Raw genomic sequence first — 56101 nt, forward strand, 5'->3', positions numbered from 1 at the left:
CCACCATGTGCATTGGTCTCGGCCAAGGCATCTCCACCGTCTTCGAACGCGTTTAAGCGTTTCGTTGATGGAAGCCGGGGCCAAGTGCCCCGGTTTTTGTTTTTCCGGATTTATTTTTGTTTTTATTTTGAAAAGATTTGAGTGAGGGCCAAACCATGCCGATACAACCTGGGCTCTACCAACATTACAAAGGTCCGCAGTACCGCGTTTTCAGTATTGCGCGGCATTCGGAAACCGAAGAAGAAGTGGTCTTCTACCAAGCCCTGTATGGCGATTACGGCTTTTGGGTGCGTCCCTTGAGCATGTTCCTGGAGTCGGTCGAGGTTGACGGCGAACAGGTGCCACGCTTTGCTTTGGTGCAAGCCGAACCGAGCCTTTTTTCGAAGCCATAAGCTGAGTGCGCGCAAAACCCTGCGCTTGACCTCACCTTGTAGCCACTATATATAGCGGTGCCGCGTCAGGCGCCAACCGCCTTTCACTTCTAGAATTCAGGAATTTTCTGATCCATGGGCAAATCGCTGGTCATTGTGGAATCCCCGGCTAAGGCCAAGACCATCAACAAGTATCTGGGTAACCAATACGTGGTGAAGTCGAGTATCGGCCATATCCGAGACCTGCCCACCAGCGGTTCGGCTAGCGCCAGCAAAGAGCCAGCCGCCAAGCGCGGCAAGGCCGCCGCGGGTGAAGGTCCGGTGCTCACGCCGAAAGAGAAAGCGCGCAAGCAGCTGGTCTCGCGCATGGGTGTCGATCCCGATCATGGCTGGAAAGCCAAGTACGAGATCCTCCCGGGCAAGGAAAAGGTCATCGAAGAGCTGCGCCGGCTCGCCAAGGATGCTGACACCATCTATCTCGCAACCGACTTGGATCGCGAGGGGGAAGCCATTGCCTGGCACCTGCGCGAAGCCATCGGTGGTGACGACAGCCGCTACAAGCGCGTGGTGTTCAACGAAATCACCAAGAAGGCGATCCAGGAAGCCTTCTCCAAGCCGGGCGAGCTGGACATCGACCGCGTCAACGCCCAGCAGGCGCGTCGTTTCCTCGACCGCGTGGTGGGTTACATGGTTTCGCCGCTGCTGTGGGCCAAGATCGCCCGTGGCCTGTCCGCCGGTCGTGTGCAATCGGTTGCCGTGAAGCTGGTGGTCGAGCGTGAACGTGAAATCCGTGCGTTCAACCCGGAAGAGTACTGGGAAGTCCACGCCGACCTCGGCACCGCGAAGGGCGCCACCGTGCGCTTCGACGTGGCTCGTGAGAAAGGCGAGGCGTTCAAGCCGTTGAACGAAGCCCAGGCCATGGCCGCGCTGGAGAAGCTCAAGGCTTCCAGCTACAGCATCGTCAAGCGCGAAGACAAGCCGACCAGTAGCAAACCGTCGGCGCCGTTCATCACATCCACCCTGCAACAGGCCGCAAGCAACCGCCTGGGCTTCGGTGTGAAGAAAACCATGATGATGGCCCAGCGTTTGTACGAAGCCGGCTACATCACTTATATGCGTACTGACTCCACCAACCTCTCGGCCGATGCCGTGACGATGGCGCGTACTTATATTGAAGGCGAGTTCGGCAAGAAGTACCTGCCGGAAAACCCGAACGTCTACAGCAGCAAGGAAGGCGCACAAGAGGCTCACGAAGCGATTCGTCCGTCCGACGCCAACACCGAGCCAAGCAAGCTGTCGGGCATGGAACGTGATGCAGAGCGGCTCTACGAGCTGATCTGGCGCCAGTTCCTCGCTTGCCAGATGCTGCCGGCCCAATACCTGTCGACCACGGTCACCGTCGGTGCCGGCGATTTCGAGCTGCGCGCCAAGGGCCGCATCCTGAAGTTCGACGGTTACACCCGCGTCATGCCGCAAATCGCCAAGCCTGGCGATGATGACGTGCTGCCGGACATGGCCCAGGGCGACGCGATGAAGCTGATCAAGCTTGATCCGACCCAGCACTTCACCAAGCCGCCGGCGCGTTACTCGGAAGCGAGCCTGGTCAAAGAAATGGAAAAACGCGGCATCGGTCGTCCTTCGACCTACGCGGCGATCATTTCGACCATCCAGGACCGCGGCTACGTGGCGCTGCACAACCGTCGCTTCTATTCGGAAAAGATGGGTGACATCGTCACCGAGCGTCTGTCCGAGAGCTTCTCCAATCTCATGGACTACGGCTTCACCGCCGGCATGGAAGAGAACCTCGATGACGTGGCCCAGGGCGAACGCGACTGGAAAAACGTGCTGGACGAGTTCTACGGCGACTTCAAGAAAAAGCTCGAAGTAGCCGAAAGCGCCGAAAACGGCATGCGTGCCAACCAGCCGGTGATGACAGACATTCCGTGCCTGACCTGTGGCCGACCGATGCAGATTCGTACCGCATCGACCGGCGTATTCCTCGGTTGCTCGGGTTACAGCCTGCCGCCGAAAGAGCGCTGCAAGGCTACCGTCAACCTGGTGCCGGGCGATGAAATCGCGGCGGACGACGAGGGTGAATCGGAGTCGCTGGTTCTGCGCGGCAAGCATCGTTGCCCGATCTGCAGCACCGCGATGGACGCTTACCTGCTCGACGAGAAGCGCAAGCTGCACATCTGTGGCAACAACCCGGATTGCGACGGCTACGAAATCGAAGAGGGCACCTATCGCATCAAGGGCTATGAAGGTCCGAGCCTGGAATGCGACAAGTGTGGCAGCGAGATGCAACTCAAAACTGGCCGTTTCGGCAAGTTCTTCGGTTGCACCAACGCAACGTGCAAGAACACCCGTAAACTGCTGAAAAGCGGTGACGCGGCGCCGCCGAAGATGGACCCGGTGAAGATGCCTGAGCTGAAATGCGAAAAGGTCAACGACACCTACATCCTGCGCGACGGTGCTTCCGGTCTGTTCCTGGCGGCGAGCCAGTTCCCGAAAAACCGCGAGACCCGTGCTCCGCTGGTCATGGAAATCGTGCCGCACAAGGATGAGATCGATCCGAAGTATCATTTCCTCTGTGAAGCGCCGAAGAAAGATCCGGACGGCCTCCCGGCGGTGATCCGTTACAGCCGCAAAACCAAAGAGCAGTACGTTCAGACCGAAGTCGACGGTAAGCCTACCGGGTGGAAAGCGTTCTATGATGGTGGCAAGTGGAAGGTCGAGGACAAGCGACCGGCTGCGAAGGCTTAAAATCGCAAGACCTTGTAGGAGCGAGCTCGCTCGCGATGAACCTGAGAGCGCCGCGGGGTGTCAGGCATCCCGCGTTATTGTTGACGTCCTTCGCGAGCAAGCTCGCTCCTACATGACCTGCGTGAAGCAATTATTTCGTTGTGGAGGCTGCCGTCATGGCCCACGAACTCTATACCCGTACCAACCAGAAGATTTATTTCGCCGGCCTGTCGCTTGAGGCGCTCGCGAAGGCCGAAGAGGGGCGGGCGATGAATTCCTTGGCGCTGATTCAGGCCGGGCGCGAATCGGCGTTGTTTCACTTGTACGGTGCGTTGCTGGGGCTGTGCCATGAAATCGCTGGGTTCTATCGCTTGCCGCAGGCCAGTGCGCCTCGGGCGGAAATGCTGCTGACCCGGGAAGTGCTTGAGGCCATCGCCATTCCTGAAATGGCCGAGATGGTCGAGCTGGCGCAGAACCCCGAAACCTGGCTGGCCAAGCTACTGTCAGCGCACGCGGCACTGTTTCAGCCGCCCCGAGCACCGCACAAACCCAAAGGCGACGTGACACAACCGCTGATCCTGGCCGTTAACCTGGATGAAGAGGACGCGCCCGAAGAGTTGAGCCGGGAAGAACTGGAGAGTTGGCGTCAGAACCTCAAAGGTCTGGCGATCCGGTTTCGCGAAGGCTTGAACGAGTGCTGAAGGATTGAGTGTTCGACGGAGGGTTGCGAGAGACTGTTCGTTCCAGGGATGAGAGTGCTGTCAGAAATTTCTCTTCGTAGTGGCATCTGGTCAAGATCCCGAGCGAAGCCTGGCCGATGCCTATATAATCCCCGCCTTTCGTGGAGAACAGACCTTTATGCCAACGTCCTTTCTAGAAATTGTCGAGTTACCAGACGGCCGAATCGAGCTGCGCAGGGCTGAGGACGAGGGTTCTCTGGTTACTTTGGATTTCTCCGAGGATGCCAAGGCGTTCCTGCAAGGCCAGCACGTGGAAGTCGCCAAGGCGATGTTGAGCGTGGGTGTTCAGATGGCCGGTCGCTTGGTTGAAGGCGATTTCAATACCGATGAGAGTGCTCGGGTTCTTCATTGATCCCCGTTCGTCGCATTTAACTGATACCGCTATTGATCGGCTTCTCTATCCCTGGAGAAGCCCGCGTTGCCCAGCGCACTCTTCGTTCAGCCCAGTCGAATATTCAGGCTTTGTGCGTCCCCGGTCCGGGCGGCGCTGATCAACTGTTGCCGTGACGTGGTGCTCAATGGATTGAGCCAGCTGACGACAGTATGGCTGCGGCCCAGGCGCAAGGCTTCGCAGGTCAGCTGTTGTGCGCTCTGCGTGCCGCGGGGTTGCAGCAGCAGAATACGTTCACGATTCAGGCCGGCTTCTCGCAGCCAGGTTTGTGTCAGGCTGGCGGGCGGGGCGATCAGTGTCAGCCAGCGCGCATCCTGATCCTCGCTCAACTCCCTGAGGATCGGTGCCAGAAGGCTCAGGCAGTTCCCGGCCGCACCACGCAGTGACAGCTCACTGAAAACTTCAGGTTCGGCGCTCCAGGGCGACTCGACCACGTCTTTCAGAATCGGTGCCATCGGCTGCACCATGAAAGCCTCGAACAACGGCAGTTGGGCTTGCTGTGATGTGTGTGGGAACTGCATAAAGCCTCCTTTAGCGGCGAATGACGCCGACACTCAAGCCTTCGATCACCAGTTCCTGATCTTTCAGGTTCACTTCGATAGGGGCGAATTCAGGGTTTTCGGCAATCAGCCAGACTTTGCTGCCGTCACGCTTGAAGCGTTTGACTGTCACTTCGTCGCCGATACGCGCCACCACGATCTGGCCGTTGCGGGCTTCGCGGGTGGTATGGACGGCCAGCAGGTCGCCATCGAAAATTCCCACGTCCTTCATGCTCATGCCATGAACGCGCAGTAAATAGTCAGCACGAGGATGGAAGAACGCAGGATTGATGTTGCAGGACTCTTCGATGTGCTGCTGGGCAAGGATCGGTGCACCGGCAGCGACCCGGCCAATGATTGGCAGGGTGGACTCGTCTGCCTTGGCTTCGAAGCCGGGGATGCGGATGCCGCGGGAGGCGCCTGGCGTCATCTCGATGGCGCCTTTACGGGCCAGTGCCTTGAGGTGTTCTTCTGCCGCATTGGGCGACTTGAAACCCAGTTCCTGAGCGATTTCCGCGCGGGTCGGCGGGTAGCCGTTGTCTTCCAGGCAGCGTTTGATGAAGGCCAGAATCTCGGCTTGGCGTGGCGTCAGCTTTAGCATATTGATCGCTCTGTCTTTTTATACAGTGACTGGGATTATATACAGTGAAAGCATCTTGGCAATGCCCCTTTTTTTGCCGGCCGCCGGACGGTCAATCAGCGTGCTGATTAACACCGCGCAGATGTATGGTTAAATAGCTGACTGCCCATTCCCGAAACGAACCGGCAGGCTTGACAAGGCCAGGGTTGAAACGTATGTTTCAAACAAGTGTTTGTCAGGCGGAGTAGCCATGGCCCAGTCGGAAACCGTTGAACGCATTCTCGATGCTGCGGAGCAGTTGTTCGCGGAAAAAGGTTTTGCTGAAACCTCACTACGTTTGATCACCAGCAAGGCCGGGGTCAACCTGGCGGCTGTGAACTATCACTTCGGCTCGAAGAAGGCACTGATTCAAGCCGTATTCTCGCGCTTTCTCGGACCGTTCTGCCTGAGTCTCGATAAAGAGCTGGAGCGGCGCCAGGCCAAGCCCGAGAACAAGCCGACACTTGAAGAGCTGCTGGAAATCCTCGTCGAGCAAGCCCTCGTGGTGCAGCCACGCAGCGGCAACGATCTCTCCATCTTCATGCGATTGCTGGGACTGGCATTCAGCCAGAGCCAGGGTCACTTGCGTCGGTATCTCGAAGACATGTACGGCAAAGTATTCCGCCGCTACATGATGTTGGTCAACGAAGCCGCGCCGCGCATTCCGCCGATCGAGCTGTTCTGGCGTGTGCACTTCATGCTGGGTGCTGCTGCGTTCAGCATGTCCGGTATCAAGGCTTTGCGCGCGATTGCCGAAACCGATTTCGGTGTCAACACCTCCATCGAGCAAGTGATGCGCCTGATGGTGCCGTTCCTGGCGGCCGGCATGCGTGCCGAAACCGGCGTGACCGACACAGCCATGGCCTCCGCGCAGTTGCGTCCGCGCAGCAAATCGACACAGGTTGCCGCCAAGGTTTAACCGCACACGGGTGGGCGCGGCAGCTGACATCCGCTAAGCTAGCCGCCCATGCCGACTCTCGTTCTGAACCCACTCTCCATTTTTATCGCCGATCTGCCGGGCACAGCCCTGGGCGGCGAATGCGTGCGAGCCGGGTTTATCGTTATCAAGGAATCTCTATGACTGCTGGCCTGCAAGGCTCGTTGATGGTGGACGTCGCCGGTACCTGGCTGACGGCCGAGGATCGCCAATTGTTGCGCCAGCCCGAAGTGGGCGGCCTGATCATTTTTGCCCGCAACATCGAGCACCCGCGTCAGGTGCGCGAACTGAGCGCCTCGATTCGCGCCATTCGCCCCGATCTGCTGCTGGCAGTGGATCAGGAGGGTGGTCGGGTTCAGCGCTTGCGTCAGGGCTTCGTTCGACTGCCGGCCATGCGCGCCATTGCCGACAATCCGAACGCCGAATACCTGGCCGAACAGTGCGGCTGGATCATGGCCACCGAAGTGTTGGCCGTCGGCCTCGACCTGAGCTTTGCCCCGGTGCTGGATCTGGATTACCAGCGCAGCGCCGTGGTCGGCACCCGTTCGTTCGAAGGTGATCCAGAGCGCGCGGCGCTGCTGGCGGGTGCATTTATCCGTGGGATGAACAGCGCGGGAATGGCTGCCACCGGCAAGCACTTCCCCGGCCACGGCTGGGCCGAGGCGGATTCCCACGTCGCGATCCCGAATGACGAACGCAGCCTCGACGAGATCCGCGCCAACGATCTGGTGCCGTTCGCCCGGTTGAGCAAACAATTGGCCGCCGTCATGCCGGCCCACGTCATTTACCCGCAAGTCGATTCCCAACCAGCTGGCTTTTCCCGTCGCTGGTTGCAGGACATCCTGCGCGGCGAATTGCAATTCGATGGCGTGATCTTCAGCGACGACCTGTCGATGGCCGGCGCCCATGTGGTCGGTGATGCCGCCAGCCGAATCGAAGCCGCGTTATCTGCCGGTTGTGACATGGGCCTGGTGTGCAACGACCGCGCCGCTGCGGAACTCGCCTTGAGCGCCGCCCAGCGTCTGAAGGTCAAGCCGTCCGAGCGCATTGCGCGGATGCGCGGTCAGTCGTACGCCAGCACCGAATACCGCCAGAATCCGCGCTGGCTGACAGCCATTGGCGCGCTTAAAGATGCTCAACTGATTGAATAAGGACTTCACGTTATGACGGTTTACGCGATTATTGGTGGCACCGGCCTGACTCAACTCGAAGGCCTGAGCATTCGCCAGTCGTTGGCGGTGGACACCCCTTTTGGCGCACCTTCGGCCGAAGTGCAGATCGGTGAATACGCCGGCAAGGAAGTGTTGTTCCTCGCACGTCACGGGCACCCACACCGTTTTCCGCCGCATCAGGTGAACTACCGCGCCAACATCTGGGCATTGAAGCAGGCCGGTGCCGAGGCGATCCTGGCGGTCAATGCGGTAGGCGGGATTCATGCCGCCATGGGCACCGGACATTTCTGCGTGCCGCACCAACTGATCGACTACACCAGCGGCCGCGAACACACCTATTTTGCCGATGACCTGGAGCAGGTCACCCACATCGACTTCAGCTATCCCTACAGCGAAGCGCTGCGCCAGCAATTGATCGCGGCGTTGGCGGCTGAAGGCGTTGGCTACAGCAGTCATGGCGTGTATGCCTGCACGCAGGGGCCGCGCCTGGAAACCGTGGCGGAGATTGCGCGCCTGGAGCGTGACGGCTGCGACATCGTCGGCATGACCGGCATGCCGGAAGCAGCATTGGCGCGTGAGCTGGAACTGGATTACGCCTGTCTGGCGCTGGTGGTGAACCCGGCGGCGGGCAAGTCGACGGCGGTGATCACCATGGCTGAGATCGAGCAGGCGTTGCATGACGGGATGGGGAAGGTGAAGTCGACGTTGGCGCGGGTGTTGAAGGGCTGAGACAGGCTCTACACCGAGTTGACCCTTTCGCGAGCAGGCTCGCTCCCACATTGGATCTGTGTCTGCCCATCAGCATGGAGCAACACAAGTAATGTGGGAGCGAGCCTGCTCGCGAAGGCGATCGACCAACTGCCAAGGATCTCAGCGCTTCTCCAGCTTATCCGGCAACGGCGCAAACAACGCCTCAATATCATCACTCTGCAACTTCCAGTCCCCAGTCTTGCGCCCATCGAGCACGCCGGCCGCCAGATCGGATTTTTCCTTCTGCAGGTGCTGAATCTTCTCTTCCACCGTGCCTCGGGCAATCATCTTGTAGACGAACACCGGTTTCTCCTGGCCAATGCGGTACGCACGGTCAGTCGCCTGGTTTTCCGTCGCCGGGTTCCACCACGGGTCGTAGTGAATCACCGTGTCCGCCTCGGTCAGGTTCAGGCCCACACCACCGGCCTTCAAACTAATCAGAAAGATCTGACGCTTTCCGCTCTGGAATTCTTTCACCGGAGAACGTCGGTCACGGGTCTGTCCAGTCAACAACGCATATTCAACGCCGCGTTTCTTCAGCTCGACCTCGATCAGCGCGAGCATCGAAGTGAACTGGGAAAACAGCAGAATCCGTCGACCTTCCTCGAACAACTCCTCCAGCATTTCCATGAGACTATCGAGCTTGCCCGAGGTACTTCCGCGAGCCGGCAGCGCAGCGTCGTTGACCAGGCGCAAATCGCAGCACACCTGACGCAGCTTCAGCAGTGCCTCAAGAATGATGATCTGGCTGCGCGCCACGCCCTTGCGGGTGATTTCGTCGCGCACCTTCTTGTCCATGGCCAGGCGCATGGTTTCGTACACATCGCGTTGAGCTTCGTTGAGCTCGACCCAATGGATGATCTCAGTCTTCGGCGGCAACTCCGTCGCCACCTGCTCTTTGGTTCTGCGCAACAGAAACGGTTTGATCCGACCATTCAAGTGCTGAAGTCGTACCTCGCTGGCGCGCTTTTCAATCGGCACGCGGTAATCGCGGTTGAAGCTCTTCACATCGCCGAGCCAGCCGGGCAGCAGGAAGTGAAACAGCGACCACAGTTCGCCCAGGTGGTTTTCCAGCGGCGTGCCGCTCAGGCACAGACGCTGGCGCGCATTCAGTTCGCGCGCAGCCTGGGCGGCCTTGCTGTTGGGGTTTTTTATGTACTGCGCTTCGTCCAGCACCAGGACGTGCAACGGCTGCGCGGCCAGGCGTTCGACGTCTTTGGGTAGCAGCGCATAGGTGGTCAGGATCAGGTCGTAATCGACCAGCGTGTCGAAATGTTTTTTGCGACTGGCGCCGTACAGCGCCAGCACTTTGAGCTGTGGTGTGAAGTGCGCCGCTTCGTCGAGCCAATTCGGAATCAGGCTGGTGGGCATCACCACCATGCACGGCCGGTCCAGGCGTCCGGCATTTTTCTCGCTGAGAACATGCGCCAGGGTCTGTAGGGTTTTACCCAATCCCATGTCGTCCGCGAGAATGCCGCCGACTTCCAGTTGCCGCAGCGATTGCATCCAGCTCAAGCCTTCCAGCTGATACGGGCGCAAAGTTGCGTTCAAGCCTTCCGGTGCAGTCGCGGTGTAATCCTTGATGTCCCGCAGGCGCTGGGCAAAGGTGCGGATCTGCTCGCCACCTTCCCAGAGCAGCGGCATGTCTTCCAGCGGGTTCAACCGAATGGCATCGGCCTTGCTCAGGCGCAGCGTGGTCTCACCGGGTTCCTGCAGGTAGAACTCGCCGAGGGTCGCCAGTACCGGTTTCAAGCGGCCAAAGGGCAGGGCGACTTGCAGCGGCCCATACTCGGAGTTCGGGCGATTGGGGATGTTCACCAGAATCAACTCGTCGTCGCGACGTCGGGCGAGGCGTTCCGGGTTGAGGATTTCGGTGTGGGAGCGCATCAGGTTCAGCAGGATGGGTAGCAAGCTCAGTCGCTCGCCGTTGACGATGATTCCCAGCTCAAGATCGAACCAGTCACGCTCCGGCGCCTGTTCGACGGTGGCGTACCAGTCGTCCACGGCGGTCAGGTCGAAACCGAAATCCTCGTCGATCTGCAACTCCCAGCCCTGAGTACGCAGCTTCGGTAGCTCATTGAGGGTGAAGGTCAGCCAGGCGCTGTCGTTGACCATCTCGTAGAGTTCACCGGCACTTTCCGGCAGGGCTTTACTTTGACGGGTGGCGACCTTGAAACCGAGGATTCGCAGCTGTTCCCTGTAGGCCTGTTCGACTTCCGGGTGGCGTTTTATCCGCAGCGTCTGAGTTTCCTGGCGAATCAGAACGTCGACGTTCTTCTGCCCGGAAACGTATTCATCCAGGTAACTGAAAGAGAGCGCCGCGCGATGCTGAATGTAACGCTGCATTTTGCCATTGCGCGGCTCGAAGGCGCTGAACTCGATGCTCGCCAGCCACAGGCGCGGTACCGGTTGCACGTTGTCCACCAGCACTTGCGGAGGCGCCTTCGGGCTGCGGTTTTCCAGTACCGCCTGAAGTTTTTCCAGTAGTTCGGCGTCTTGCGCTGCGGCGGGGTAGGCGAGGGTTTCCTGGACTTTCAGCAGTACCGCCGCGCAGTGTTTGCAGTTGCTGCGCACCGGGCACGTACAGGTGGCATCGATCATTAGCAACGTGGATTTAGCCGACTCGCGCAGGCGAATGGTCTGACGGTAAACGTTACCGCCAGACCCTTCGCACGCTGCGGAAATGGTCGCGTCGCCGACCTCGACAATCCGGACCCGGTTTTCCAGGGCGTAGCGACGCCCGCGCTCCAGGCTTTGTTCCTTGAATCGGCTGACCCACGAGGGGGCCAGCGGTTTGCTAAGAGTCGCGGGCATATGGACTTCAATCAGTCCGGAATTTCATCGGGGACTGGCCGAGGCGCAGGGGCGGTGAGCGAGGTGATCTTGATCAGCAGGCCGAGGTGGCCGTTGTCGAGGAAGTTCAGCTGGCCGTTCTTGGTGTGGCTTTCCTGTTTGAGGCGTTCGCTGGCGGTGACCATGCCGTTGGCGTCGATCTGGTTGACCCAGAAGTCGGCGTCAACATCGGTGAAGCGTCCCAGTTTCAGGTCCAGCGTGCCCTCGATCGGGAACTGACCGTACTGTTCCTTGCCATCGCTGATTGCAATTTTGGTGGCTTCTTCGCCGAGGTTCTGTTGCCAGGCCTTGTGTAACAACACCGTGTATTCGTTGCTGGCGGTGAGTTTTTCCACTTCGCCATTCAGGCTTGGCGTGCGCAGGCTGTCCTGGCTGATGGGTTGGGCACCGGCAGCCCAGTCTTCCGGCGCGGCTTTGCTGACAATGGCAGGCACAGCGTTCTGCCGGACCAGAATCATTTCAATCTGATACAGGTCATCGGCAAACGCCGTGGGGGCGGCCAGGGTCATCAGCAAAGTCAGTGAGCGAAACAGGCGCATGCGGCGTCCTTCAAGCAGTTTTCGGAATGAGGCATTCAAGCAGTGCCTCTACAGTATTAAAGCGCTCTTCCGGGCGCTCCATCGGGACCATGAATTTAAACATCGTGGCGCCTTCGAATTTGTAGCGTTTAGGCTGGCCCTGAATCAGTTTGATCAGTGTCAGCGGATCGACCGGTGTCTGCGCCGCGAACTCGATTCGACCGCCTTGCGGGCCGCCGTCGACTTTCTTGATGCCCAACACTTCGGCCTGCAACTTCAACGCCGTGATGCGCATCAGGTTCTTGGTCGGCTCCGGCAGCAGGCCGAAACGATCGATCATCTCCACTTGCAGGTCCTTGAGGCCTTCCTCATCGGTGGCCGAGGCAATGCGTTTGTACAGAATCAGCCGGGCATGCACGTCCGGCAAGTAGTCTTCGGGAATCAACGCCGGTACACGCAAATTGACTTCCGGACCACCGCCCAGCGGCTGATCGAGATTCGGCTGTTCACCCTTGCGGATCGACTTCACCGCGCGTTCGAGCATCTCCATATACAAGGTGAAACCGACGGCCTGGATCTGCCCGCTCTGCCCGTCGCCGAGCAGTTCGCCGGCGCCACGGATTTCCAGGTCGTTGGTGGCGAGCACGAAGCCCGCGCCGAGGTCCTGGGTATTGGCGATTGCTTCCAGGCGCTTTTCTGCATCCGGGGTGATTTGCTGGCGCGGCGGTGTCAGCAGGTACGCGTAAGCCTGGTGGTGACTTCGACCGACGCGGCCGCGCAATTGGTGCAGCTGCGCCAGGCCGAATTTGTCGGCACGCTCGATGATGATGGTGTTGGCGCTCGGCACGTCGATGCCGGTCTCGATGATGGTCGAGGCGATCAGCACGTTGAAGCGCTTGTGGTAGAAGTCGCTCATCACCTGTTCGAGTTCGCGTTCGCGCATCTGCCCGTGGCCGATGCCAATCCGCGCTTCCGGCACCAGTTCGGCGAGGTCGGCGGCGCATTTCTCGATGGTCTTCACGTCGTTATGCAGGTAGTAAACCTGACCGCCACGTAGCAATTCACGTAGCAGGGCCTCTTTGACCGTGCTCTTGTTCTGCTCCATGACGAAGGTCCGCACCGACAGGCGGCGGGCCGGCGGCGTGGCGATGATCGACAGGTCGCGCATGCCCGACACCGCCATATTCAGCGTGCGCGGAATCGGCGTGGCGGTCAGTGTGAGGATGTCGACTTCACTGCGCAGCGCCTTGAGCTGTTCTTTCTGACGGACACCGAAACGGTGCTCTTCGTCGATGATCACCAGCCCGAGGTTTTTGATCTTCACGTCGTCTTGCAGCAGTTTGTGCGTGCCGATGACGATGTCGATCTTGCCTTCGGCGAGGTCCGCCACGGCGGCGTTCACTTCCTTGGTCGACTTGAAGCGGCTCATCACTTCCACGCTCACCGGCCAGTCGGCGAAGCGGTCGCGGAAACTGTTGTAGTGCTGCTGGGCGAGCAGGGTGGTCGGCACCAGGATCGCCACCTGGCGACCGCCGTGCACCGCGATAAATGCCGCGCGCATCGCCACTTCGGTCTTGCCGAAACCGACATCGCCGCAGACCAGGCGGTCCATCGGTTTCGGCGCGAGCATGTCGGCGCGCACGGCTTCGATGGTGGTTTGCTGGTCCGGGGTTTCTTCGAACGGGAAACCGGCGCTGAAGGTTGCGTAGTCGGCTTTCGGATCTTCGAAGGCATAACCTTCGCGAGCGGCGCGGCGGGCATATATGTCGAGCAATTCGGCCGCCACGTCGCGCACCTGTTCGGCGGCTTTGCGTTTGGCTTTCTGCCAGGTTTCCGAGCCAAGACGGTGCAACGGAGCCAAGGCATCGTCACTGCCGGTGTAGCGGGCGATCAAATGCAGGTTGGCGACCGGCACGTAAAGTTTGGCGCCTTCGGCGTATTGCAGGGTCAGGAACTCAGCAGCCTGATCGTCGATTTCCAGCGTCGCTAATCCGAGGTAGCGGCCGACGCCGTGATCGATGTGTACCACCGGCGCGCCTTCGCGCAGCTCGGTAAGGTTTTTGATGACGGCGTCGTTGTTGGCGTCGGCGCGTTTTTCGCGGCGACGGCGCTGCATGACGCGCTGACCGAACAACGGGCTTTCAGCCACCAGCGCCAAGGCCGGATCGTCAAGCACCAGGCCTTCGTCGAGCGGCGCAATGGTAATTGCCAGGCGCTCCTTGCTCGCGACAAAGTCCGGCCAGCTGTCGACGGTTTTCGGTCGCAGCTTCAGGCGTTCCAGCAGTTCCAGCAGCACTTCGCGACGGCCCGCGGATTCGGCGGTGAACAGCACGCGACCGGGGAACTCGTCGAGGAAACCCGCCAGCGCCGCCAGTGGCTGCGTCGCCTTGGCCTCGATGGCCAGGTTCGGCAGCTCCCGCGCCGGGAAGCGCTCGCGGCCGACACCGGTTTCAACGTCCTGTTGACTGGCCACCACACGCGGCCAGCTCTTCAGGCGTGAAAAGCAATCGTCCACCGGCAGGAACAACTCGGCCGGCGGTAATAAAGGACGAGAGGGATCGACGCGGCGCTCTTCATAACGGTTGCGCACATCGTTCCAGAAATTTTCCGCCGCCTGCTCGATGCCCGGCAGTGAGAACACTTGCGTGTCCTGGGGCAGGTAATCGAACAGCGTCGAGGTTTCGTCGAAGAACAGCGGCAGGTAGTACTCGATACCCGCCGGTGTAATCCCGCTGCTCAGATCCTGGAAGATCGGGCAGCGACGGAAGTCGACATCGAAGCGCTCACGGAAGCGCGCCTTGAAACGGGTGACCGCGTCTTTTTGCAGCGGAAACTCGCGAGCCGGCAACAGGCGAACGGTGTCCACCTTGTCGATGGAGCGCTGGTTTTCCGGATCGAACGTACGCAGCGTTTCGATTTCGTCGTCGAACAGGTCGATCCGGAAGGGCAGTTTGCTGCCCATCGGGAACAGATCAATTAGCGAGCCGCGGACAGTGAATTCGCCGTGCTCGTACACGGTGTCGACGTAGCGATAGCCGCTGGCCTCGAGTCGGGTGCGCATCTGCTCGACATCGAGCTTCTGGCCGACGTCCAGAACAAGGCTGCTGCCGAGCAGGAATTTGGTCGGCGCCAGGCGATGCAGAGCCGTGGTGATCGGCACCACCAGCACGCCATGGCTCAGCTCCGGCAGCCTGTAAAGGGCGGCGATGCGCTGGGAAATGATGTCCTGGTGCGGCGAGAACAGATCGTAGGGCAGGGTTTCCCAGTCCGGGAAATGCAGCACCGGCAAATCCGGGGCGAAGAAGCTCAGCTCCTGTTCCAGCCGTTCGGCACTTTGGCTGTCGGCGGTCAGCAGCAGGGTAAAGCGCTTGGCAGCGCTGGCAGCCTCGGCGATGGCCAGGCTCAGGGCGGCACCGGGCAGGTTGCCCCAGTGCTGTTTACCTGCCGCGGCAGGGAGAAGCGGTAGACGCAGAACGGGCACGGAAGGTTGAGCTCCAAGCGTTGCGACAAAGTCGGTAATTGTAGCGGCCCCGGGTGCCGCCTGTCAGTTGCTGACTGTGTCTATTACGCAGGTTTGGCGAAATGTAGTGGTAAAGACAAAAAACAGCGGTTTTTTACTGAAAATTGCCGATTATGTAGTGGCAAAACGACCGAGTGTTACGGAGAGTTACGGATAAGACAGCGGTGTCTCCAAAAAATTGACTGCGCTGAAAGCCCCGGTTTTACAGGGCTCCGGCAACGCGTGATTTTTTTGAACGGGAATTTGTTACGGATCGCACGACAGGCGCGCATTGCTACGGGGAGCACTCGGCGGCATAATGTAGCCCCTTTTTTCTGCCCCTACATGTGGAAGGTTCCCGTGACTCAGAAGCCCGACCAGTGTCTTGGTGAATGGATCGACCGTGAAGCACTCGCAGAAGCGATGATTCCGCTTATCGGTCAGCTCTACCGCAATAACAACGTGGTGAGCTCGATCTATGGCCGCAGCCTGATCAACCAGTCTGTCATCGCGATTCTCAAAGCTCACCGCTTTGCTCGCCATCGTTCTTCCGACGATAGCGAACTCTCCGTCCACGAAACATTCCCTCTGCTTAAAGCCATGAGCGAGCTCAAGCTCGGCGCGGCTTCGGTAGACCTGGGCAAGTTGGCGTACAAATTCCGCGTCGAAGGCAATGGCCGCACAGCCGAGCAGTTCGTCCGTGAAGAATTGGCTGACGTGGTTGGCCAGCAAAACGCTTCCGCTCGCAAAGGCACCGACGTTGTGCTGTACGGCTTCGGTCGCATCGGCCGTCTGCTGGCGCGCATCCTGATCGAAAAAACCGGTGGCGGCGACGGTCTGCGTCTGCGTGCCATCGTGGTGCGCAAAGGCGCCGAGAACGACCTGACCAAGCGCGCAAGCCTGTTGCGTCGCGATTCGGTACACGGTCCGTTCAACGGCACCATCGTCATCGACGAAGAAAACAACACCATCACCGCCAACGGTAACCTGATCCAGGTGATCTACGCGAAGAACCCGGCCGAGGTGGATTACACCCAGTACGGCATCAAAGACGCACTGCTGGTGGACAACACCGGTGTATGGCGTGACGCCGAGGGCCTGGGTCAGCACCTGGCGTGCCCGGGTATTGACCGCGTTGTTCTGACCGCGCCTGGCAAGGGCAAGCTGAAGAACATCGTTCACGGCATCAACCATGGCGAAATCACCGCTGACGACAAGATCGTTTCGGCCGCTTCCTGCACCACCAACGCCATTGTGCCGGTGCTGAAAGCTGTGAATGACAAGTTCGGCATCGTCAATGGTCACGTTGAAACGGTTCACTCGTACACCAACGACCAGAACCTGATCGACAACTTCCACAAAGGCGATCGCCGTGGCCGTAGCGCCGCGCTGAACATGGTCATCACCGAGACCGGTGCCGCCACCGCTGCTGCCAAGGCCCTGCCTGAGCTGGCCGGCAAGCTGACTGGCAACGCCATCCGTGTTCCGACGCCAAACGTGTCGATGGCCATTCTCAACCTGAACCTTGAGAAAGCCGCCACCCGTGAAGAGATGAACGAGTACCTGCGCTACATGGCGCTGCACTCCGATCTGCACAAGCAAATCGACTTCGTCAATTCGCAGGAAGTGGTTTCCACCGACTTCGTTGGCTCGCGCCACGCAGGCGTTGTGGATGCTGAAGCAACCATCACCCAAGACAACCGCGTTGTTCTGTACGTTTGGTACGACAACGAATTCGGTTACAGCTGCCAGGTGGTTCGCGTGATGGAAGACATGGCCGGTGTAAACCCGCCAGCGTTCCCGCGCTAAGCCTTAGCTGGAAATGAAAACGCCCCGACTTTGGTCGGGGCGTTTTTGTTTGTGTGTCTGTTGGATCTTTGTTGCCAGCACCGGCCTCATCGCTAGCAGGCTAGCTCTCACAGGGGACTTGTGAACGCTACAGATCCAGTGTGGGAGCTAGCCTGCTAGCGAAAGCGATCTGTCAGGCGCCGCCGACCACAGCGGCTTGCGCAGTCCGCAATTCATGCCGATTGCCTTTGAACAACACCAGCGTCGCAATCAACCCCAGCACCGCCGCGCCACTGAGCCAGATTCCCGGTGCAGCCTTGTTATCCAGCACATGAATCAGGTAGGTACAGGCAGCGGGCGTAAACCCGCCAAAGGTCGCCGTCGCCAGGCTGTAGGCCAAAGAGAAACCAGTCGTACGAACTTCCACCGGCATGATCTCGGTCAGCGCCACGACCATGGCACCGTTGTACGAGCCATACAGGAACGACAGCCACAATTCGACAATCAGCAAATGGCTGAAACTCGGGTTCGCCACCAGCCACGACAGGGCCGGGTAGGCTGTGAGGATCGCCAAAATAGTCGCTGCCAGCAGTAGGGGTTTACGCCCGATCTTGTCGGACACTGCGCCCATCACCGGCAGCCAGAAAAAGTTCGACAGGCCAATGCAGACCGTTACCAGCAGCGCATCCAGATCCGACAAATGCAGTTCGGCTTTGCCGAAGGTCGGGGTGTAGGCGGTGATCAGGTAAAACGACACGGTCGTCATCACCACCAGCGCCATGCCGGCGATGACAATGCCAAAGTTCTGACCGATCGAGCGGACGATTTCCCGCAGGGTAGGGCGATGTTTACGCGCCTGGAACTCAGGGGTTTCCTCCAGCGAACGACGAATCACGAAGATCACCGGCACGATCATGCATCCGATCAGGAACGGCACGCGCCAGCCCCAGTCACCCATTTCTTCCGGGCTGAGCCAGTGGTTCAAGACGACCCCCAACAGGCCGGCGAAAACCACCGCCGCTTGCTGACTGGCGGACTGCCAACTGACGAAGAAGCCTTTGCGGCCCGGTTTGGAAATCTCGGCGAGATACACCGATACACCGCCCAACTCCACGCCCGCCGAGAAACCTTGCAACAGGCGACCGAACAGTACGAGCAGCGGCGCGGCCACGCCCAATGTGGCGTAACCCGGTACGCAGGCAATCAACACCGTGCCCGCGGCCATCATCGCGAGGGTGATGATCAACCCTTTGCGGCGACCATGACGGTCGATGTAGGCGCCGAGGAAAATCGCACCCAATGGACGCATGAGGAAGCCGGCGCCAAACGTGGCCAGCGATAACATCAGGGATGCGAAAGCGCTGTCGGTAGGGAAGAAGGTTTTGGCGATGGCCGTGGCGTAAAAGCCGTAGACCATGAAGTCGAACATCTCGAGAAAATTGCCGCTGACAACGCGAAAAATCGCTTTGCCTTTGCTCGTATTGGAAGACATGTGTAAGTACTCACGCTGGTAAATCTTGCTTGAAACGCTGGACCTGTGGGAGCGAGACCGGCTTGCCGGCGATGGCGTGGGGTCAATCAGCATTGATGTTGGCTGGCACACCGCTATCGCCGGCAAGCCGGTCTCGCTCCCACAGGTTTTGCGTCTTGCTGACGGGCACTGGCAGACCTCGCTCCCATGCGCTCTGAGGCCCATAATGGCGGGCGCGGTTTTGAGGGGAGATGAAGATTTGTTAACTGGACGGTGGAGTGGACTTGTGGTGCTGGCCGGCATTTTGTCCGGTTGTGGCAATGGCGAAAGCCTGGAACGCTTCGACGGCCCAACCATGGGCAGTCGTTATTCCATTCAATACGTAAGACATTCCTCCACGCCCGGGCCGAAAGCGGTGCAGGCCGAAGTAGAAAATATCCTCGCCGAAGTGGATCGACAATTCTCGACCTATCGCAGCGACTCGGACACCGTACGCTTCAACGCACTGCCGGCCGGTCGCTGTCAGGTCATGCCTGGCCCTGTGCTCGAATTGATCCGTGTGGGCGAGCAGTTGTCATCCCAAAGCGACGGCTCCTTCGACTTGACGGTAGAGCCGCTGCTCAACCTGTGGGGATTCGGGCCCCAGTCCCGGGAAGAAAAAGTGCCGACCGCCGACGCCTTGGCCCTGACGCGACAGCGCGTTGGATATGGTCACTTACGCATCGACGGCGATCGGTTGTGTAAAGATGCGCCGGTGGAAGTCGACTTCAACAGTCTCGCCGCTGGCTATGCTGTCGATCGGATCGCCGGGAGGCTCGAGGCTTTGGGCATCGACAGTTACCTCGCCGAAGCCACCGGCGAACTCAAGGCGGCGGGCAAGAAACTCGACGGTTCACCCTGGAAGATTGCGTTGGAGGAACCCCGCGACGATCAGCAAGTGGCTCAGCGCATCATCAATGTGGACGGCTACGGCGTGTCCACTTCCGGGGATTACCGCAACTATTTCGAACAGGACGGTCGGCGTTATTCCCACACCTTCGATGCCCGCACCGGTGCGCCGGTCCTACACGCCCTGGCGTCAGTCACGGTGATTCATCCTTCTGTGTTGATGGCCGATGGCTTATCGACGCTGTTGCTGATTCTCGGTCCTGAACGGGGTTGGGACTATGCCGAAACTCACAACATCGGTGCATTCTTTGTGATTCGTGCCGATACAGGTTTCGTCACACGAACCAATCAGGCTTTTGAACGCCTCAGTGGCGGAAAAACCGAATGATTACGGCGATTTGCGCATTGAAGACTGGCGTTGTAGTGCAGGCAAAAGTAGCCTACGACGCGACCAAGGGTTAATGTGCGCGGCGTTGACGCTTCTATAGACTGTGTCCGGGTTCTGCACTGGCCCCAAATTGTTCCTTCACGCCGCAGATCGGCGTGATTTAGCCGCAGGTGCCGAGGGCGCCGCGGCCTGTTCTGAGGAGTACGCATGGCTGTCTACAACTACGACGTGGTGGTGCTGGGTTCCGGCCCGGCGGGAGAAGGCGCGGCAATGAACGCCGCCAAAGCAGGGCGCAAGGTGGCGATGGTTGATAGCCGTCGCCAGGTCGGCGGCAACTGCACCCACCTGGGCACCATCCCGTCCAAGGCACTGCGTCACTCGGTCCGGCAGATCATGCAGTTCAACACCAACCCGATGTTCCGGGCCATTGGTGAGCCACGCTGGTTCTCGTTCCCGGACGTGCTGAAAAGCGCCGAAAAAGTCATCTCCAAACAAGTCGCCTCGCGCACCGGCTATTACGCTCGTAACCGCGTCGACGTGTTCTTCGGCACCGGCAGCTTCGCCGACGAGCAAACCATCGAAGTGGTCTGCGCCAACGGCGTGGTCGAAAAACTGGTGGCCAAGCACATCATCATCGCCACCGGCTCGCGTCCTTATCGCCCGGCGGACATCGATTTCCATCACCCGCGTATCTACGATAGCGACACCATCCTCAGCCTCGGCCACACCCCGCGCAAACTCATCGTTTACGGCGCTGGCGTAATCGGTTGCGAATACGCGTCGATCTTCAGCGGTCTGGGCGTGCTGGTTGAACTGGTGGACAACCGTGGTCAGTTGCTGAGCTTCCTCGACTCGGAAATTTCCCAGGCGCTGAGCTACCACTTCAGCAACAACAACATCACGGTTCGCCACAACGAAGACTACGACCGCGTCGAAGGCGTGGACAACGGCGTGATCCTGCACCTCAAGTCCGGCAAGAAGATCAAAGCCGACGCCTTGCTCTGGTGCAACGGCCGGACCGGCAACACCGATCAACTGGGTCTGGAAAACATCGGCGTCAAGGTCAACAGCCGTGGCCAGATCGAAGTCGACGAAGCCTACCGCACCTGCGTACCGAACATTTACGGCGCCGGTGACGTGATCGGCTGGCCGAGCCTGGCCAGTGCCGCGCACGACCAGGGACGCTCAGCGGCTGGCAGCATCGTTGATAACAACAGCTGGCGCTTCGTGAATGACGTGCCGACCGGCATCTACACCATTCCGGAAATCAGCTCGATCGGCAAGAACGAGCAGGAGCTGACGCAGGCCAAGGTGCCGTACGAAGTGGGCAAGGCGTTCTTCAAAAGCATGGCGCGTGCGCAGATTGCCGGCGAGCCTCAGGGCATGCTGAAGATTCTGTTCCACCGCGAGACGCTTGAAGTGCTGGGTGTTCACTGCTTCGGTTATCAGGCGTCGGAGATCGTGCACATCGGTCAGGCGATCATGAACCAGCCGGGCGAATTGAACACGCTGAAGTACTTCGTCAACACCACGTTCAACTACCCGACCATGGCCGAAGCCTATCGGGTCGCGGCGTACGATGGCCTCAACCGGCTTTTTTGAGCGGCTCCGGCCGGTGGCCTGAGCCGGCCGGGGAGACCGATTTCAGCAATTCTCGAGCGTGGCAGTGGCCAAACCGGGAAAGTCTGTAATCAGGCTGTCAACGCCGAAGTCGGCGAGTCTGCGCATCAGCGCGGGCTCGTTGACTGTCCATACCGACACATGCAACCCCTGACGCTGCGCCTTCTGCAGGCGTTCCGGCGTACACAGGGTCCAGTTCAGCGCCAGAATCTCACAGCCATAGCTTTGCGCGACCTTCAGCGGGTCGAGCCAGGCGTATTCGGCCACCAGTCCGCGGGACACGTCCGGCACCAGGTCCAAAGCCGCTTTCAACACTTCTCGCGAACTCGAGGTGATGGTGACTTTGTCGAGCATGCCGAAACGCTGAGCCATTTCGCGAATCGCCAGCACCGTGGTTGCGGCGCGGGTGCGTGAAGCGCTTTTGACTTCCAGCTGCCAGTGCTCGAAGTCGCATTTCTCGAACAATTCTTCCAGCGTCGGAATCGGGCACGGCTTGATCCAGCTCGGGCCACCCTTGCGTGCGTCGTAGGTCACCAGCTCTGCCGCCGAGTGCTCGACCACCTTGCCGCGACGGTCGGTGGTGCGCTTGAGGGTCGGGTCATGAATGACCATCAACTCGTTGTCCATGGACAGATGCAGGTCCAGTTCGCAGCGGCGCACGCCGTGCTTGAGGCATTCCTGAAAGCTGGTCAGGGTGTTTTCCGGTGCTTCGCCCTTGGCGCCGCGATGGCCGTAGATGAGGGTCACGGTTCTTCCTTAATTTAAATGCCTGATTCGTTTTCGCGGGCCAGACGTCGTTCCTGGGCCTGCTTCTGAAAAATGTAGCGGGCCAGCAGTTGGCGCTGGGCATCGGTCGGACGTTCGAACTCGGTGCCGACGTCATAGCCGTCGCCCTTTCGATCGCAATGGGTAACGCGCGCCCGCAGCAACAGGCCGAGGGCTTGCGGCATCAGCACCATTTTCACCGACAGGTGCGTGCCCGTGGCAACCGGTGTCGGGTGCTGGAACTCGATGCCACCCTCGGAGATGATCACGGGCTGCGGCTCGCCGATCTGCCCGAGCACGGTGACTGCAATCACCTGGCTGAGCAGATCGATGCGTTTGTTCTGGGACTTCAGGAACGCCGCGAGGTTGCGGTCGCGCTCACTGATCTGGCGCAACAGGTGTTGCGATTCGAATTCGCTCAGGTGCAGTTCGCTGAGCAGGTTGAAGAGTGGGGAAGCATCCTGCAACACTTCCTGGCCTGCGGCTTCGGGAGCGGACAGGGGCCGAATTTCCAGTGCGATCGTGTCCTCGATACGGTAGTATTCGCGGCGATCTTCTTCATCTAATGTCGACATGGCGAACCCATGGTAGCGGCGGTGGTCTGAGTGTAAAGCTGGTTATCGACCCCCGCCACAAGGACGTTCCTTTTCCCTCCGAACAAGCCCCGACATGTTCAGACCTCTCTTCGTATTTATTGGCACGCGTTATACCCGTGCAAAGCGTCGCAATCATTTTGTGTCGTTCATTTCCCTGACTTCGATGATCGGTCTTGCCCTCGGCGTGATCGTGATGATCGTGGTGCTGTCGGTCATGAACGGCTTCGATCATGAGATGCGCACCCGCGTGCTGGGCATGGTGCCCCACGCGACCATCGAGTCCGGCGAGCCGATCAGCGACTGGCAAGACCTCGCCGCCAAGGTGAAGCAGAACCCGCAGGTGACGGCCGTGGCGCCGTTCACTCAGATGCAGGGTTTGCTGACCAACAACGGCAAGGTCTCCAAAGTGCTGCTCAATGCCATCGACCCGGCGCTGGAACGCCAGGTGTCGATCATTGACAAGTTCATGCTGCAGGGCAAACTCGATGACCTCGCGCCCGGCAGTTTCGGCATCGTCATCGGCGACAAGGCGGCCGCCAAGCTCGGCGCGGCCATCGGCGACAAGCTGACCTTCGTCGCGCCGGAAGTCACCGTGACCCCGGCCGGCATGTTCCCGCGCATGAAGCGTTTTACCGTGGTCGGCATCTTCCATGTCGGCGCAGGCGAGATTGACGGCTACCTGGGCGTCACCAACCTGCAGGACCTGGCGAAGCTGCACCGCTGGAAGCCGGATCAGGTGCAGGGCATCCGCCTGAAGTTCGACGATCTGTTCCAGGCCCCACGCACTGCATGGAACATCGCCCAGCAGCTCGGCGAAGACCATTTCTACGCCCGCGACTGGACCCGCACCCACGGCAATCTGTATCAGGCGATCCGCATGGAAAAAGCCATGATTGGTCTGCTGTTGTTGCTGATCGTTGCCGTGGCCGCGTTCAACATCATTTCCACGCTGGTGATGGTGGTGAACGACAAGAAGGGCGACATTGCGATTTTGCGTACCCTCGGCGCCACGCCGCGTTCGATCATGGCGATCTTCATGGTGCAGGGCACCGTCATTGGCGTGGTCGGCACGATGATCGGCGCTGTGGTCGGGATCTTCGCCGCGCTGAACGTCAGTGCCGCGATCTCGGCCCTCGAAGGCCTGATCGGGCACAAGTTCCTCAACGCCGACGTGTACTTCATCGATTACCTGCCGTCGCAAGTGCAGAGCCAGGATGTGTTGATGGTCTGCGCCGCCGCGTTGGTCCTGAGTTTCCTCGCCACCCTGTATCCAGCCTGGCGTGCCGCGCGCACCCAGCCTGCGGAGGCGCTACGTTATGAGTGAGTCGGGCATGAGTGATAAAGCAATCTTGAGCTGCCGCAACCTGGGCAAATCCTACGAGGAAGGTCCGGAGTCGGTAGAAGTTCTGGCCGGTCTGCAACTGGAGCTGCATCCGGGCGAGCGCGTGGCGATTGTCGGCACCTCGGGGTCGGGTAAAAGTACTTTGCTCAACCTGTTGGGCGGTCTCGATACGCCGACCAAGGGCAGCGTCTGGCTTGATGGTGAAGAGCTGTCGGCACTCAGCGAGAAAAATCGCGGTCTGTTGCGCAATCGGTCGCTGGGTTTCGTTTACCAGTTCCACCATTTGCTGCCGGAATTCACCGCGCTGGAAAACGTCTGCATGCCGCTGCTGATCGGCAAGACCGCAATCCCGGAAGCGCGCCAGCGTGCGACGGCGTTGTTGGAGCGGGTTGGGCTGGGCCATCGCCTCGAGCACAAACCGGCGGAATTGTCCGGTGGTGAACGTCAGCGTGTGGCCATCGCCCGCGCCCTGGTGAACAAGCCAGGTCTGGTGATGCTCGACGAGCCAACCGGCAACCTCGACTCCCACACCGCTCAGGGCATTCAGGATTTGATGCTGGAACTCAGCACCTCGATGCGCACAGCGTTCCTGGTGGTGACCCACGACATGAACCTGGCTCGCCAGATGGATCGCGTCCTGCATTTGCAGGAAGGTTGCCTGACGCCTATCTGATTGGCCGAAACCCGGTGTCTGAAAAGACGTCGGGTCTTTTTGTTTTTATACGGTGCCCCAGCGAATGTTCAGACCGTTATCGATCTTTATCGGCACGCGCTATACCCGCGCCAAGCGCCGCAATCGCTTTGTTTCGTTCATCTCGATGACCTCGATGATCGGCCTCGCCCTCGGTGTCCTGGCGATGATCGTGGTGCTGTCGGTGATGAACGGGTTCCAGCGCGAAATGAGCTCGCGCATCCTCGGCATGGTGCCCCACGCGACCATCGTCGGCGTCAATCCGATCGATGATTGGCAGCCGGTGGCCGCCGCCGCGATGAAAAACCCGGAAGTGACCGCCGCCGTGCCCTTCACCGAGATGGAAGGCATGCTCTCCTATAAAGGCACGATGCAGCCGATTCAGGTCAGCGGTGTCGATCCGGCACTGGAAGGCAAGGTCTCGATCGTTGCCCAGCACATCGTTCAGGGCCGTCTCGATGCCTTGAAGCCGGGCGAGTTCGGTGTGGTGATCGGTGAGATCACGGCGCGGCGTTTCCGCTTGAACGTCGGCGACAAGATCACTCTGATCGTGCCGGAAGTCAGCAACGCGCCGGGCGGAATTACCCCGCGCATGCAGCGACTGAACGTGGTGGGTGTGTTCAAGGTGGGCGCCGAGCTGGACGGCTCGATGGCACTGATCCACGTCGCCGATGCTGCGCAAATGCAGCATTGGGAACCGAATCAGGTGCAGAGCGTGCGCCTGGCGGTGAAGGATTTGTACGCGGCGCCGCAGGTTTCCAGCGACATTGCTGGCGGCCTGGGCAAGGCTTACAAGGCTGACGACTGGACCCACACCCAGGGCAGCCTGTTCAGCGCGATGAAAATGGAAAAAACCATGATCGGCCTGTTGTTGCTGATGATCGTTGCGGTGGCGGCGTTCAACATCATCGCCACCCTGATCATGGTGGTGAACGACAAGGGCGCGGACATCGCGATCCTGCGCACCATCGGCGCCACGCCACGGCAGATCATGGCGATCTTCATGGTCCAGGGCACGGTGATCGGGGTGGTCGGCACCTTGATCGGCGGCGTGCTCGGCGTGATTGCCGCGCTGAACGTCAGTGAGCTGGTGGGCTGGGTGGAGCGGGTGAGCGGGCAGCACATCTTCAGTTCCGATGTGTATTTCGTCAGCAACCTGCCTTCGGAATTGCAGGGCGGGGATGTGTTGTTGATTTGCTCGGCGGGGTTTGTGTTGAGCTTCCTCGCCACGGTTTACCCGGCGTGGCGTGCGGCGAAGATCGAGCCGGCTCACGCGTTGCGGTATTCGTAAGCCCTTAGACCTCCTTCGCGAGCAGGCTCGGCTCCTACAGTGGGCGGAGTCGTTCACAAATGTGTGATTCGACTCGGTCAACTGTAGGAGCCGAGCTTGCTCGCGATGAGGCCAGTCCTGCTGGCCTCAATCCCCTTTTGGTAACTCAATCACAAACCGCGTCCACCCATTCTCAGATTCACAACGAATCTGCCCACCATGGGCACGAACGATCGACTGGGTAATTGCCAATCCCAACCCCGCATGTTCACTACTGCCTTCCTGTCGGGCCGGATCCGCCCGGTAGAACCGATCAAACAAACGCGGCAGTAATGTCCCGTCAATGCCTTCACCGCTGTTCTCAACCGTCAGGCTCAACCCTTCAGGCCGCTCGATAATCCGTACACGAACCTCACCCTCGGCCGGCGTAAACCGCAACGCGTTATCCAGCAAATTGGAAAGTGCCCGCCGCAACATGCTCCGGTCACCCGCCATGCGCGCATGACCTTCACGACTCAACGTCACCCGAGCGTCCTCGGCCAGCGGCGCAAAAAACTCCAGCAACACATCCACTTCGTCCGCCAGTTCCAGCGGTTCACGCGTGGGCATCAACAAACCATGGTCAGCCTTGGCTAGGTACAACATGTCGTTGACCAGTTGCGCCATCCATTGCAGTTCTTCGAGGTTGCTGTGCAGCGCTTCGCGGTAATCCTCGATGGGCCGCGGGCGGGTGAGGGTGACCTGGGTGTGGGTCAGCAGGTTCGACAGCGGCGTGCGCAGTTCATGGGCGATGTCGGCGGAAAACGCCGAGAGCCGCTGAAAAGAGTCGTCGAGCCGTCCGAGCATGGCGTTGAAGTGGTGGGCCATTTCCGCGAGTTCAGGCGGCATGTCGTCTTCGGGCAGGCGAGCGTTGAGCGATTGCGCCGAAACACCGTGGGCAACCGCACTCATGCGTCGCAATGGACGTAACCCGCTGCGCGCCGCCCAGGCGCCGAGCAGCGCCGTGGCCAGGGCTGACAAGCCAACGGTGAGCCAGATCAAGTGCTGCATGCGTTGCAGAAAATGCTGGTGATGGGTGATGTCCAGCAGCAGAGTCAATTGCGGTGAATCAGGCTTGTCGACAAACAATGGCGCATTCAGGACTCGGTAGTCGGTGTCGTTGTCATTGATGGTCGACAAGCCCGGTTTTTGCGGGAGCTTGTCGGGCAGGCGCGTCGAACTGTCATACCAACGCTGGCCGTCGCTGCCGGTAATCCGCAGTGAAAGATCCGCCTGGCGACTCAATTCATCCGCCAGTTTGACTTCGCTTTCGCTCGACCGGATGTCGTGAAGCGCCCGACGCAAACCAATCAACTTGCCGTCCAGCAACTGCTGGTCCAGTTCAACAAAATGCGCCTCGCTGGCGCGACTGAACAACACCCCGGCGAACAACGAAACCACGGCGGTGCAGGCGGCAAACAGCAGCGCCAGGCGGCTGCTCAAGGACAGTCGGCGCATCAGGCAGGACGCTCTTCAAGGACATAACCCATGCCGCGCACGGTGTGGATCAACTTGTTCGGGAACTCGTCGTCGATCTTCAGGCGCAAACGGCGGATGGCGACTTCGATGACATTGGTGTCGCTGTCGAAATTCATGTCCCACACCTGGGAAGCGATCAGCGACTTGGGCAGCACTTCGCCCTGACGGCGCAGGAGCATTTCCAGCAGGGCGAATTCCTTGGCGGTCAGATCTATGCGTTGGCCGCTGCGTTCGACACGGCGGCGGATCAAATCCAGGCGCAAATCGGCCAGTTGCAGGCTGGTTTCCTGAGGCGAGGCGCTGCCTCTGCGCAACAGGCTGCGGACCCGTGCCAACAGTTCGGAGAAGGCGAACGGCTTGACCAGGTAATCGTCGGCGCCGAGTTCGAGGCCGTGGACCCTGTCCTCCACCGCATCTCGCGCTGTCAGAAAAAGTACTGGCGTATCGAGGCCTGCGCTGCGCACGGCTTGCAGGATTTGCCAGCCATCGCGCCCCGGCAGCATCACATCGAGGATCAGTAACGCATATTCACCACTCAGCGCCAATTGTTGACCGGTGCTGCCGTCGGCCACCAGATCGGTGGTGAACCCGGCCTCCGCCAGGCCCTGGCGCAGGTAATGGCCGGTTTTCGGTTGGTCTTCGACAATCAGCAGTTTCATGGGCGACTCGAGGCAAGTGGAACGAACGCTTTATACCGTGGGCAGCGTCAGTACAGGCCAACCTGACAAAGTTGTAATCTGGCCGTCAGGTTGTGGGCAGTGGCGGCAGTTTAAAGTTTTCCACAGGCTGAACCTTATCTTGTTGGAGTACGACTATGTTTTTGCGCACACCTCTGATGCTGGTCGCGTGTTTGCTGGCGTTGAGCTCGCCGGCGTGGGCATCGCCGGCGCACACCTACGACTTCGGTCAACCGGCCCCGGCGGCAAAGGCTGATCGCAGTGTCGAAGTGGTGATGGGCGACATGTCGTTCACCCTCAATGCCATCGATATCAAGGCTGGTGAGACGGTTCGCTTTGTGCTGGTGAATAAAGGCCAGTTACTGCACGAATTCAACCTTGGCGACGCGGCGATGCATGCAAAACATCAGCAGGAAATGTTGAAGATGCAGCAGAGCGGCATGCTTGCGCCTACAGGCATGAAGGAAATGGACCACGGTTCGATGGCTGGCATGGATCACGGAATGATGAAACACGACGACCCGAATAGCGTCCTCGTTGAACCTGGCAAAACCGCCGAGCTGGCCTGGACCTTCACCAAGGCCACCCGCCTGGAATTTGCCTGCAATATCCCTGGCCACTATCAGGCTGGCATGGTCGGCAAGTTGACTGTCAGTCAGTTAGCACTCAAAGGCGGGCGCAAAGGCTGGTAGAATCCGCTGATTCTTCAGTCAGGTTTCCGCCATGCATCCCGCAGCCGAACACTCGCCGCTGGGCAAATCCAGCGAATACATCGCCACTTACACGCCGTCCTTGCTGTTCCCGATCCCGCGCACCGCGAAATGGGCCGAGCTGGGCCTGACGGCAGAAACCCTGCCGTACAAGGGCGTGGACTTCTGGAACTGCTTCGAGCTGTCGTGGCTGTTGCCGTCCGGCAAACCCGTGGTGGCGATCGGCGAATTCAGCATCCCGGCGGATTCGCCGAACATCATCGAATCCAAGTCGTTCAAGCTGTACTTGAACTCGCTGAACCAGACGCCGTTTGCCGACGCCGCGAGCCTTGAAGCGACGCTGGTGAAAGACCTGTCCGCTGCGGCTGGCAAACCGGTTGGTGTGCGGATTCGCAGCCTGAAAGACGTTGAAGCCGAAGGCGTCGTGGCGCTGCCGGGCGTGTGCATCGATGATCTGGAGATCAGCGTCAGCAACTACGAGCATCCGCGGCCGGAGCTGCTGCGTTGCGACGCGTCGCGCATTGTCGAGGAGAGCGTGCACAGTCATTTGCTCAAGTCCAATTGCCCGGTCACCAGCCAGCCGGACTGGGGCAGCGTAGCGGTGGAATACCGTGGCGCGGCGCTGGATCATGCGAGTTTGCTGGAATACATCGTGAGTTTTCGCCAGCACTCGGACTTCCATGAACAGTGCGTGGAGCGGATTTTCCTCGACCTGCAACGGTTGCTGAAGCCGGAGAAGCTGACGGTGTATGCGCGATATGTGCGTCGGGGTGGGTTGGATATCAATCCGTATCGCAGCACTGAAGAAGTGCAACTGCCGAACCACCGCCTGGTTCGCCAATAAAGATTACTGTAGGAGCGAGCTTGCTCGCGATGGAGTGTCAGCTGCATTGGTGTCGACTGACACACCATCGCGAGCAAGCTCGCTCCTACAAGGGAGTGCGTTCAAATCGTAGATATGAAAAAGCCCCGCCATCACGGCAGGGCTTTTTTGTATCCGGTGGCTTCAGATCCCCATATTGCCCAGGGCCTGCACGATGTTGCGCAGTGTGCCGGCGAGGGTAGGGTGCTCAATTTCGAAGCGCTCTACGGCCAGATTCACATTGTCGGAGAGGCTGGAGTCCTGGGTTTTGGTTTCCAGTTCAAGCTCAAGTTCAATCTGTTGCATCAATGCATGCAGGTCTTCGCGCTCGGCTTCCGTCAGCGGCGGATTCTGTTCCAGTTGCTCGCGCAGAGTATTGAGCTGTTCTTGCAGTTCGCGGGCAGGCATGGCGTTCTTCCTTTTATCGATAGGCACTGGCATAGACCGCAGCAGTGCGCCAAAGGTCTATGGCTGACCTTTAGATTAATCCACTCGCGCGCAACCTGCATGCTTCGTAGGTGTAAGGCAGCGGTCAGGGCTTTTCGCCCTTGAGGCGGCGCAGGCTGATGTCGGCCAGACAGGTGTCGAGCTCACCGAGGTGATCGATCACCGAGTGCACGCCCAGGCTGAACAGTTGCACCGTTGCCTTGCCGCGCAGGTGTTCCCGTTCCTTTTGGCTCAAGGCTTGCCATTCGCTGGGCGCCAGCCCGCAGAGCGAGCCGCAGGAGGCCAGGCCAATCGTCCACAGCCCGGCATTCAGGCCCGACTGCAGCAATCGCGGTTCACCGCTGACCAGCACGCAGCCGTCCAAGCGCTCGACATTCAGCGCCATCAAGGCTTGCCAGCACGCATTCGGCGCGGGCCAAGGATTGATTGTTGCGGGGTGTTGCGAAGGTTTGATCCATTCCGGCAGAGCGGCGGCCAGGGAATGGCTAAGGGCAGGGGCGAGTTCGTCGAGCCAGGCGCAGGGAATCTGCTGACGTTGCAAACTGTGCAAACTGTCCAGAGCCCCCGGCGTGACCTCGGCGTGCTCGGCAGAATGGGCGTCGTGCTGGCGCGTGCGGGCGCCGAAATCCACCAGGCAACCGCTGAGGCCGAACAGGACGGCGGTCAGGCTGGGTGCGGCGAGGGGCAAGGCTTCGGCGTGCGGCATGTCAACGTCCCTGAAATAGCGACAAGGCTATGCGTTGCCGATGACAGTTGAGTGACATTGATGTGAATCGCTCACAGTCAGGGCGAATCATCCGTAGGCCATCACGCACGATACTGCCTAAAGGGGCTTTTCCACCTTATACTAGCCAGCTTAATGCCCGGGCCAAGACGCCCGCGCCAGTAAAAACCAAGGAGTTTTCTATGCGCTGGAGCAATCATCTAGCTCAGCTTTGTGTGTGCGCCAGTGTGTTGCTGGCTCCGTTCGTTGCCCAGGCAGCCTCGGAAGACGACCCTTGGGAAAGCATCAACCGTCCGATCTACAAATTCAACGATGTGGTCGACACCTATGCGCTGAAGCCTTTGGCGCAGGGTTACCAGTTCGTCACCCCGCAGTTTCTCGAAGACGGCATCCACAACATGTTCCGCAACGTCGGTGATGTCACCAACCTTGCCAACAACATCTTGCAGGCCAAACCGGCCGCCGCCGGGGTCGATACCGCGCGCCTGATCTTCAACACCACCTTCGGCGTGCTGGGCTTCTTCGACGTGGGCACTGAAATGGGCCTGAACCGTAGCGACGAAGACTTCGGTCAGACGCTGGGCTACTGGGGCGTAGGAAGCGGTCCGTACGTGATGCTGCCATTGCTGGGCCCAAGCACTCTGCGTGATGCTCCGGCGAAGTACGTCGATGGCTACACCGGCCCATACCCATACATTCACGATGTGCCGGTGCGTAACTCGATCTTCGGCCTCAACATCGTCGACACCCGCGCCAGCCTGCTGTCCGCCGAGAAGCTCATCAGCGGCGATAAGTACACCTTCATCCGTAATGCGTACTTGCAGAACCGCGAATTCAAAGTCAAAGACGGTCAGGTCGAAGACGATTTCTGATCTCGACCGGTAAAACGAAGAAGGCGGCCAGTTGGCCGCCTTCTTTGGTTTTGGATCCGGGTTATTTCATCTTCAAGATTGTAAGGCCGAGTGTCTGGCTGCCGCCGTCCTGTTCTTTGACCCACACCACTTCGGTGTCGGCCTCGAGGCCTTTGAGTGCCGCGTGATCGGAATCGATCCGCACGCTGAGGCGGTCACCAGCCTTGAACAAACGAGGCGCCTCAACCTGCATGCCACTGCTGGAAAGGTCGATACAGACGGCTGCAACTTCGTCTCCTTCATGAATCAGCGCAACATCGGCATCAACCCGCATGCGGATGAAATCACGCTTTTCGCTGTAGTCCCGATCGGTTTGACTCATGGGCTTGGTCCTTCCATTGGGTTACGGTTTTGCCTGTTCTTATAACTCCCGGTGATTTGACAAGTAAAGACGTCAAGCGACCATCGGCGTGAGCTTGAAACGCCCCGCGGATGGGAGTACCGTCTGCGCCTTAGAAGGGCACCTCTGGTGTGCCTGTGAGTAGGGCGAATGCCCGAAAGCGGTGCAACAGAGAGGCTAGAAAGCGAATCCAGTAGTGTGCGCGGGGTCAATTGCCCAGCCTGCTACGCCAACCTAATTCTGGCGCCGTTTGCCCACATGCCAAAAACCAGTGCCACGCTGCTGATAATCGATGATGACGAAGTAGTGCGCGCGAGCCTCGCCGCCTATTTGGAAGACAGTGGTTTCAGCGTCTTGCAGGCCAGCAATGGCCAGCAGGGTCTTCAGGTATTCGAGCAAGACAAGCCCGACTTGGTCATCTGCGATCTGCGCATGCCGCAGATGGGCGGACTCGAACTCATCCGCCAGGTCACCGAGCGGTCACCGCAAACCCCAGTGATTGTGGTGTCGGGTGCCGGCGTGATGAACGACGCGGTCGAGGCCTTGCGCCTGGGCGCAGCGGATTACCTGATCAAACCTCTCGAAGATCTGGCCGTGCTCGAGCACTCCGTGCGCCGGGCCTTGGACCGCGCGCGCCTGCTGCTGGAAAACCAGCGCTACCGCGAGAAGCTGGAAAAAGCAAACCGCGAGCTCGAAGCCAGCCTGAACCTGCTCCAGGAAGACCAAAACGCCGGTCGCCAAGTGCAGATGAACATGCTGCCGGTCAGCCCCTGGACCATCGACGAGTTCCAGTTTGCTCACCAGATCATCCCGTCGCTGTACCTGTCGGGTGATTTCGTCGACTATTTTCGGGTCGACGAGCGTCGGGTAGCTTTCTACCTGGCGGACGTTTCAGGTCATGGTGCTTCTTCAGCCTTCGTTACCGTGCTGCTGAAATTCATGACCACGCGCTTGCTGTTCGAATCCAAGCGCAATGGCACATTGCCGGAATTCAAGCCTTCAGAGGTCCTTGGTCATATCAACCGGGGCCTGATCAGTTGTAAGCTGGGCAAACACGTCACAATGGTCGGTGGAGTCATCGACGAGGAGACAGGTTTGTTGACCTATAGCATCGGCGGTCATTTGCCGTTGCCTGTGTTGTACACGCCAGACAGTGTCCGTTATCTGGAAGGGCGTGGCCTGCCGGTGGGCCTCTTCAATGAAGCCACCTACGAAGACCACGTGCTGGAACTGCCGCCGACGTTCAGCCTGACGCTGATGTCTGATGGCATTCTGGACCTTTTGCCAGAACCTACACTCAAAGAGAAAGAAGCGGCTTTACCCCAGCGGGTCAAGGCAGCGGGCGGCACCCTGGATGGGTTGCGGCAGGTTTTTGGATTGGCCACGCTAGGGGAGATGCCGGATGATATCGCCCTGTTGGTGTTGAGCAGGAATCTTTAATGAGTACCGGTAGAATCCAGTTCGCCGAGCAGGACGGCACCTTCGTCCTGAAGTTCGTCGGTGAAGTTCGCCTGACCCTGTGTTCGGCGTTGGATGCGACTATTGAGCGGATCTTCACGGCGTTGAACTTCAACGCGATCGTGATCGACCTGACCGAAACCCGCAGCATCGACAGCACCACCCTTGGCCTGCTGGCCAAACTGTCGATCCTGTCGCGGCAAAAGGTCGGCCTGCTGCCGACCGTCGTCACCACCCACGAAGACATCACCCGTCTGCTGCAGTCCATGGGCTTCGAGCAGGTGTTCAACATCGTTGACCGTCCGATCCCGTGCCCTGAATGCCTGACCGACCTGCCAGACCAGGATCAGTCCGAGGAAGTGGTGCGGATCAAGGTGCTTGAAGCGCACAAAATCCTGATGGGGCTGAACGATTCGAATCGTGAAGCGTTCCATGATCTGGTGAATGCGCTGGAGCGTCACTGATCCCTGTGGTGAGGGAGCTTGCTCCCGCTGGATTGCGTAGCAATCCCAAATCGACAGACACATAAAAAAGGGTGAACCCATCAAGGTTCGCCCTTTTTGCATTGCGATGAATTAGTTCACAGCTTGGCTTGCAGCAGCGCCTCAAGCTTTTCCTGGTCCCGAGCAAACTGACGAATTCCCTCAGCCAGTTTCTCGGTCGCCATCGCATCTTCGTTCGACAACCAACGGAACTGTGCTTCGTTCAGGCTCAAACGCGCCTCACCTGCATGACCCGGAGCGAGTTTACGCTCCAGTTTGCCCGTGTCCGCCGCCAGCTTATCGATCAAGTCAGGGCTGATGGTCAAACGGTCGCAACCGGCCAACTGCTCGATCTGATTCAGATTACGGAAGCTCGCGCCCATGACCACGGTCTTGTAGTCATTGGCCTTGTAGTAGTTGTAAATGCGCGTCACCGACTGCACGCCCGGATCATCCGCGCCGGTGTAGTCGTTGCCGTTGGCCTTCTTGTACCAGTCGTAGATCCGGCCCACGAACGGCGAAATCAGGAACACACCCGCATCGGCACACGCCGCCGCTTGAGCGAACGAGAACAGCAACGTCAGGTTGGTCTGGATGCCTTCTTTTTCCAGAATCTCGGCAGCGCGGATGCCTTCCCAGGTGGAAGCGATCTTGATCAGCACGCGGTCACGGCCAATGCCGGCCTTGTCGTACAGCTCGATCAGACGGTGCGCACGCTTCAAGACGGCGTCAGTGTCGAACGAGAGGCGCGCATCCACTTCAGTGGAAATACGGCCCGGAATCACTTTCAGAATCTCTTGCCCTACCGCAACGCCAAAACGGTCGCTGGCCAGGCCCACATCGCCCTTGCAGTCGCTGACGCAAGCGTTCAGCAACTCGGCATAACCGGGAATGGCCGCCGCTTTGAGCAGCAGGGAAGGGTTGGTGGTAGCGTCCACCGGTTTTACGCGAGCGATTGCTTCGAAGTCGCCGGTGTCGGCAACCACGGTGGTCATCTGTTTGAGTTGTTCCAGCTTGGAAGTCATGGGCGTGCTCTGTCCTATGGGTCTAATGACATTACCCGAGCGCTGACAGCCACTCAAGGGTGCATGTACGTATCGAAGGCCCCAGCGGCAACAACCTGAAAACGGCTGTTTGAATGGCGGGGCGCGGTGTCCGTAAATACGATGCCAAATCCGGGTACAGGTTCAATCGCTCTGATGGTTAGCGCGGCTTAGTGACTAGGGAACTGAGACTGCGTAGCCTTACATGCAATGCGATTGAGCTGAACGTGTCAATTTAAGTCAAGCGGCGCATGCCTGCCGCCTTGGCGGCTTTGCTGTCGAAGGTGACGATGTACTCGCAGCCCGCCGCGTTGGCGCTGCGCTCAATCAAGCAATCTGCGAAATCGGCGTTGGCCTGTGAGTAACTGCGCAACGCCTGCCAAACAGTTTCGGAATTTTCCACCGTCAACTCTCGAGTTCGCAAAAGCGTTTCGAGGACTGTAATGATTTCGCTTTTTGCGCTCTCGTAGCAGGATTGAAGTACCCAGACCAATTCGACTATTGAAACCATCGTGATGAAGCCTGGTGAGGTTGTTGTGAGCGATTCAATCAGTTCGGAGGCTTTAGCTGACTGCTTTTGATCATCTTGTGCGACATACCTGACCAATACGTTGGTATCCAGACCTATCATATGGCTTTGGATCCTTGTGCTGAGATAGCCTGGTTCATGTCTTCGATGCTTACAGCTTTCGCGGGTTTGCGAATGAGCCCTTTGAGGTCTCGAGCGGAATGTGTCGCGGCCATAATGGCGAATCTACCGTCGCCTAAGGCTACAAACTCGATACGATCGCCAGTGTCGAGTCCAAGGGACGCTCGTACCTGTGCCGGAATGGTTATTTGTCCTTTCGAGGTCAATGTGGCGGTTGCCATGGTAGATGCTCCGTAACTCAGTTTTCCTTACATTATGGTAAGGATGGTTGGAAATCAACGTTCAAAGGGATGCTGCGATGAAACGCATCAGGTTTTCAACGAAAACGAGGCTTACCCCTATTTTTTAGCTTTAGCTTCCCGATCCGTTAGCGCCCTTCAAGCAACTCCGCCGCCTGATCCAGCAACACCAAAGGCTCCTTGGCCTTATGAATATCCACCGACAACAACTGCCGAAACTTGCGTGCCCCCGGAAATCCGGTGCCAAGCCCCAGCACATGCCGGGTGATGTGATGCATCGACCCACCCGCATCAATATGCGCCGCTATATAAGGCCGCAACTGCGCCAGCGCCTCGGCTCGAGAGATCACCGGCGCCGTGCTGCCGAACAGTTGCTGATCCACCTCAGCCATCACATAAGGATTGTGATACGCCTCACGACCGAGCATCACGCCATCAAACGTCTGCAAATGCTCGTGACAGGCGTCCAGCGTCTTGATCCCACCGTTGAGAATAATCTCCAGCTCCGGAAAATCCGCCTTCAACTGCGCCGCCACGTCGTAGCGAAGGGGTGGAATGTCGCGGTTCTCCTTCGGCGACAACCCCTCCAGAATCGCGATACGTGCGTGCACCGTAAAACTCGTGCACCCGGCATCCCGAACCGTGCCGACGAAATCACACAACTCCTCGTAACTGTCCCGCCCGTTAATCCCGATCCGATGCTTCACCGTCACCGGAATCGACACCGCATCGCGCATCGCTTTCACGCAGTCAGCCACCAACTGCGGATGCCCCATCAGCACCGCGCCGATCATATTGTTTTGCACCCGATCACTCGGACAGCCCACATTCAGGTTCACCTCGTCGTAATCGTGGTCCTGAGCCATGCGGGCGCAGGCGGCCAGGTCCAGCGGAACACTGCCACCGAGTTGCAGGGCGAGCGGGTGTTCGGCTTCGTTGTGGCGCAGGAAGCGGTCGTGATCGCCGTTTAGGAGCGCGCCGGTGGTGACCATTTCGGTGTAGAGGAGGGCGTGCTTGGAGAGCAGGCGCAGGAAGAAACGGCAGTGGCGGTCTGTCCAATCCATCATCGGCGCCACACTGAAGCGGCGAGAGGGCTCGGAACGGGTCTTGCTAGTGTTTACGGGTGCTTCAGACTTTTCGAAATTCATTGATACTGATCTTTTATACAGCAGTTTTTACCCATTTTTCCTTGTTTTTCGAAGTCGGTTGCTACAATGTAGCAAACGAATTCCGCAATGTAGCAACTGGAAATGGGCACGATCACATCACGCAAGCGCAAGGACAATTCGACGGCCTACACGGCGCAGATACGGATCAATCGGGACGGGAAGACAGTTTATCAGGAAAGCCAAACCTTCGATCGCAAGCAAGTTGCCCAGGCCTGGATCAAACGTCGGGAGACCGAGCTGGCCGAGCCAGGTGCGATTGAGCGCGCGAAACGCAAAGGCGTGACAATCAAGAAAATGATCGAGCAGTACCTGGATGAATACGAAAAGATCCGGCCACTGGGTAAGACCAAAAACGCGACGCTGAATGCGATCAAAGACACCTGGCTTGGCGAGCTCGATGACTCGGCGCTGACCAGCCAAAAGCTGGTGGAGTTCGCGCAGTGGCGGATGGGCAAGGAGGGCGGTGGCGTCCAGGCGCAGACAGTCGGCAACGATCTCTCGCACTTAGGCGCGGTGCTGTCGGTGGCGCGGCCAGCGTGGGGTTATGAGGTGGATCCGTTGGCCATGCCGGATGCGCGCAGGGTGTTGCGTAAGCTGGGCATGGTGAGCAAGAGCAAGGAGCGCAACCGTCGGCCAACCTTGGAAGAGTTGGACAAGCTCATGGCGCATTTCTTCGAGATGCAGACGCGGCGCAAATCCCAGATCGATATGCCAAAGATCATCGCTTTTTCGATCTTCTCGACGCGCCGGCAAGAGGAGATCACGCGAATTCGCTGGGAGGATCTGGACTGCGCTCGGCAAGCCATCCTGGTACGCGACATGAAAAACCCCGGGCAGAAGATCGGCAATGACGTGTGGTGTCATCTGCCGGATGAGGCGTGGGCGATTCTGCAAAGCATGCCCAAGGTCGAGAGGGAGATCTTTCCATACAACGCCAAGTCGGTGTCGGCGTCGTTCACACGGGCGTGCCCGTTGCTAGGGATTGAAAACCTGCATTTTCATGACCTGCGGCATGAAGGGGTAAGCCGGTTATTTGAGATGGACTGGGATATTCCGAGGGTATCGAGTGTTTCGGGACATAGAGATTGGAATTCCCTACGGCGCTACACCCATCTGCGAGGGCGCCAAGATCGATACGAAAAATGGAGCTGGAATAAGAAGGTTATGGCTTGACGTTACGCCGTAAGATTATTTTTTCAGGTCTTGAAAAATTGGATCCAAGCCCCAATTTTTCAATTGGCAGGCAAAAAATAATCGGAGCATCAAAATGAAGCAGTACTACATCACCGCCATTCGTTTAGATAGTGAAGACGAGCACATTGAGTGGGTCAAAATCCGTAAACATGGTACGAAAGAGCATTACATTATTCATCGTGCGTTAGCTGCACATTTGATTGAGTCCGATATTTCTTTCAAAACTCGGTATTTTCACAATAAAAAATGGAACACAGGGGCTGAGGTCGAGGTTTTTGATGAGACCTTCCTTAGGGCGAATCCCAACTCAACGGCCCTCGATAATCTGAGAAATCTTGAAGTGTTTTGAGGTTTGATTTTTTGGTTGCATGCTACAAGCGCCTCCTAGAACGAATGCCTGTCAAGCTAGGAGGCGTGCTATTTCCTTGGGGTTGGGGATTGATTTAAGCTGCTCTGCCCATCAATTGATTTTGTTCCCTCGTAGCCTTTTCCCGCTGGCGATCGATGTAATCCGCCAGATCCTTCAAGTGAATGCCAAGCGCAGCTTTTTGAGAGTTTGCACCCAATCGCACGACTGGAATATCAATCTCGCCGTCCAGTTGTTTTCGCTTGAACTTCTCCACCGTTAAATGCATGTAATCCGCGCACACTCGGTCAAGTGGAATGACCGCCTGCCCATCGTACTGAGCCATGAGCAAAAACAAGGTATTCATTGCAACACCTCTTGTGTGGACATGCTCAGGGCAATCGCTAGCGGTTTTACCCAGATCGACACATTACTCAGCATGAACGTCTCGCCAGCCTCCGAGAGCAAAAGCGTCATACCGAACACGTCGGCCATGGCCTTTGCTGCGGCACGAGGCACAGCGTTGCCGATGCGCTCCCGGTGATTGCCATCGTTAATGCCGTCCAGCTGGAAAATCCGCGCCTGCTCGATCTTGCGAATGCGATGTATAGTGCGGATCTCGTTGGTCGTCTGCGGATCTGCTGACCAATGTTCGTCCGGATCGAATAGCGATTGCAGGGCGGCCAGTTCCAGCGTTGTGAAAGGGCGGTGCCAGGTGCCGTCGAGGCTGGTGATCATGCAAGTCAGCCGGTCGTCGGGCGCCGGCATCCGCTGGTCTGCAACTGACCAACGGCCGTTGTCGTGGCGGGCACTGGCAGAAACGGCTCCGGCAGTTTCCTTCCAGTCGACCACCCCGTAATGCCCGCCGGTGATGTAGGCATCGCCTTTTTTGCGTGACATGCCGGTGCGCGGATCGGCGATGGACAGGGCGCCACTGGCGACCTGCTGCGAACCGGTGACGGTCCTGGCACTGTCGCACCAAGGCGTGATGCGCAGCTTTTGAGTACTCGCGTCTGGGTGCCAGTTCTTGTATGCGGGATCTGCAACTGCAAAAGCCCCTTGCCCGGTGGTGCTGCCGGCGATCACGGTGCCGGCTGGTTTGGTGTAGTCGGTGACCAGGTACTTGCCGAAGCCCTTCGACGGTTGTCGAGGGTCGGCCACTGCCTGTCCGCCCGAGCTTGGTCCGTGGCGAGCCGTCACGGTGCCGGCGGCCTGATCGATGGGCACCACCCGGAACACGTTGTTGTGGCGTTCGCCGCTCATCCGAGGATCTGCAACGCTGAATGTCCCTTGCCCTGGGCTGCGTTGCCCGGTGACAACGCCGCAATGGCGGTCATAGGGCAGAACTCCGAATTGCGTGTACTCGAACTTGTTGGTGGGCCGTGGGTCGGCTACCGAGAATTTGCCATTGGTTGGGCTGGACCGGCCGGCCACTGTGCCAGCGGTGTCCTGCCAATCATGTACGCCGAGATAACCTGCGCGGTATTCCGGCACGATCACGAAGTCACGCAGATGGCCGTCCTCGATCGCGAAACGGCTCAGACTTCTCCAATCTTTGCCAGCTTCGACCAGGGCCATACGGTAGGTGGGGTTTATGGATCGCATACGAATCTGCGGCGTGGTTCTGGAGTTCGAAGGGCCTGAACTTATTAGCGGATGCCGGAGACTTCGTTGGCGTCACGCGGCGCATCAATGGTGGCAAAAACGGTTTGGCCGAGCGCCAAGCGTTCTACAGCGCCGCGCAGAAGGTGCTGGCATGACTTCTATCTGGCTGCGAATCCTTCCTAATTTAGCCGCAATAGCATTGGTGGCTGGGATCTTGTTCAGTGCTTACCACCACGGCGTGACTGTTACCGAAAAAAAGTGGGTAGCTGCCTGGCATCGTCGCGATGCCGACGACAAAGTCGCCGCACTGGAAAACGAAATAAATGCGCGCGCCAAAGAGCAAGCAAATCAACAATCAATCAACAAGGCGATTCAAAATGGCCAGCGAATCATTGACCAAGCTACCGCAGATGCTAATACCGCTCGTGTTTCTGCTAACCGGCTGCGCAGCGCAGTCGACACCCTTGCTCGGCGCCTCGCAGGCAGCCAAAGCAGCGGCAATTCCTGCACTGCCACCGCAAGCCAGGCAGCGACCCGTGCCGCAATGGTGTTTGCCGACATGCTCCAGCGCGCTGACCAAAGAGCGGGAGATCTGGCAGACTTTGCTGATCAAAGCCACGTCCGAGGACTGACCTGCGAACAGGCATATGATGGGGTCAGCAGGCAGTAGTGCGGAGACTGAGTCATAGCCTTTAAGGCAGAAGTATTACCACTGCGCCATCACCTCGTTCAGCTTTTCTTTCGACAATGTAAGAAATGCATCCTCCACCCGGGGATCTGTATAAGCACCACTCGAATCCCTTTCGAGAAGAGAGGCGTCTAAAATTCCTTCCTCAAATTCTCCCCGGCACTCTTCGAAGGCAGTCCTGGGGATAGAAAAGAATGCTGTGAACGCGTGGAAAATCCTTCCGATTAAGGTAGACATATTCCTTTCTCCTTTTACTTCCGTGATGAACGCAAAGCTATCTTATTACAAATGAGTATTCGGAGCATGGTATGGCCGGTAAAAGACGCGGAGTGTGGGTTTTTCCGCAACCTACTAACGCAGATGCCTATGCCCCTAAAATTTTTAACGCTGGTAATTGATCGGTTTCAGACCCCCCGTTCAGCCTGCATGTCGGAGGTGGAGCCTTCCTCAAGGAAATGAGGAAGGCTTTTGCGTTGTAATTACAAACGATTGAGATTATCTAAAACGTCAACAACTCTGCGTTGCTGCTCCGCTGACAAGCCAACCCAGAGGGGCAATCGGATTAATCTTTCAGACTGACGGACTGTTACTTCAAGCTCGCCATGTGCCCGGCCGTATCGAATTCCAGCGGGGGAAGAGTGGAGAGGCACGTAGTGGAACACCGACAAAATTTGATTACGCTTAAATTCGGCCAGTACCTTCTGCCTATCAATTTCTGACGCCAGTAACACGTAGTACATATGGGCATTGTGTTGGCAACCTTCAGGCACGATCGGCCTGCGCAGGACGCCTTTGGCTTCAAGTGGTTCGAGAAGCTCGTGGTAGCGCCTCCAACTATCCAACCGGTCTTCAGTTATTCGATCCGCCTCCTCAAGTTGTGCCCACAAGAAAGCAGCGATCAGCTCACCCGGCAAAAATGACGAGCCCACCTCTTGCCAAGTGTATTTATCAACTTCGCCGCGGAAAAACCGACTACGATCAGTCCCCTTTTCCCGAATGACTTCCGCACGCAGAGCCATCTTCGGATCGTTAACGAGCAAAGCACCACCCTCGCCGGAAATCACGTTTTTGGTTTCGTGAAAGCTGTAGGCACCAATATCGCCAATACTTCCAAGCGCACGCCCCTTGTAGCTTGCCATTACTCCCTGTGCAGCGTCTTCGACCACTTTCAGACCGTGTTTTTTTGCGATGGACATGATTGTGTCCATCTCGCATGCAATTCCAGCATAGTGCACCGGCACGATCGCACGCGTCCGTGAAGTGATCGCAGCTTCAATGAGCCTTTCGTCCAGATTCAGTGTGTCTTCTCGGATATCAACAAATACCGGGACGCCACCACGCAGTACAAAAGCATTGGCTGTAGATACGAAGGTGTAAGACGGCATGATTATCTCGTCACCTGGCTGAATATCCAGCAGCAAGGCGGCCATCTCAAGCGCGGCGGTGCAAGAATGTGTCAATAAAGCCTTACTGCACCCACTATTCTGCTCTAGCCAATTATGGCACCGTTTAGTAAATGGACCGTCGCCAGCCAGCATGTTGCCAAACTTTGCCTCTGCGATGTAATAAAGCTCTTTTCCCGTCATGTGGGGTCGGTTAAATTGAATTGTCTTATCCATTGCTCAAGCCCCTTAAGTCTATGCGAACCTGTCGCCAAAACTAGATGTTGATGGAAGAAGTGTTTCACGCTTATGTGAAGCGATCAACAATTTCAATAATTTAAAGATCATGGCTTTTTACAAGTATTCGGCAGATGCTGTAAAAAAAAACCGCAGGGGTAATGAACGAACTCACTTACCTTCGTTTGAATGATTTCTTTCGTATTCGAAATCATATGTCCTTCCTAGCTATAATTAGTCTTGAACCGCCGAGTGCGAAATTTGCGCCTAATTTAATTAGTCTTTGTTCTATGCGCATTATGCCTAGAAAAACATTATTTAGTAATTTGGGAAGACGCAATTCAGCCGTAACATCGTGTTCAATATTTTTATTGTTCGGGGGGCGGCGTGATAACATCATCGCAGGCAGCAACAAACTTACAAATGAGGTACTTCGCTCTATGCGGAAACCGGCGTCAATGACTTTTTTATGCAGTTCTCTAGCCGTATATCGGCGTACGTGACAAGCGTAGTCATCGTTTGCGCTCCACAACCAGGGATGTTGCGGTATCGTCAACAATAAAACCCCCGTGGGTTTAAGAGCCTTATGCAATTGTGTAAGGACAGATTCATCTTCCTCAATGTGCTCGAGTACGTCGAAAGCGCCAATCGCATCGAACTCGTTAAAAAACGGTACATGTCGCGCATCCATTTGCATGAACTGGGCTGTGGGTACGCGCGCAGCAGCGTGCGATAAACCGGTGAGAAAAATTTCACTTCCGCTTAGCGCCATCTCTGGATGATTCCTGGCAATGCCAGATAACACAAAGCCAGTGCCACAGCCTACCTCCAGCAGGGAATGAGCGTTTGGTTTATATGTTTGCAGCGCCCAAAGAATAAGTTCGTTACGTGCTCGAAACCAAAAATTGGCGGCCTCCAAACTGGCTAGTTCTTCGAAATACTCGGGATTGAAACCACCTCCACCATTCGCGAACTCCTCAGCGTGTGCATCGAAGCCATTCAACCGAACTGGTTCATATCCGCATGCGGGACAAATCCATACGTCCGAAGAAAATGCATGTGCGCACTTCAGGCAGCTTCTCATTACCTTGTTCTCCAGTTTTCAGTGGTGCGCGGCGGAAACACGAAAGCCCGCGATAGGATAAACAAAAAAATCGCCACTACGACAATTGCTATCGCCTGGACGATCTGATGCGGAAATCCCAACCAGTCTACGAATAGCAATAACAGTAGAAAATTCAACAGATAACCCAATAACTGCGCCAATAGATAGCGGATACCAGCACTGCCGATATGCCCATCATGCCCAAAGGTGAAGCGTCGATTAGCAAAAAAACCAATAATCGCGCCGGCAGAGTACAGAACCGTCATTGTCAATTTTGGCGTATTCCCAAAATATGTCAGGAGAATATACAACCCGTAGCCGGCAAGATTAGTTAGTGCGCCTATTAACAAATAACTGAATATCTGCCGTAAAGATTTTCTCCGTGCTGAATGGTTCATATGCAACTCAAGGCTCACTTGTGGCGACCTGTCTGTTTGCGGAAGCAAAATCGAGATCAGGGTAAATGATATCTTCCAAATTAATCAACCTAGTAGATGTCAGGAGCTTCGGCGTATGAAAACCTCCCACCCCCCAACTAATCCATAAGCTTCCTTAAATGCATATCCTGGCAATTTTAGAGTATGAGCTATTAATGTACGTAAAAAGTGTTGTTTGAACGTCGTTTCGACGATAGAAGGGGTTGAGCGGAATACGCTGAATTCTCCCTCTAGTGGCAAAATATGGATGACGTTGTTCCAAAACCTTGCGCCTAGGTCGTGAACGTGAGCAGGATAAGTAAAGTCAAATTTAATATTGACCGATTTAGCTATCTTTGACAAAGGCGTGACATAAGGTGTTCTTGCGTAAAATATGCCGTCTTGTGTCAGTGAGGCCAGAAGTTTAGCGAGAATTTCACGCGGTTCGGGAATATGCTCTAACACCGCGCTGGCAACAACAAGATGCATTGTTTTGTCGGAAATTTCCGTCAGGTCGTCTGGGCGCGAAAACCGTATGCGATTATCCGAAGTTTCAATTGTGCTTTTATTGTAGTCAATAAGCGCAATATTGACTTTTGTAGCTCCAAGCTTTATAAGCTCGTGTGCAATCTTAGCTGAAATTGACCCGTCACCACCACCGTAATCGAGAATCGAAATATCTCGACCAGTGAGATCGCCCAGCGCTGGCTTTGCATGTCGTACTATGTGGCAAGCCATACGGTCTGGCGCATCTAATGTAATTTTTTCCTCTTTATCATCAAATGAATCGTAATATCGAGAATAGTATTTATTTAGTGTTTCTGGTTTGGGCATTCTTGAAGCAGACGAGGCATGGCATTTTTGACAGTGTAGAAGGACTACATCAGGACTTTCCTGAAGATTCGCTACTGGTGTTCTTTGAGTCGATTCGCAAAAAGTGCAAAAAGTGCTAGGTGCTAATAAATCATGCTCTAGCAAATGAGCTGATTGATGGAATAATGTAGCCTTCAAATTATTTTTTTTCATGATTTTTTTCCAAAGTGTAATTTTTCTCAAGCTCAAGGAGTTCTCGCTTGCGTGTCTTCAAGCGTTTGGCTGGAACTCCAAAGTAAACGGACCATTCCTCGGTGGACTTAGTGACCAAGCTCATTGCGCCGACGGAAGTCCCTTCTTCCAAGGTGACACCAGGGAAAATAACCGATGAGACGCCGACGATAGAATGGCGTTTAATGTAAACCGGTAACTTGGTCTCATTCTTGAATTTGTCCGGTACTGTTGGATTCGTCAGGGTTCGACCAGAATAATCGTCAGATTGAGCGAAAACATGGCAGCCATATGCCAAGCCACAAAAGTCTTCGAGCGTGACCCCGACTTCGCCGCCCCCGACATTACAGAACACTGCGATATGAACGTTCTGGCCGATAGTAACCTTTCCAGAAATTACACAAAAATCATCAATGCGAGAGTCATCACCAATCTCCATAAGCTCTGGATTATAGATCGACGCTTTGTCGCTAATCTTGACATTGGCGCCCAAGTATTTGAAACCAAGCGCGGCCAATGATTTTTCGTTTAAAAATGCCAAACCGCGTCTCCTTAATTTTTTATCAAATTTCTCGTAGAGTCCGCGACTGGTGACTTGCTTTTATTCATTAAAAGTCACCCGTCTAACGATGTACAACGGTCGCTTCTTGCTTTCGTCGAAAGTCTTTCCGAGATAGACACCAAGCATTCCGAGAATTGCGATTATGATTCCACCGATAAAATATAGCGAAACAAACAGGCTGTTCCAGCCTGGTATGGATGAACCATATATCAATGCATGGCTAAGGATGTAGGTCCCATAGCAAAATGAAAAAAATGCCATCAAAAAGCCAAATCGAGTAGCCAGCCGTAGTGGTTTGTCAGAATGAGCAATGATAGTTTCAGAAGCTAACTTCCATAGTTTCCCGAAAGTGTAAGTCGATTTTCCTTCGAAGCGTTCAGCATGCTCAACATCTATACTGGCGGTAGGGAAACCGATCCACTGCACTAAACCACCAAAGAAGCGCAATTGCTCGCCCATACGACGGAAGTTCTCCACCACCTTGCGTGACATAATGCGGAAGTTACCGGTTTCTCCATCATATTTAGTGTCAGTCAAATAACTAAATACTTTATAAAAAAGCCAAGAGGATACACGTTTCAATGGAGGGTCGCGGCGAGAGCCGCGCCGCGCTAAGACTATGTCATAGCCCTCCAGTGCCTTGGCGTACAGGCGTGGAATTTCTTCAGGACGATCCTGCAAGTCGCAATCCATCACGACAACCCACTCGCCCTGGCAAATATCTAGCCCGGCAGTGATGCCGTAGTGCTGCCCGAAGTTGCGGCTGAACTGCATGCCTCGCACCCGCGGATCCGCTGAAGCTAGTCGTTCGATCACATCCCAAGACGTGTCACCGCCGCAGTCTTCGACGAGCACAATTTCAAAGCTTTCCGATATAGTTCCAAGCGCGGTCTTCAGGCGCAGGTAAAGCTCGTCAAGGCAGCTTTCGGCCTTGTACACCGGGATTACGACGGAAATCAGCGGGAATGTCATGCGTTTACTTTCCATATGTTGTGCACGGCGATAGAGTGCGTACATCGCGGGTTTGATACCGGTTGCGCCAGTTACTATGCGGGATAATGAACATGAGTTCATCCATGCCGACAATCATATCGAAGCAGCCTTTCCATTTAATACAGCTTGGCTAATAGGTAAGGACTTTTTCAAAGGAGCCTCCTTTTCACGCAATGCATAACAAGCGTCTAGTGTCTCTTTTTCTGTCGTAGGCGCGTACAAAGTTTGAACGCGGGCTGCGGGATATCCTCCCGCCCCCTCGGCTGTTTGCCATGATCCCATTTGTGTGTAATTTTTCGGAAAGTCAGCGCCTAGGCTCGGCAAGACTCCGAGCGGGATGCTGCGAGGGCCATCGGATTCAAACAATACCCACGCGGTTGCGATTTTTTCGCAGGAAGTTCGGTTTAAAGCAGCTTTTGCAAGTTCCGAACTGCCTGAGTATCCGCCAATGGTCCAAGCTTGGCCGATATTTTCCGCCCTTAGTGCATAAAGAATTCCAGGCGATTGACCTGTCATATCAATTACTGGTGTGTTTGTAATGAAACCTGCGCGCAGGGCAGCGCTCTTCGCGTCTTCAAAGTACTTTGCGTATCCATTGGATAACACAAGGGTTGAACCTGGCATTCCGACTTCAGTGGCAGTATCGTTTAGTCTAAGTGCTTGAGTTTGTCGATATGGGAACTCTAATCCTTTCTGCAGCAGCGTCGCTGTTAAAGACTGCACCGCGAGAATAACGGGAACTAAAAACAAAAAATCGTTCCTGGCGCGCGCAAATGGACTCAATAACATCAGACCACTAAACAGCCAAAAAATAACGACGTTCCCCCCGGCTTGCCAATAATTGCCATTCGTTCCAAATGCATAAATGTACGGCATTACTAAAAATAGCAATGCGGTGCTCCATCGTTCTGCAGAAATACCGGTATGCATTTTTTTCGGACTAAAAATAACGCCAACTGCGATGATCGGGAAAATTATTCCCCAGATCACCAGTTCTTGAAATTGACCAAATCCTGCAGTCTTTGAAGTTAAACCAAGAGTAAAAAATGCAGTAATACATAAAAACAATGAAGATGATAAAATCGAAAGGGTTCGCAATAAGTGTTTTTTTGAACAAGCAAGATATATAGAGATGAAGGAAACGATGGACAAAAAAGGAACTGCAAATATTTCGCGGAGCCCCAGTGCAAAGGTATCTACGCGAAGGATGTGTTCAAGCGTATGCCCACCACCTAAAAACTTACCGAACTCAACGCCCGTTTTTAATCTGTTCATGAAGTTGATAATGGATCCGTCAATTAACAAAGCGCTGGTGAGAAGTAATAGAAGAGCAGTTGATAGCGCAACGAAAAACATGCGGATTGAAAATTTTCTAGATAGAATTAAATAAAATAAGACGCCTATGCCCAGTGCAAGTGCGGTGCTTGGTTTTGCCATAAATGCAAGCCACCCTCCGATACCAGTCAGAGTCCAACCAACAATGCTTTTTACAGACTGGCCTTTTTTAGACAGCATCAAACCAATGGACGAAATCAGCAACGCTTGGAATGCCAAACTGTTGTAACTCGGGGTGGGTAACCAAGAGTCAAATGTAATAAGAGAAGCTGTGGCAAGCCCTAATGCTGTGATATGCAATGTGACTTTCTTTTTGTGTGGCTCATTTGTCAAAGAGCTTAGTACGAAATAAGAAAGAGACCAAGACAACCCAAATGTTATTAATATATTAACTTGTCGAAGGCCAGCAATGTCTCCATTCAGTAACATATATAGGAAGTGATACACAAACCCAAATTGAGTTGCCGACCAATTGTATAAGTATGGGTTGGCTATCCAGACTAGATAAAAGCTTTCGTCTGTGTAGTCTATCCCATAGTTACTGAATTTTAGGACCCATGTTAATATTAAAATCGTTCCTAAAGCACAAAACGATAGAAGTGTGCGTTCAAATCCAAAGATTTTTTTTTGATTTTTTTTGTCGATTTCAGCGTGTTGCACGATTACCTTCACTAGGTTGACACTGAGAGGCCGACTATATTACGGCCACAAGGTTCCTCTGTCATCTGGCTTCGGCAAATCCTCGCGGGAGTTTCGACGATGCTGTGAGCGACGTGCGATACCGACCACGGCACACTCGACGATGCAGAATCGCAACACCTCTCCGGTCCCCGGGGATCAGGATGACTACGTTTCTAAACCACTCGGGGATGCCTACAGTTGTCCGACGCTGAAGCATTCTGTCACCGTGAAGCCCCGGCGAGGTCGGTGTGTGCTTGATTTTTTACCGTTTCACGCAGCGAGTAACCGCTTTACGGTAGAAGCCATTTTCGAGCGCTAACAACGAGTGGAGGAGGTAAAGATTCTAAGGATTTTCCTTGGGCCACTGTGAACTATTAGGTGGTTGGGCAAGGGGCTAAGGCGTGATATTTTGATGCTGAAAACGGATGTGTATACCCTGATGGCATGGATGTTGAAATCACCATTAATGAACCGGTTTTATTTTTGAAGTGTAATGAGACATCTTATGACCATAAAGCTAAGTGAAGAAGATATGCGTGAGGCGCTATTCGGCGTATCAGATAAAGCAGAATTAAAGACGCCATCTTATTTCGCAACTACTTTAAAGCAGCAGACAAGCTTAACGATTCGAAACATTGCTCGACCTGGCTCGCCAAAGCTAAGAGTTGTGCTGCGAGTTACCAAGGAGTTCGAGGGGGAAGTTGAGGAGTTTACATACTATGCGAACACGTTAAGTACATTAATGGCTGAGCACGAGGCTAAGGCTGAGGCAAAGAAAAAGTTTAAGTATTCCGAATTGGTGTCGATCACGCCGATTTAGCATTTATAACATTATGTGCATCGGATGGTTGAGTTTACTCAAAAAAATTAACCTGTTTGGGCAGTTAAACGCGAGGTCGATATGCGTCTTTGGTCGTCCAACTGGCGGTGGCGTTAGGGCATTTTTAGGGCAGAAAGCGGGCCGCTACGGACCGCTACAGGCTTCAGGAAGTCTCAATTTTTTCCGGTTTTCGTAGCCAGTAGCGGTCTTATGGTCTAGCGTAAGGGGTTCGAATCCCTATCCTGCGGCCGTTTCGGTAAATACTTCAAAAAATCTTAGAAAGACTCGACAGGCTTTTTGGCAGCAGCCGTCACCTTGTTTGATTCAAGCTTTGGAAAACTGAAACGAATAATCAGCGTCGATTCAGCACCCTCTCCTGCAAGCAGAATTTCTGCCGCTCGGATGTTGTCTGGAGAGGCCTGCATCAAACTGGCGATGTTGGCATATTTTTTGTTTCGATCTACGCCTTCAAAAAAGGTGTAGGTCATCTGACCACCACTCAACGCGCCGGCCTCATAATTTGAAAGCTTGGCTGCAAACTCTTCACGATTAGAGGCCTTAGCCGCTAACTGGACGACATCCAATTGAGACTTGCCATCTGACAAAGCAGAAAGGCTAAATGTTTTACCGATAGATCCGACGGTTGTGGCGTACAAGCTTTGGTCAAACGGAGTGAAAAGAGACACCGTGACTAGCTTCAAATTAGAAAAAATCAACGCGGCGGTGAATTTGTGACCAAGAAAGTCCACATCATCAAGGCACATGGCGGTGCCGCCAACTTCGGCCGAGCAATCGTAGTAACCGTTAGCCTGCGTATAGCCGGATAGTGCAGATTCATAGGCGTAGCTCTTGAACAAATTCTCGCTCGCTGAAGCACTCAGGACACCACTAGACAGCCCAATACCGACGAGCACGCCTAAGATTTTTTTATAACTCATCATCATCCAATCCCTGTTGATAAAAAACGAAGTGGCCAGATGCTATCAATTTTACGTCCACATTGTCCTTATCAATTCCATCGAGCGACTCATGCGCCCACCATTCTTCAAGCCTACCTAAGGGGCTGCAGGGCTTCCGCATCGCGTTAGTAAGGGGTGTTGGTGTAGGGCAGTGTCTGGATTGGAGCGACAGTTACGGGCGACAAGATTTGCTAGTGGCGGCGGCCAATGTGAAGGCAGTGGTACGAAAGAGGTACGCGGAAAATAACCACTTGCTGCAAGCCTTTATCTATAAGGGCTTCAGAATTAGATGTTCCAATCCATCATTGGTGCAACGGAAAAGCGACGGGAGGGTGAAGCTGCTTGTTGGGACATTGGGGAATCTGAATTGGGAAGGCGAAGGGCCGCAGTTTATCAGGGATGAGGTGGTGGTGTTTGAAGTAGCTGACCGTTCTGGTTCTTTGTGTCCTAGAGGGCTGAGGCCTTTTCCATCAAGAAACCGCCGTGGCTGAACAAAAGCTGTCGTCCTGCGAAGTTTCATAATCCCCCGCGCACGCACGGCCTACGATGACGACTAAAGCTCGCATCACTACGCCTCTAGCCCACAGGAAAACCGAAAAATGATCTCAAACCTCTTCAAAGTCTTGCTGATCGGTGGTGCGTTGCTGTTGAGCGCCTGTTCGGGTGTGAGCACCCATAACAATTATTCAGAAGACCTGCAGCCGTCTGCCGGTTTTGGCCCGGGCCCCACCAACAACCCCGGTAAGTTGAATTTCCATGGCAGTGCGCTAGGTAACAGCTTCGGCGAGTACAGTTCGGGGTTGTTGCACGACGACTAGGTTTGACGCAACGGCGCGGTATACCTGCCGTTGCGTGTTCTCCGAGGGGGCGACTACTGCGCAGTCGAACGCAGGCTTCGCAAGCAACTACACGAGATACGGCTATTTAGTCTCAGGCGTTGCTATCCACTCACCCAAAACCTTCTGGTAATTCCCCGTCACCTTAGCCAGGTGCAACCACTGATCCACATACAACTTCCAAGTCACGTCATCACGCGGCAGCAAATACGCCTTCTCCCCATACTGCATGAACTGACCCGGATTCACCGCGCACAATTCAGGTTTCAGTTTCTGCTGATACAGCGCTTCCGACGCATCCGTAATCATCACGTCCGCCTTCCTGTCCAGCAGCTCCTGAAAGATGGTCACGTTGTCGTGAAGGCTCAATTGCGCCTTGGGCAGGAAGGCGTGAACAAAAGCTTCATTGGTACCGCCAGCCGGTTCGACCAACCGAACCGAAGGCTGGTTGATTTGCTCGACGGTCTGGTACAGCGCCTGATCCTCGCAGCGCACGAGGGGGACTTTACCGTCGATATCCAGCGTGGTACTGAAGAAGGCTTTTTTCTGCCGCTCAAGCGTGACGGAGATCCCACCCATGCCGATGTCGCATTTACCTGCCAGCATGTCGGGCATCAGGGTTTTCCAGGTGGTTTGCACCCATTCAACCTTGACGCCGAGACTGTCGGCCAGCGAGCGGGCCATGGCGATGTCGATTCCCGAGTATTCACCGTTCTCGGCTTTAAACGTATAGGGCTTGTAATCACCCGTGGTGCACACGCGCAGTTGGCCTTGCTGAATGACGTTGTCCAGATGCGAAGGCTCTGCCTGAGCGGCAAACGAGAAGGCAAGCAGCCCGCCGAGCATCAATTTGCGTTTTGCAGTTTTCATAGTTATCCGGCTTCCATGATGGATTTGATTAGTTGCTCGGCGAAACGCCTGAGGCGGTGCCCAGCGGAAAATAAACACTAAACACCGTCCTACCCTCCAGACTCGAACTCACCGAAACATCCCCGCCATGCGCCTGGGCGATTTCCCGAACAATAAACAACCCGAGCCCCACGCTCCGCACGTCACTGTCAGTCTCGGCACCTCGGGTCATCGGCTCGAACAGCGCAGCCATCAATGACTCGGGAATAGCCGGCCCGTGGTTTTGCACCAATACAACGGCCTGATCATCTTCCACGCGGGAAGTAATCGTGATCGGCCGTTTCAGATCTCCGTAGGCCACGCTGTTGGCCACCAGGTTGCCAATGATTTGCTGCACACGATCAGCATCAAAAACAGCAGGGCCGGAACCAAAAGACGCGTGCAGCAGAATCGCGTCAGGAAACGCGACGCGCAGTTCGTCGACGCTGCGACTAACAAATGTATGCAGGTCCTGCGAGGTACGAACAATCGCAATGCCACTCCCCACCCTGGCCAGCGCAAAGTCCAGCAGATCAGCAATCATTCGCTCGGCGCGGTCCGCCGACTGGGCGATGCGGCCGAGCAACTTGGTTTCCTTGGCGGTGCGGTCGCCTCGGGCGAGGATGTCGGAAGCCATTTTGATCGCGGTTAGTGGGTTTTTCAGGTCGTGGCTGACGATGGCGACCATTTGCTCGGCGAACGACGCGCGGCGCTGGGCCTTTTCGAAAGCCAGGTTCAGTTCGGCCTGGGCTCGCTGAAGCGCGGTTTCGGCGGCGGTTTTTTCGTGCAACAGGCCTTCGGCGATTTTTCGCGCGTTGAGCAGTTCACGTTCGTACTTGTCGCGGTCGGTGGTGCCGAACAGCGCCAGTTCATTGAACGTGCCGTTGGCGTGTTCGGGAGTTTAGATAGTCGCGGGCACCAGATCACGCGTTGTCACCTGGAAAGTGGGCGTCAACGGTTGGTTGTGGATTTCGCCGCCGTCGCCACGGTCCCGCTACCACAATTGATATACGAAGATTTCTTCAACCAGCGCTGATCCGGGTAGTACGAAAACAACAACTGCCCGCCTTTCATCGAATCGATCAGCTTGTGCGCAATCGCCGGCCGTACAGCCGGGCAGCCCAGGCTTCTGCCGATTCGGCCGTTCACCCGCGCGAGCACCGGACTGACGTAAGGCGCGCCATGAATCACGATTGCCCGGTCAAACGCATTGTCGTTGAAACCCGGCTCCAGGCCTTCCATGCGCAGCGAATAACCGTTCTGCCCGACATAGCTCTGTTGCGTGCGATACAGCCCGAGACTGGTGGCAAAGCTTTCATTTTGATTGGAGAAGTTGACGGCCATGTTTTCGCCGCTGTTGCGACCATGGGCGACCAGTTCATGAAACAGCAACTTGCGCTTCTTTAAATCGAACACCCACAGGCGCTGTTCGGTCGAAGGCAGGGAATAATCAATCACCGCAAGTCTTTGGACAGGAGCAGCACCTTGAGCGATGCTGCATTGCGAGGCGCGAACGGCGAGGTTAATGACGTTGGCGTTGGCTTTCGGGGCCGCTTTGATGAGGGCGGCCGCGAGCGAATCGGCGTAGGCTAACGGTACGGACATTGCAGTCAATAGCAGGGCCGGCAGCAGATAGCCAATACGTAGTGGCGCCATATAGATGTCTCATCATGTTAAGTTCGAGTCTAGCAGTGCATTGAAAGCCAGGCGTTGAATGCGGGAGATTAAGGATTATCCATGGTGCTTTTAACAAGGTTTTTCGTCATAAGCCGCGTATTTTTTATGGGCTTTCTGATCAGCGGCACGGCGCTTGCGGAAACTTCGCCGATTGAGCTGACAATTGCGCCTAGCTCCGTTATCGAGGCCGCAGCGGACGACAACGTCGGTCAGGCGATTCAGGCTTCGCTTGAGCCGCTGAAAACCGCGTTTCCGCCGTTGCTGACCTCGCCACGTCATCGGCGGGTGGATGTCAGCCGTCTGGTCATGGATTTCTATACCCATCGCGCTTATCGCGCAGCGTGGACGAATGACAGCGACGTCACACAATTGATCGCCGGCTTGAGCGCGACTGATGCCGATGGTTTGAACCCGACGGATTTTCATATTGATGAACTGATCCGATCCCAGGCCACGATGCAGACCACGCCGGTCACGCCCGAGCAGCGGGCGGCCTTCGATTTGGCAACGACGCATACCTTTATTACTGCGCTGCTGCAATTGCGGCGGGGCAAGGTCGATCCTGCGCGGCTCGACATTCATTGGAATTTTGACGCCAATGGCGTCGACCCGCGCGACGATGTCAATGCGTTCTTCGCAGCGCTCGACAATCACGATGTGGCAAAGGCTTTTGCTCAAGCGCCGCCGCAAGAAGCGGTGTACGGGGGGTTGCGTCAGGCGCTGGCGCAATTGCGCGGTATTCGCGATCGGGGCGGCTGGCCGAAGGTGGTTGTAGACCATTCGCTCAAACCTGGCATGGACGAACCGGCTGTCGCGCAGTTGCGCGCGAGGATGGTCGCGGCAGGTTTTCTCGATCCGCGATTGATCCACGGCACGAAGTACGACGGCGCCGTCACCGCAGCGGTAAAAAAGTATCAGAACGAGCAATACCTCGGTGCGGATGGCATGGCGGGGGCGACCACGCTGGCGGCCTTGAATGTGCCGGTTGACGCACGCATTGACCAGGTGCGGGTGAACATGGAGCGGGCGCGTTGGCTGCTTTACAAGCTTCAAGGCACGTTCGTTATCGTTGATATCGCCGGTTACAAAGTGGCGATGTACCGCGATGGTCAGCCGATCTGGCGATCCCGGGTACAGGTCGGTAAAACGGCGCGCAATACACCGATCTTTCAGGCGCAGATTACCTACATCACGTTTAATCCGACCTGGACGGTGCCGCCGACGATCCTCAAGGAAGACGTGCTGCCGAAGATCCAGAGCAATCCCGGTTACCTGGCCGCCAACCGAATTCGCGTGATCGACCGCGAAGGCAACGAGCTGGATCCTGCGGGCGTCGACTGGACCAACCCGCGTGGCATCAGCTTGCGCCAGGATGCCGGACCCGAGAGTTCATTGGGCCAGGTGGTGATCCGCTTTCCCAACGACTACGCGATTTATCTTCATGACACGCCGCATCGCGAGTTGTTTGCCAAGACTGTCCGCGCAACCAGTTCGGGCTGCATTCGGGTGGAGAACCCGCTGCAACTGGTGGAGTTGTTGTTCAACGACCCGGTTAAGTGGAGCAGCGCCGGTATTCAGAAACAGCTGGCCAATGGCAAGACCGAGAACATTCGGCTACCGGTGAAAGTGCCGGTGTTGTTGGCCTATTGGACAGTCGATCTGGGCAGCGACGGGCGCGTGGCATTCAAACCGGATGTGTACGGCTACGATGAACCCGTGCTGCGGGCGTTGAATCGACCTTCGCAAATGCCGGTGTTGAATCTACATGCGGCGACGGCATCGGTGGGGACGGGGCAGCGATAGGGGCAGGCTCAAATTACAAACTGCGTCTTGAATAACGATTTTCAGGTATGCAATTTGTCCAATGCCTCAAGAATTTCGGGTGAGTATATTCTCCGAGTGACGGCGGATGAGATCGACAAGTTGATCTGACGATGTTCGCGTTTTCTCGGAAAATACAACCGATTTAATCATTTAGACTCACTGTCGCGGTATGAGTGTGATTGCGGTTATGCCAAGGTAAGGCATGTTCTGTCGGCCAGTTGCTGATCAGATAATCCATCCCAAAGGAGTGGGAAGATGAAAAAAATCTCAGCAGTAACCGTGTTTATGATGCTGACGTTCGGCAGCATGGGTTTAATTAACGCTCAGGAT

General features: G+C 56.4%; 55 protein-coding genes and 3 pseudogenes (2 of these 58 running past the window's edge). 27 read left to right on the plus strand and 31 right to left on the minus strand.

Annotated elements, in window-relative coordinates:
* From fadA to ACA066_RS09455, 5 genes are all read left to right on the plus strand, one after another.
* Positions 1-56: the end of an acetyl-CoA C-acyltransferase FadA gene (fadA, locus tag ACA066_RS09435; RefSeq protein WP_008028488.1), read on the plus strand. The gene continues 1120 nt to the left of window position 1, outside the view; 56 of the gene's 1176 nt are visible here — the last part of the coding sequence; the start codon falls outside the window, past its left edge; its stop codon occupies positions 54-56.
* A 99-nt stretch (positions 57-155) separates the two neighbouring features.
* Positions 156-392: a DUF1653 domain-containing protein gene (locus ACA066_RS09440; RefSeq protein ID WP_046047845.1), complete on the plus strand. Its 237-nt coding sequence runs from the start codon at positions 156-158 to the stop codon at positions 390-392.
* A gap of 114 nt (positions 393-506) precedes the next feature.
* Entirely contained in the window at positions 507-3134 is a 2628-nt protein-coding gene (topA, locus tag ACA066_RS09445) for a type I DNA topoisomerase (RefSeq protein WP_497698988.1), read from the plus strand.
* 155 nt (positions 3135-3289) lie between these two features.
* Positions 3290-3814, plus strand: coding sequence for a DUF6586 family protein (locus tag ACA066_RS09450; protein WP_497698989.1), 525 nt, complete (start codon positions 3290-3292; stop codon positions 3812-3814).
* A gap of 157 nt (positions 3815-3971) precedes the next feature.
* Positions 3972-4205, plus strand: coding sequence for a hypothetical protein (locus tag ACA066_RS09455; protein WP_214381987.1), 234 nt, complete (start codon positions 3972-3974; stop codon positions 4203-4205).
* 86 nt (positions 4206-4291) lie between these two features.
* Here ACA066_RS09455 and sulA read toward each other — a convergent pair whose 3' ends face one another.
* Both sulA and lexA read right to left on the minus strand, forming a co-directional pair.
* Positions 4292-4765: an SOS-induced cell division inhibitor SulA gene (sulA, locus tag ACA066_RS09460; RefSeq protein ID WP_017337562.1), complete on the minus strand. Its 474-nt coding sequence runs from the start codon at positions 4763-4765 to the stop codon at positions 4292-4294.
* A gap of 10 nt (positions 4766-4775) precedes the next feature.
* Positions 4776-5384 (minus strand): transcriptional repressor LexA, encoded by a 609-nt coding sequence (gene lexA / locus ACA066_RS09465; protein ID WP_007944149.1) that lies wholly within the window; start codon positions 5382-5384, stop codon positions 4776-4778.
* Between the two features lie 229 nt (positions 5385-5613).
* Here lexA and ACA066_RS09470 point away from each other — a divergent pair, with 229 nt between their 5' ends.
* The 3 genes from ACA066_RS09470 (at position 5614) to ACA066_RS09480 (ending at position 8240) form a co-directional block, all read left to right on the plus strand.
* Positions 5614-6321 (plus strand): TetR/AcrR family transcriptional regulator, encoded by a 708-nt coding sequence (locus ACA066_RS09470; protein ID WP_150631610.1) that lies wholly within the window; start codon positions 5614-5616, stop codon positions 6319-6321.
* A gap of 170 nt (positions 6322-6491) precedes the next feature.
* Positions 6492-7490, plus strand: a complete 999-nt coding sequence (gene nagZ / locus ACA066_RS09475; protein ID WP_497699838.1) for a beta-N-acetylhexosaminidase — start codon at positions 6492-6494, stop codon at positions 7488-7490.
* A gap of 12 nt (positions 7491-7502) precedes the next feature.
* Positions 7503-8240, plus strand: a complete 738-nt coding sequence (locus ACA066_RS09480; protein WP_497698990.1) for an S-methyl-5'-thioinosine phosphorylase — start codon at positions 7503-7505, stop codon at positions 8238-8240.
* A 141-nt stretch (positions 8241-8381) separates the two neighbouring features.
* Here ACA066_RS09480 and ACA066_RS09485 read toward each other — a convergent pair whose 3' ends face one another.
* The 3 genes from ACA066_RS09485 to mfd are packed head-to-tail and all read right to left on the minus strand — an operon-like array spanning position 8382 to position 15113.
* Positions 8382-11075: an SNF2-related protein gene (locus tag ACA066_RS09485; RefSeq protein WP_497698991.1), complete on the minus strand. Its 2694-nt coding sequence runs from the start codon at positions 11073-11075 to the stop codon at positions 8382-8384.
* A gap of 11 nt (positions 11076-11086) precedes the next feature.
* On the minus strand, positions 11087-11653 hold the full coding sequence (locus ACA066_RS09490) for a CsiV family protein (protein WP_497698992.1): 567 nt from the start codon (positions 11651-11653) through the stop codon (positions 11087-11089).
* A gap of 10 nt (positions 11654-11663) precedes the next feature.
* On the minus strand, positions 11664-15113 hold the full coding sequence (mfd, locus tag ACA066_RS09495) for a transcription-repair coupling factor (RefSeq protein ID WP_497698993.1): 3450 nt from the start codon (positions 15111-15113) through the stop codon (positions 11664-11666).
* Between the two features lie 363 nt (positions 15114-15476).
* On the opposite strand from mfd, the gene ACA066_RS09500 reads away from it, so the two are divergent.
* On the plus strand, positions 15477-16940 hold the full coding sequence (locus ACA066_RS09500; protein ID WP_497698994.1) for a glyceraldehyde-3-phosphate dehydrogenase: 1464 nt from the start codon (positions 15477-15479) through the stop codon (positions 16938-16940).
* A 172-nt stretch (positions 16941-17112) separates the two neighbouring features.
* On the opposite strand, the gene ACA066_RS09505 is transcribed toward ACA066_RS09500, so the two are convergent.
* Complete coding sequence (locus ACA066_RS09505; protein ID WP_497698995.1) at positions 17113-18411, minus strand: MFS transporter; 1299 nt, start codon at positions 18409-18411, stop codon at positions 17113-17115.
* A gap of 205 nt (positions 18412-18616) precedes the next feature.
* Between ACA066_RS09505 and ACA066_RS09510 the strand changes: the two genes are divergently transcribed.
* Positions 18617-19666 carry an FAD:protein FMN transferase gene (locus ACA066_RS09510; RefSeq protein ID WP_497699839.1) on the plus strand — a complete coding sequence of 350 codons (1050 nt, stop codon included), beginning with the start codon at positions 18617-18619 and terminating at the stop codon, positions 19664-19666.
* Positions 19667-19873: 207 nt separating this feature from the next.
* Positions 19874-21268, plus strand: coding sequence for a Si-specific NAD(P)(+) transhydrogenase (gene sthA / locus ACA066_RS09515; protein WP_057400216.1), 1395 nt, complete (start codon positions 19874-19876; stop codon positions 21266-21268).
* Positions 21269-21310: 42 nt separating this feature from the next.
* On the opposite strand, the gene ACA066_RS09520 is transcribed toward sthA, so the two are convergent.
* Positions 21311-22033 carry a glycerophosphodiester phosphodiesterase gene (locus ACA066_RS09520; RefSeq protein WP_497698996.1) on the minus strand — a complete coding sequence of 241 codons (723 nt, stop codon included), beginning with the start codon at positions 22031-22033 and terminating at the stop codon, positions 21311-21313.
* 14 nt (positions 22034-22047) lie between these two features.
* Entirely contained in the window at positions 22048-22626 is a 579-nt protein-coding gene (locus ACA066_RS09525; RefSeq protein ID WP_497698997.1) for a PilZ domain-containing protein, read from the minus strand.
* Between the two features lie 94 nt (positions 22627-22720).
* Between ACA066_RS09525 and ACA066_RS09530 the strand changes: the two genes are divergently transcribed.
* The 3 genes from ACA066_RS09530 to ACA066_RS09540 all read left to right on the plus strand — a co-directional run bounded on the left by ACA066_RS09530 (position 22721) and on the right by ACA066_RS09540 (position 25971).
* Entirely contained in the window at positions 22721-23971 is a 1251-nt protein-coding gene (locus ACA066_RS09530) for a lipoprotein-releasing ABC transporter permease subunit (protein ID WP_497698998.1), read from the plus strand.
* A gap of 7 nt (positions 23972-23978) precedes the next feature.
* A complete protein-coding gene (lolD, locus tag ACA066_RS09535; protein WP_167362922.1) occupies positions 23979-24662 on the plus strand; it encodes a lipoprotein-releasing ABC transporter ATP-binding protein LolD in 684 nt (227 codons plus the stop codon).
* Positions 24663-24726: 64 nt separating this feature from the next.
* Complete coding sequence (locus ACA066_RS09540; protein ID WP_497698999.1) at positions 24727-25971, plus strand: lipoprotein-releasing ABC transporter permease subunit; 1245 nt, start codon at positions 24727-24729, stop codon at positions 25969-25971.
* Between the two features lie 126 nt (positions 25972-26097).
* Here ACA066_RS09540 and ACA066_RS09545 read toward each other — a convergent pair whose 3' ends face one another.
* Positions 26098-27447 (minus strand): heavy metal sensor histidine kinase, encoded by a 1350-nt coding sequence (locus ACA066_RS09545; protein ID WP_497699000.1) that lies wholly within the window; start codon positions 27445-27447, stop codon positions 26098-26100.
* On the minus strand, positions 27447-28127 hold the full coding sequence (locus ACA066_RS09550) for a heavy metal response regulator transcription factor (RefSeq protein ID WP_497699001.1): 681 nt from the start codon (positions 28125-28127) through the stop codon (positions 27447-27449). The genes ACA066_RS09545 and ACA066_RS09550 overlap by 1 nt, the downstream gene beginning before the upstream one ends.
* Before the next feature lie 155 nt (positions 28128-28282).
* Between ACA066_RS09550 and copI the strand changes: the two genes are divergently transcribed.
* Positions 28283-28837 carry a copper-resistant cuproprotein CopI gene (copI, locus tag ACA066_RS09555; RefSeq protein ID WP_497699002.1) on the plus strand — a complete coding sequence of 185 codons (555 nt, stop codon included), beginning with the start codon at positions 28283-28285 and terminating at the stop codon, positions 28835-28837.
* Positions 28838-28868: 31 nt separating this feature from the next.
* Positions 28869-29699 (plus strand): NADPH-dependent 7-cyano-7-deazaguanine reductase QueF, encoded by an 831-nt coding sequence (queF, locus tag ACA066_RS09560; RefSeq protein ID WP_497699003.1) that lies wholly within the window; start codon positions 28869-28871, stop codon positions 29697-29699.
* A gap of 162 nt (positions 29700-29861) precedes the next feature.
* Here queF and ACA066_RS09565 read toward each other — a convergent pair whose 3' ends face one another.
* Together ACA066_RS09565 and pcrP are read right to left on the minus strand one after the other, a co-directional pair.
* Positions 29862-30125 (minus strand): DUF4404 family protein, encoded by a 264-nt coding sequence (locus tag ACA066_RS09565; RefSeq protein WP_497699004.1) that lies wholly within the window; start codon positions 30123-30125, stop codon positions 29862-29864.
* A gap of 124 nt (positions 30126-30249) precedes the next feature.
* Entirely contained in the window at positions 30250-30870 is a 621-nt protein-coding gene (pcrP, locus tag ACA066_RS09570; RefSeq protein ID WP_497699005.1) for an HAD superfamily inactivated hydrolase PcrP, read from the minus strand.
* Positions 30871-31070: 200 nt separating this feature from the next.
* Between pcrP and ACA066_RS09575 the strand changes: the two genes are divergently transcribed.
* Entirely contained in the window at positions 31071-31760 is a 690-nt protein-coding gene (locus ACA066_RS09575; protein WP_497699006.1) for an MlaA family lipoprotein, read from the plus strand.
* Positions 31761-31821: 61 nt separating this feature from the next.
* Here ACA066_RS09575 and ACA066_RS09580 read toward each other — a convergent pair whose 3' ends face one another.
* Positions 31822-32121, minus strand: coding sequence for a PilZ domain-containing protein (locus ACA066_RS09580; RefSeq protein WP_497699007.1), 300 nt, complete (start codon positions 32119-32121; stop codon positions 31822-31824).
* A gap of 276 nt (positions 32122-32397) precedes the next feature.
* Here ACA066_RS09580 and rssB point away from each other — a divergent pair, with 276 nt between their 5' ends.
* Entirely contained in the window at positions 32398-33579 is a 1182-nt protein-coding gene (rssB, locus tag ACA066_RS09585) for a two-component system response regulator RssB (protein WP_084323765.1), read from the plus strand.
* Positions 33579-34061, plus strand: coding sequence for an anti-sigma factor antagonist RssC (rssC, locus tag ACA066_RS09590; RefSeq protein WP_007935262.1), 483 nt, complete (start codon positions 33579-33581; stop codon positions 34059-34061). The genes rssB and rssC overlap by 1 nt, the downstream gene beginning before the upstream one ends.
* 116 nt (positions 34062-34177) lie before the next feature.
* On the opposite strand, the gene tal is transcribed toward rssC, so the two are convergent.
* The 4 genes from tal to dusA form a co-directional block, all read right to left on the minus strand.
* Entirely contained in the window at positions 34178-35104 is a 927-nt protein-coding gene (tal, locus tag ACA066_RS09595; protein ID WP_084318046.1) for a transaldolase, read from the minus strand.
* A gap of 253 nt (positions 35105-35357) precedes the next feature.
* Positions 35358-35753, minus strand: coding sequence for a type II toxin-antitoxin system VapC family toxin (locus ACA066_RS09600; protein ID WP_497699008.1), 396 nt, complete (start codon positions 35751-35753; stop codon positions 35358-35360).
* Entirely contained in the window at positions 35750-35992 is a 243-nt protein-coding gene (locus tag ACA066_RS09605; RefSeq protein WP_497699009.1) for an AbrB/MazE/SpoVT family DNA-binding domain-containing protein, read from the minus strand. Before ACA066_RS09605 ends, ACA066_RS09600 begins: the two co-directional genes overlap by 4 nt.
* Positions 35993-36138: 146 nt before the next feature.
* On the minus strand, positions 36139-37158 hold the full coding sequence (gene dusA, locus ACA066_RS09610) for a tRNA dihydrouridine(20/20a) synthase DusA (RefSeq protein WP_497699010.1): 1020 nt from the start codon (positions 37156-37158) through the stop codon (positions 36139-36141).
* Between the two features lie 102 nt (positions 37159-37260).
* On the opposite strand from dusA, the gene ACA066_RS09615 reads away from it, so the two are divergent.
* Together ACA066_RS09615 and ACA066_RS09620 are read left to right on the plus strand one after the other, a co-directional pair.
* Positions 37261-38352 carry a site-specific integrase gene (locus ACA066_RS09615; protein ID WP_497699011.1) on the plus strand — a complete coding sequence of 364 codons (1092 nt, stop codon included), beginning with the start codon at positions 37261-37263 and terminating at the stop codon, positions 38350-38352.
* Positions 38353-38446: 94 nt separating this feature from the next.
* Positions 38447-38722, plus strand: a complete 276-nt coding sequence (locus ACA066_RS09620) for a DUF3892 domain-containing protein (protein WP_497699012.1) — start codon at positions 38447-38449, stop codon at positions 38720-38722.
* A 94-nt stretch (positions 38723-38816) separates the two neighbouring features.
* Here ACA066_RS09620 and ACA066_RS09625 read toward each other — a convergent pair whose 3' ends face one another.
* Both ACA066_RS09625 and ACA066_RS09630 read right to left on the minus strand, forming a co-directional pair.
* Positions 38817-39086 carry a pyocin activator PrtN family protein gene (locus ACA066_RS09625; protein WP_497699013.1) on the minus strand — a complete coding sequence of 90 codons (270 nt, stop codon included), beginning with the start codon at positions 39084-39086 and terminating at the stop codon, positions 38817-38819.
* Positions 39083-40300, minus strand: a pseudogene (locus ACA066_RS09630) (DNA cytosine methyltransferase); the annotation flags it as partial. The pseudogene ACA066_RS09630 and the gene ACA066_RS09625, both read right to left, overlap by 4 nt.
* A gap of 29 nt (positions 40301-40329) precedes the next feature.
* Here ACA066_RS09630 and ACA066_RS09635 point away from each other — a divergent pair.
* A pseudogene (locus ACA066_RS09635) lies at positions 40330-40479 on the plus strand (glycoside hydrolase family 19 protein); the annotation flags it as partial.
* Complete coding sequence (locus tag ACA066_RS09640; protein WP_497699014.1) at positions 40476-40994, plus strand: DUF2514 domain-containing protein; 519 nt, start codon at positions 40476-40478, stop codon at positions 40992-40994. The pseudogene ACA066_RS09635 and the gene ACA066_RS09640, both read left to right, overlap by 4 nt.
* A gap of 36 nt (positions 40995-41030) precedes the next feature.
* Here ACA066_RS09640 and ACA066_RS09645 read toward each other — a convergent pair whose 3' ends face one another.
* The 8 genes from ACA066_RS09645 to ACA066_RS09680 all read right to left on the minus strand — a co-directional run bounded on the left by ACA066_RS09645 (position 41031) and on the right by ACA066_RS09680 (position 48746).
* On the minus strand, positions 41031-41249 hold the full coding sequence (locus ACA066_RS09645; RefSeq protein ID WP_497699015.1) for a hypothetical protein: 219 nt from the start codon (positions 41247-41249) through the stop codon (positions 41031-41033).
* A gap of 242 nt (positions 41250-41491) precedes the next feature.
* The gene (gene rffA / locus ACA066_RS09650; protein WP_497699016.1) at positions 41492-42631 is read right to left on the minus strand and encodes a dTDP-4-amino-4,6-dideoxygalactose transaminase; all 1140 of its coding nucleotides are present in this window, start codon (positions 42629-42631) and stop codon (positions 41492-41494) included.
* Between the two features lie 211 nt (positions 42632-42842).
* The gene (locus ACA066_RS09655; protein WP_497699017.1) at positions 42843-43634 is read right to left on the minus strand and encodes a class I SAM-dependent methyltransferase; all 792 of its coding nucleotides are present in this window, start codon (positions 43632-43634) and stop codon (positions 42843-42845) included.
* Between the two features lie 80 nt (positions 43635-43714).
* Positions 43715-44134 (minus strand): GtrA family protein, encoded by a 420-nt coding sequence (locus ACA066_RS09660; protein WP_497699018.1) that lies wholly within the window; start codon positions 44132-44134, stop codon positions 43715-43717.
* Between the two features lie 99 nt (positions 44135-44233).
* Entirely contained in the window at positions 44234-45178 is a 945-nt protein-coding gene (locus ACA066_RS09665) for a class I SAM-dependent methyltransferase (RefSeq protein ID WP_497699019.1), read from the minus strand.
* Positions 45165-45737 carry an acyltransferase gene (locus ACA066_RS09670; RefSeq protein WP_497699020.1) on the minus strand — a complete coding sequence of 191 codons (573 nt, stop codon included), beginning with the start codon at positions 45735-45737 and terminating at the stop codon, positions 45165-45167. The genes ACA066_RS09665 and ACA066_RS09670 overlap by 14 nt, the downstream gene beginning before the upstream one ends.
* A gap of 60 nt (positions 45738-45797) precedes the next feature.
* Entirely contained in the window at positions 45798-46730 is a 933-nt protein-coding gene (locus tag ACA066_RS09675) for a glycosyltransferase family 2 protein (protein ID WP_497699021.1), read from the minus strand.
* A gap of 114 nt (positions 46731-46844) precedes the next feature.
* On the minus strand, positions 46845-48746 hold the full coding sequence (locus ACA066_RS09680; RefSeq protein ID WP_497699022.1) for a hypothetical protein: 1902 nt from the start codon (positions 48744-48746) through the stop codon (positions 46845-46847).
* A 526-nt stretch (positions 48747-49272) separates the two neighbouring features.
* On the opposite strand from ACA066_RS09680, the gene ACA066_RS09685 reads away from it, so the two are divergent.
* The gene (locus ACA066_RS09685) at positions 49273-49587 is read left to right on the plus strand and encodes a hypothetical protein (RefSeq protein WP_497699023.1); all 315 of its coding nucleotides are present in this window, start codon (positions 49273-49275) and stop codon (positions 49585-49587) included.
* Between the two features lie 275 nt (positions 49588-49862).
* Here ACA066_RS09685 and ACA066_RS09690 read toward each other — a convergent pair whose 3' ends face one another.
* Entirely contained in the window at positions 49863-50525 is a 663-nt protein-coding gene (locus ACA066_RS09690) for a hypothetical protein (protein WP_497699024.1), read from the minus strand.
* Between the two features lie 620 nt (positions 50526-51145).
* Between ACA066_RS09690 and ACA066_RS09695 the strand changes: the two genes are divergently transcribed.
* Entirely contained in the window at positions 51146-51364 is a 219-nt protein-coding gene (locus ACA066_RS09695; protein ID WP_497699025.1) for a hypothetical protein, read from the plus strand.
* Positions 51365-51466: 102 nt separating this feature from the next.
* Here the strand turns inward: ACA066_RS09695 and ACA066_RS09700 are convergent, their stop codons facing one another.
* The 3 genes and pseudogenes from ACA066_RS09700 to ACA066_RS09710 form a co-directional block, all read right to left on the minus strand.
* Complete coding sequence (locus ACA066_RS09700) at positions 51467-52252, minus strand: transporter substrate-binding domain-containing protein (RefSeq protein ID WP_497699840.1); 786 nt, start codon at positions 52250-52252, stop codon at positions 51467-51469.
* Positions 52253-52280: 28 nt separating this feature from the next.
* Positions 52281-53165, minus strand: a pseudogene (locus tag ACA066_RS09705) (sensor histidine kinase); the annotation flags it as partial.
* A 56-nt stretch (positions 53166-53221) separates the two neighbouring features.
* Positions 53222-53926 (minus strand): murein L,D-transpeptidase catalytic domain family protein, encoded by a 705-nt coding sequence (locus ACA066_RS09710; RefSeq protein ID WP_497699026.1) that lies wholly within the window; start codon positions 53924-53926, stop codon positions 53222-53224.
* A gap of 81 nt (positions 53927-54007) precedes the next feature.
* On the opposite strand from ACA066_RS09710, the gene ACA066_RS09715 reads away from it, so the two are divergent.
* Both ACA066_RS09715 and ACA066_RS09720 read left to right on the plus strand, forming a co-directional pair.
* A complete protein-coding gene (locus tag ACA066_RS09715) occupies positions 54008-55750 on the plus strand; it encodes a L,D-transpeptidase family protein (protein WP_497699027.1) in 1743 nt (580 codons plus the stop codon).
* Positions 55751-56026: 276 nt separating this feature from the next.
* On the plus strand, positions 56027-56101 hold the start of the coding sequence (locus ACA066_RS09720) for a ribonuclease T2 family protein (protein WP_497699028.1). It continues 585 nt past the right edge of the window; the window shows 75 of its 660 coding nt (coding positions 1-75); the start codon lies at positions 56027-56029; the stop codon falls past the right edge of the window.

The organism is Pseudomonas sp. LBUM1651 (assembly GCF_059716135.1).

Coding starts and splice junctions, on each gene's coding strand:
- ACA066_RS09440 (WP_046047845.1), top strand. CDS start 156: ATGCCGATACAACCTGGGCTCTACCAACATTACAAAGGTCCGCAGTAC.
- topA (WP_497698988.1), top strand. CDS start 507: ATGGGCAAATCGCTGGTCATTGTGGAATCCCCGGCTAAGGCCAAGACC.
- ACA066_RS09450 (WP_497698989.1), top strand. CDS start 3,290: ATGGCCCACGAACTCTATACCCGTACCAACCAGAAGATTTATTTCGCC.
- ACA066_RS09455 (WP_214381987.1), top strand. CDS start 3,972: ATGCCAACGTCCTTTCTAGAAATTGTCGAGTTACCAGACGGCCGAATC.
- sulA (WP_017337562.1), bottom strand. CDS start 4,765: ATGCAGTTCCCACACACATCACAGCAAGCCCAACTGCCGTTGTTCGAG.
- lexA (WP_007944149.1), bottom strand. CDS start 5,384: ATGCTAAAGCTGACGCCACGCCAAGCCGAGATTCTGGCCTTCATCAAA.
- ACA066_RS09470 (WP_150631610.1), top strand. CDS start 5,614: ATGGCCCAGTCGGAAACCGTTGAACGCATTCTCGATGCTGCGGAGCAG.
- ACA066_RS09480 (WP_497698990.1), top strand. CDS start 7,503: ATGACGGTTTACGCGATTATTGGTGGCACCGGCCTGACTCAACTCGAA.
- ACA066_RS09485 (WP_497698991.1), bottom strand. CDS start 11,075: ATGCCCGCGACTCTTAGCAAACCGCTGGCCCCCTCGTGGGTCAGCCGA.
- ACA066_RS09490 (WP_497698992.1), bottom strand. CDS start 11,653: ATGCGCCTGTTTCGCTCACTGACTTTGCTGATGACCCTGGCCGCCCCC.
- ACA066_RS09500 (WP_497698994.1), top strand. CDS start 15,477: ATGTGGAAGGTTCCCGTGACTCAGAAGCCCGACCAGTGTCTTGGTGAA.
- ACA066_RS09505 (WP_497698995.1), bottom strand. CDS start 18,411: ATGTCTTCCAATACGAGCAAAGGCAAAGCGATTTTTCGCGTTGTCAGC.
- ACA066_RS09510 (WP_497699839.1), top strand. CDS start 18,617: ATGGCGGGCGCGGTTTTGAGGGGAGATGAAGATTTGTTAACTGGACGG.
- sthA (WP_057400216.1), top strand. CDS start 19,874: ATGGCTGTCTACAACTACGACGTGGTGGTGCTGGGTTCCGGCCCGGCG.
- ACA066_RS09525 (WP_497698997.1), bottom strand. CDS start 22,626: ATGTCGACATTAGATGAAGAAGATCGCCGCGAATACTACCGTATCGAG.
- ACA066_RS09530 (WP_497698998.1), top strand. CDS start 22,721: ATGTTCAGACCTCTCTTCGTATTTATTGGCACGCGTTATACCCGTGCA.
- lolD (WP_167362922.1), top strand. CDS start 23,979: ATGAGTGATAAAGCAATCTTGAGCTGCCGCAACCTGGGCAAATCCTAC.
- ACA066_RS09540 (WP_497698999.1), top strand. CDS start 24,727: ATGTTCAGACCGTTATCGATCTTTATCGGCACGCGCTATACCCGCGCC.
- ACA066_RS09545 (WP_497699000.1), bottom strand. CDS start 27,447: ATGCGCCGACTGTCCTTGAGCAGCCGCCTGGCGCTGCTGTTTGCCGCC.
- ACA066_RS09550 (WP_497699001.1), bottom strand. CDS start 28,127: ATGAAACTGCTGATTGTCGAAGACCAACCGAAAACCGGCCATTACCTG.
- copI (WP_497699002.1), top strand. CDS start 28,283: ATGTTTTTGCGCACACCTCTGATGCTGGTCGCGTGTTTGCTGGCGTTG.
- queF (WP_497699003.1), top strand. CDS start 28,869: ATGCATCCCGCAGCCGAACACTCGCCGCTGGGCAAATCCAGCGAATAC.
- ACA066_RS09565 (WP_497699004.1), bottom strand. CDS start 30,125: ATGCCTGCCCGCGAACTGCAAGAACAGCTCAATACTCTGCGCGAGCAA.
- pcrP (WP_497699005.1), bottom strand. CDS start 30,870: ATGCCGCACGCCGAAGCCTTGCCCCTCGCCGCACCCAGCCTGACCGCC.
- ACA066_RS09575 (WP_497699006.1), top strand. CDS start 31,071: ATGCGCTGGAGCAATCATCTAGCTCAGCTTTGTGTGTGCGCCAGTGTG.
- ACA066_RS09580 (WP_497699007.1), bottom strand. CDS start 32,121: ATGAGTCAAACCGATCGGGACTACAGCGAAAAGCGTGATTTCATCCGC.
- rssB (WP_084323765.1), top strand. CDS start 32,398: ATGCCAAAAACCAGTGCCACGCTGCTGATAATCGATGATGACGAAGTA.
- rssC (WP_007935262.1), top strand. CDS start 33,579: ATGAGTACCGGTAGAATCCAGTTCGCCGAGCAGGACGGCACCTTCGTC.
- tal (WP_084318046.1), bottom strand. CDS start 35,104: ATGACTTCCAAGCTGGAACAACTCAAACAGATGACCACCGTGGTTGCC.
- ACA066_RS09600 (WP_497699008.1), bottom strand. CDS start 35,753: ATGATAGGTCTGGATACCAACGTATTGGTCAGGTATGTCGCACAAGAT.
- ACA066_RS09605 (WP_497699009.1), bottom strand. CDS start 35,992: ATGGCAACCGCCACATTGACCTCGAAAGGACAAATAACCATTCCGGCA.
- dusA (WP_497699010.1), bottom strand. CDS start 37,158: ATGAATTTCGAAAAGTCTGAAGCACCCGTAAACACTAGCAAGACCCGT.
- ACA066_RS09615 (WP_497699011.1), top strand. CDS start 37,261: ATGGGCACGATCACATCACGCAAGCGCAAGGACAATTCGACGGCCTAC.
- ACA066_RS09620 (WP_497699012.1), top strand. CDS start 38,447: ATGAAGCAGTACTACATCACCGCCATTCGTTTAGATAGTGAAGACGAG.
- ACA066_RS09625 (WP_497699013.1), bottom strand. CDS start 39,086: ATGAATACCTTGTTTTTGCTCATGGCTCAGTACGATGGGCAGGCGGTC.
- ACA066_RS09640 (WP_497699014.1), top strand. CDS start 40,476: ATGACTTCTATCTGGCTGCGAATCCTTCCTAATTTAGCCGCAATAGCA.
- ACA066_RS09645 (WP_497699015.1), bottom strand. CDS start 41,249: ATGTCTACCTTAATCGGAAGGATTTTCCACGCGTTCACAGCATTCTTT.
- rffA (WP_497699016.1), bottom strand. CDS start 42,631: ATGGATAAGACAATTCAATTTAACCGACCCCACATGACGGGAAAAGAG.
- ACA066_RS09660 (WP_497699018.1), bottom strand. CDS start 44,134: ATGAACCATTCAGCACGGAGAAAATCTTTACGGCAGATATTCAGTTAT.
- ACA066_RS09665 (WP_497699019.1), bottom strand. CDS start 45,178: ATGAAAAAAAATAATTTGAAGGCTACATTATTCCATCAATCAGCTCAT.
- ACA066_RS09675 (WP_497699021.1), bottom strand. CDS start 46,730: ATGACATTCCCGCTGATTTCCGTCGTAATCCCGGTGTACAAGGCCGAA.
- ACA066_RS09685 (WP_497699023.1), top strand. CDS start 49,273: ATGACCATAAAGCTAAGTGAAGAAGATATGCGTGAGGCGCTATTCGGC.
- ACA066_RS09690 (WP_497699024.1), bottom strand. CDS start 50,525: ATGAGTTATAAAAAAATCTTAGGCGTGCTCGTCGGTATTGGGCTGTCT.
- ACA066_RS09695 (WP_497699025.1), top strand. CDS start 51,146: ATGATCTCAAACCTCTTCAAAGTCTTGCTGATCGGTGGTGCGTTGCTG.
- ACA066_RS09700 (WP_497699840.1), bottom strand. CDS start 52,252: ATGAAAACTGCAAAACGCAAATTGATGCTCGGCGGGCTGCTTGCCTTC.
- ACA066_RS09710 (WP_497699026.1), bottom strand. CDS start 53,926: ATGGCGCCACTACGTATTGGCTATCTGCTGCCGGCCCTGCTATTGACT.
- ACA066_RS09715 (WP_497699027.1), top strand. CDS start 54,008: ATGGTGCTTTTAACAAGGTTTTTCGTCATAAGCCGCGTATTTTTTATG.